We start from the raw sequence: 56,613 nt of genomic DNA on the forward strand, positions 1-56,613 counted from the left end.
TACGCTCACCCCCGGGCCCGGACCCGGGCCCGGCTCCTCCCCTCGTCGCTCTGGAGGCTCACCAGCATGCCCACGGCCGACCGTCCGCCCCTGCCCCACGACTTCCTGCGGCCCGTCCCGTCCTTCTCGCTCTCCAGCACCGACGTCCCGGACGGCGGCACGCTGGCCGAGGCCCAGGTCTACGAGGCGGGCAACGTCTCGCCGCAGCTCAGCTGGGCCGGCTTCCCGGCCGAGACCAAGAGCTTCGCGGTGACCTGCTTCGACCCGGACGCGCCGACCGGGAGCGGCTGGTGGCACTGGGTGCTCTTCGACCTGCCGGCCGACACCACCGAGCTCCCGACCGGGGCCGGCTCCGGTGAGTTCCCGGGCCTGCCGGCCGGGGCGGTCCACGGTCGGAACGACTACGGCTCCAAGGACTTCGGCGGCGCCGCCCCGCCGCCCGGGCACGGCCCGCACCGCTACGTGTTCACGGTGCACGCGCTGCCGGTCGAGAAGCTGGGCCTCGACTCGGACACCTCCTGCGCCGCGATCGGCGGCACCCTGGGCTTCCTCGCCCTCGGCCGGGCCAGCATCATCGCCGAGTACGAGAACCACTGACCCCGAAGAACCACGGGCCCACGGGCCCACGGGCCGACCCGCGCAGCGGTGCGGCCCCGAGCACCTCGCTCGGGGCCGCACCTCCATCTGCCGCGGCCGCCTCAGGCCAGCTTGCGCGAGCCCGTCGGCCGGACGGCGTGCCGGCCGCCTCCTCCGCTCCCGGTGCGGGTATGTCGGCTCCGCACCGGCGGGCCTGGGCGTCGATGGCCGGGCTGGTTGCCGGAGTGGGCCAGGGCGACCGCCAGCACCGGCGGGGTGGTGAGCAGCAGCAGCGTGAGCATCATCGGGCCGGAACCTCTCCGTAGGCGGACGATTCCCTGCCAGTCTCGCCGGATCGACGGCGCGGTAACCATGAGCACCGCCGACCGGTACGCACGGTCACCCCTGGGCGTGATGACGCTGCGTCAGTCGGCGCAGCCGCCTGCGCCGACCGGGTGGCGCACCGCCGGGGCCGGCCCGGCTCAGGCCAGCCCGGCCCGGCGCCGGGCCACCTCCGCGACCGCCGCCCAGTCCTGCTCGGCCCGGCCGTGCGCGAGGGCCTCCAGGAAGGCGTCCCGCACCACGCCGGCGATCGGCAGCGGCACTCGCTGCTCCGCGCCGGCGGCGAGCGCCAGCTGGACGTCCTTGAGCCCCAACTCCAGCCGGAAGCCCGCCGGTTCGTACCGCCGTTCGGCGATCATCGAGCCGTAGCCCTGGTAGACCGGGCCGGGGAAGATCGTGCTGCTGAGCAGCTCGACCAGGTCGACCGGGCGGATCCCGCCCGCCTCGGCCAGGGCGCAGGCCTCGGCCATCGCCTCGATCGCGCAGACCAAGGTGTAGTTGACGGTGATCTTGGCGAGGCTGGCCTGCTCGGGCCGGTCGCCGAGGTGCCAGGTACGGCGGCCGAGGGCGTCCAGCAGTTCCTTCTGCTCCTCGACGATCCCGCGGTCGCCGGCGGCCAGGATGTTCAACTCCCCGGCGGCGGCCACCTCCGCGCGGCCGAGCACCGGAGCCGCGAGGTACCCGATGCCGTGCTCGGCGTGCAACGCGGCCGCCCGGACGGTGAGTTCGGGAGAGACGGTGGCGGAGTTGAGGTGGGTCCGGGCGGTGGCCTGCGCCAACAGCTCCGGGTCGAGGAGCAGTTCGGTCACCGCCGCGTCGTTGGCGAGCATCGAGACCACCACCGGCTGCCGGAAGACCTCGGCGAGGTCCGCCGCGGCGGCGGCGCCCTGGTCGACCATCTCCTGCACCGGCCCAGGTGATCGGTTCCACACCACCACCCGGTACCCGGCGCGCAGCAGGCTGCCCGCCATCCCCCGGCCCATGCTGCCGAGTCCGACAAAACCGACGGCAGGTCGTTCCATCCGCTGCTCCCGAGTCGAGTCCGTCGACGCCACGTCACGTCACATCGCGTCACATCGCGTCAGATGACACCGACCCTACGTCAGCCCAGGTCTCCCCGGGCCGAGCCGGGCCCGCCGGGCGGTCCGTGCACGGCCTGGTGGGCGCTGTCGCGCAGGCTGCCGAGCACGTCCAACAGGGCGGCCAGCGGCTGGTACTCGGGGCGGACGGCCGGGCGTTGACCCTGGAGCTTGAGGGTCTCCCAGAGCAGTTCGAGGTAGTCGTGCAGGGTCTCGCGGGCGAGCAGCTGGGCCCGGGTGGCCTCGGCGCCCAGCCGGGCCAGGGCCGGGCGGTCGAGTCGTTCGACCGCGTCGGCGATCGCCAACGCGGCGTGACGGACGTGCGGTTCAGCAGTGGGCACCGTGGTCGCCCTCCCCCATCCGAGCCGGCGAAGCCTGCGGACATTGCTTGTCATGGACCGATTGACAGGCGGTCGGGGGCGATCCTAGGCGGCCCCCGCGCGCCGGTGGGCAGAGTTGGGGAAGATCGCCGAAGGGCTTGACGCCCGCCCCCGCCAAGCCCTACGCGCGAGTAGCCCCCGGAACCGCCCGCGGCCCCGGGGTGCGCACACCCCGGGGCCGACGGTGCTGATCCGGTGTCAGGAGACGTTCAGCGCGGTGTCGTCGATCACGAAGGAGGTCTGCTTGGTGCTGTCCTCGGCCCCGGTGAACTTCAGGGTCACGGTCTGCCCGGCGTAGGCGGCCAGGTTGAAGCTGCGCTGGGTGTAGCCGCTCGCCGCGTTCACGTTGGAGTAGGTGGCCAGGGTGGAGAGCACGCTGCCCGAGCTGTTCAGCACCTGCACCTTGAGGGTGTCGAACACCGTGGTGGTGGAGGCGGCGGAGTCGATGTGCAGCCAGAAGCTGAAGTTGGCGCTGGTGCAGCCGGCCGGGATGGTGACGGTCTGGGCCAGGGTGTCGGTGTTGGTGGTGCCGTAGCCGTCGAGCCAGGCGTCGTAGCTGCCGCCGTGGGTGGGCTCGCTCGCGCTGTTGCTGATCGCCGAGGAGCCGCTGGTGTTGGTCTCCACCCAGGGCGAGGCCGTGCCGCTCTCGAAGCCGGGGTTGCCGAGCAGCTGGGTGGGCGTGCAGCCGCTGCCGCCGGCGCCGGCCACCGTCCAGGTGAAGCTCGCGCTGCCGGAGGGGCCGGTGGAGTCGGTGGCGGTGACGTTGACCGTGTAGCTGCCGGCCGTGGTCGGAGTGCCGCTGATCAGACCGGTCGAGGAGTTCAGGCTCAGCCCGGCGGGCAGGCCGGTGGCCGACCAGCTCAGGGTGCCCCCGGCCGAGTCGGTGGCGGCCAGCTGCAGGCTGGTGGCGGTGCCGACGGTGGCGGTGCGGTTGCCCGGCGCGGTGACGGAGACGCTGCCGCCGCCGGTCGCGCCGGAGCCGGTGGAGAGCCACTCGGTGGCGTTGAGGGCGAGCGCGGCGTTGGTGCCCGCCGGGTCGTCCCAGCCGTTGTAGAGGGTCTTGCCGGACTCGCCGGTGCCGTCGTCGACGGTGGAGCTGTCGCCCCAGATCGCCACCTTGCCCTTGCCGAAGGCGCTGGTCACGAAGAAGGCGTTGGTGTTGCCGCCGCTCGCGCCGGTGGAGAGGTAGACCAGGCCCTTGACCGCCGGGTTGTCGGCCGGGTTGAGGGTGAAGGTGGTGCCGTTGCGCAGGATGCTGCCGGTCACCGCGCCGAACGGGCCGTTCAACACCGGGTCGGTGGAGTTGCTGATGGCGCGCGGGTTGTCGGTGGTGATGTTCTTCAGGTCGACCGAGAAGCCGAACGGGTCGGTGTTGTTGACGCCGTTGCTGGTCATCAGGTCGTTGATGATCGCCGGCGAGTCCCAGCCGTCGTTGTTGCGGTCGCTCTGGGTGTGGTCGGAGATCAGGAAGAGGCCGCCGCCGTTCTGCACGAAGGTCATCACGGCGGTCTTCTCGGCGGCGGAGAGCCGGATGTTCGGCTCGGGCAGCACGAAGGTGTCGAAGTTGGAGAGGTCCAGCGGGTTGGCGCTGTTGCCGTAGGTGATGCTGTTGCCGCTGGGCAGCGTCTTGAGGCTGTAGCGGCCGGTCTTCTGCAGGGCGACGCCCCAGGCGGAGATCGCACCGGTCCAGGAGGTCTCGGAGCTCGGGTTGGCGTTCTGGGCGAGCGGGTCGGGCTGGCTGGTGGAGATGATCCAGTCGGCGTTCCCGGCGGTCTCGGCCTTGGTGGCGTCGAAGAGCACCCGGTGCTGCGTGGTCGCGGCGGCCTGCGCGCTCGGCGCGGCCTCCACCCGCAGGGGCGCGGCCAGGGCCGGCTGGCCCGCAGCCAGCAGGGTGACCGCGATCAGCGAGGCCGCGGCGAGCGCGGCCCGGCCCCGACGGCCGGTGCGCGGACGGACGGGGGACTCGGAGGGCGCGGGAGCCTTGCTGTTGATCATCCGTCAAACTCCTGTGGTGTGGGGAACCTGGGCCTACAGGCCGTCTGACAGCCCGTAGCTACGCGCGTAGGCGTACTGCCGTGAAGCAGCATGGGGGCACCCGGCGTCGTGTTCCCCCATGGTCGGGCAACGATTGCTTGAACGGAACACGTCGAACTGATTCCACCCGACGGGGGCCGAACCTCCCCTCGGCGCACACGGCGACCCGTCGAATATTTGCCTCCTCTTTGACGTCTCCTGGGCCGATCGACACCTAACGTTGTCGGCACGCGGTCAACGAGCCCGGCTCCGGTCGACTCTGACGGACCGTCCGGCCGACCCGCGCTCCCTCACCCCCACCTACGGAGTAGCCCATGTCAGCTGCACCCCGCCGCCGCACCCCCGCCCTCGCCGCCGCCCTGCTCGCGGTGCTCGCCTCCGCCGCCCCGGCCGTGGCCGCCGCCCCCGGCTCGCTCCAGGCCCCGATGATCCCGAACGGGGTCGCCCCGCACCTGGCCGGGACGCACGGCGCGGTACTGCACAGCACCAGCAGCAACTGGTCCGGCTACGCGGCGACCGGCGCCAGGTTCACCAGCGTGAGCGCCAGCTGGGTGCAGCCCGCCGCGACCTGCACCGGCACCTCCACCTGGTCGAGCTTCTGGATCGGCCTCGACGGCGACGGCAGCAACTCGGTGGAGCAGACCGGCTCCGAGGTGGACTGCTCCAGCGGCCAGCCGCAGTACTACGCCTGGTACGAGATGTACCCCGCCTACCCGGTGAACTACAGCAACACCGTCCGCCCCGGTGACCACTTCAACTCCACCATCACCACCAACGGCAGCGGCAGCTTCACCCTCACGCTGACCGACTCCACCCAGGGGTGGACCCGCACCGTCAACAAGTCGCTCAAGAACGCCGCCCTCGCCTCCGCCGAGATCATCGCCGAGGCCCCCTCCAGCTCGAGCGGCGTGCTCCCGCTCACCAACTTCGGCAAGGTCTCCTTCACCAACGCCACCGCCAACGGCCAGGCCATCGGCAACTTCAGCCCCGACGCCATCACCATGGCTTCCGGCTCCACCACCAAGGCGGCCACCTCCGGCCTCTCCGGCGGCAACGCCTTCTCGGTGACCTTCAAGCACAGCTGACGGTCCGTCCGGGTGACTCCCCGGCACGGGCAACGCCGCCGCAGCGGCCCCCGGCACCACCCTGGGGTGCATGACTGCGGCGGCACGGCGGGTGTTCCTCCGGGGTGCGGCGGCGGCCGGCGCCCTCGGCCTGACCGGCGCGGCCGGCTGCTCGGCCACCCGGTCGACGAGCGCGCCCTCATCCCCGCCTTCCCCCTCCTCCCCGGCCTCCGGAACCGCCTCGAGTACCCCTTCCGTCCCGGGGCCGCCCTCCGCTTCCGCTCCACCCTCCGCGAGCGGGCCCGCGCTGCCCGCCGCCGCCCCCTGGACCCCCGGGCCCGGCGAGTTGCAGCCGGACGTGAAGCTCCGGGCCGTCCAACTGGTCGAGGCCCTCGGCAGCTGGCCCGCCGGGACGGGCGGCGCCGCGCAGGCGGGCGCGGCCGTCAGCGCGCTCGGGCTGGACCCGGCGCTGGCCGGCCAGGCCGGTCCGCTCCGGCCCCCGGCCGAGGCCGCCGTGCTGCGGGTCCGCTACGCCCAGTACGGCGGGCTGCTCGCCGACAGCGCCAGCGTGCTGGTGATCTGCGAGCAGACCACCATGACCGCCGGCTCCCCGACCACCGTCTCCTCCGGCGGCACCACGGTGGACGTTCGGCTCAGCCGGGCCCGGCCGCGCTGGACGGTGACCGAGCTGCACCCCGGTCAACCCGGGCCGCCCGCAGCGCAGTTGACCGACGCCGCGCGGCGGGTGCTGACGGCGGGCGGGATCGAACTACCCCCGGGCGCCCGCGCGGACATCGCGAGCGGGGCCGTCCACGACAGCGTGCTCGACGCGATGCTCGCCCTCGCCCGCACGTACGCGTTCACGGTGAGCGTGGTCCGCTCGGGCCACCCGATCGACGTGTTCGGCACCGACCGGCCCAGCGACCACCCGCTGGGCCGCGCCTTCGACGTCTGGCGGATCGAGGGCCACCCGGTGGTCGACCCCGCCACCCCCACCGACCTGGTCGACGGCTTCATGCGGGCCGCCGCCCGCGCGGGCTCGTACAACGTCGGCGGCCCCCGTCAGCTCTCCGGCGGCGCCACCGCCAACCAGTTCTTCTCCGACGACACCCACCACGACCACGTGCACGTCGGCTTCCAGGCCTGATCAGCGGCCTGCTCACTGGCCTGATCACCGGCCTGCCCACGGACATCTGCTGATCTATCAGGCATCCCTCCCACCGGCCTTGCCGAGCCCGTGGACGCACACGTACTGTCTCGCCCCATGCGTGGGACGAACAGACGTACGGGGGGCCGTGGCTGATGCGCGGACTGTGGGGGCACCGCAACGCCAGGCTCTTCCTGGCCGGGCAGATCCTGTCGACCTTCGGGGATTCGGCGCTCTGGCTGGCGATGGGCATCTGGGTCAAGATGCTGACCGGCAGCGCCTCGGCGGCCGGGTTGGCCTTCTTCATGCTGACCCTCGGCACGCTGACCGGGCCGCTCGGCGGGGTGCTCGCCGACCGGCTGCGCCGGCGGCCGCTGCTGATCGCCGCCAACCTGGCCACCGCCGCGCTGGTGCTGCTCCTGCTGCTCGTGCACGACCGCGACCAGGTCTGGCTGGTCCACCTGGTGATGTTCGGCTACGGGGTCTCCGCCGGGGTGCTCGGCCCGGCCCAGGTGGCGCTCCAACAGAGCATGCTCCCGGAGGAGTTGTTCGCCGGGGCGAACAGCGCGCTGCAGACCGCCCAGTCCGGCATGCGGCTGGTCACCCCGCTGCTCGGCGCCGGTCTGCTCGCCACCCTCGGGGCCACCCCGGTGATCCTGGGGGACGTGCTGACCTTCCTGGTGGCCGTCGCCGCGCTGGCCGCCGTCCGGATCCGCGAGGACCGGCCGGTGCCGAGCGAGCGGCACTGGCTCGCCGAGGCCGCCGCCGGGGCCCGCCACATCGGCCGCACCCGCCCGCTGCGCCAACTCGCCCTGGCCGGCGCGCTCGCGGTCACGGCCTTCGGGCTCTGCGAGACCGTCTTCTTCGCCGTGGTGGCCAAGGGCCTGCACCGACCCGACACCTTCCTCGGCGTGCTGGTCTCGGTGCAGGGCGTGGGCGCGATCGCGGCCGGGCTGACGGCCGGTGCGCTGGTCCGCCGCTACGGCGAAGGCCGACTGGTGGCCCTCGGGTTGGCCTGCGGCACGCTCGCCTTCCTCCTCCTCACCCCCTCCTCCACCCCCGCCGTGCTGGCCGGTTCGGCCCTGCTCGGCGCCAGCATGCCCTGGCTCAACGTGGGCATCATGACCCTCTTCCAGCGCCGCACCCCAGCAGAGTTGATGGGACGCACCGACGCCGCCCTCGGCCTGCTGCTCTCCACCCCGCAGTCGGTGGCCGTCGCCCTCGGCGCCGCGCTGATCGCCGTCACCGACTACCGACTGCTACTGCTCCTCATGGCCGCCCTGATGGCACTGGCCGCCGTCTTCCTCCTCACCCGCCCCGAACACCGCCGCCCGGCCCCGCCCGAGCCGCCTACCGTGGCACCATGACGACTAGGCTGATCATCCTCAACGGCGGCTCCAGCTCCGGCAAGTCCAGCATCGCCCGGGCCCTCCAGACCCAACTCCCGCGCCCGTGGCTGACCTTCGGCGTCGACACCCTGATCGAGGCACTGCCGCCCACCGTCCGGGACGGCTCCGCCGGGCTGGAGATCGGCCCGGACGGCACGGTCGCCGTCGGCCCCACCTTCCGCGAACTGGAGGCGGCCTGGATCGCGGGCCTCGCCGCGATGGCCCGAGCCGGCGCCCGGATCGTGCTGGACGAGGTCTTCCTCGGCGGCCCGGCCTCCCGGCAGCGCTGGGAGCAGGCCCTGCGCGGCCTGCCGGTGCTCTGGGTCGGGGTGCGCTGCGCGGCCGCCACCGCCGCCGCCCGCGAGGCGGCCCGGGGCGACCGGTTCACGGGCATGGCCGCCGACCAGGCGGAGTCGGTGCACCGGGGGCTGGTCTACGACCTGGAGGTGGACACCACTCACCGCTCGGCGGCGGACTGCGCCCGCCTCATCGCCGCCCGGCTCGACTGCCCCCCGCCCACTGCCCCGCCGCCCGCTCCGTCCTGATCCTCCGGGAAAAGCCGTGGACAGCGCGGACGGCGAATCGCACCATGTGGCCCATGCTGAGTACGCTCCTCCCCTTCCTCGGCGCCTGTGCGCTGATCGCGGCCTCCCCCGGCCCCAGCACCATGCTCATCATCCGACAGTCGCTGCGCAGCAAGCGGGCCGGCTTCCTCACCGTGCTCGGCAACGAGACCGGGGTGTTCGTCTGGGGCGTGGTGGCCGCCTGCGGGCTGACGGCGCTGCTCACCGCCTCGCAGCTGGCCTACGACCTCATGCGGGTGGTCGGGGCCGTGACCCTGGTCTGGTTCGGCATCCGGACCCTGCTCGACTCCCGGCGCGGACACCCGGCCGAGGCCGACCCCGCCAGGGCAACGGCCGAGGCCGACCCCGCCGGGGCGACGGCCGAGCCGGAGCGCTCCGGCCTCGCCTCGTACCGATCGGGCCTGCTGCTCAACCTGGCCAACCCCAAGGCGGCCGTGTTCGCGATGTCCTTCCTCCCGCAGTTCGTGCCGCAGGGCGCCCCGGCGCTGCCGAGCATGATCGGGCTGGCCGCCGTCTGGGCGGTCTTCGAGATCGGCTGGTACGGGCTGTACGTGTGGTTCGTGGCCCGGCTGCGGGCGGTCGTCTCCCGGGTGGAGGTGCGGCGTCGGCTGGAGCAGGTCTCCGGTGGGGTGCTGCTCCTGCTCGGCATCCGGATGGCCGTCGAGGGCTGACCGGCCGCCCCGCCGCTCAGTGCGGGATGGTGTCGATCAGCTCCCGCGCCCCCTGCCGAAGCAGCGCGACAGCCACCGAGGTGCCCAGGGTGGCCGGGTCCAGCGGGCCCGCCCACTCGTGGGCGTCCAGCACGGTCTTGCCGTCCGGGGTGAACACCCGGGCCCGCAGCGAGAGCCGGCCGTCCCGCTCGGCGCGGGCGTAGCCGGCGATCGGCGAGTTGCAGTGGCCCTGGAGCACGTGCAGCAGCATCCGCTCGGCGGTGGTCTCCCGCCAGGCGTCGGAGTCGCCGAGGCCGGTGACGGCGGCGATGGTGGTGGTGTCCTCCTCGCGGCACTGGAGCGCGAGCACCCCGGCGCCGATCGGCGGGCACATCGTCTCCACCGAAAGCACCTCGGAGATCCGCTCGGTCTCGCCGATCCGCTGCAGCCCGGAGAGCGCGAGCAGCAGCGCGTCGGCCTCGCCGGCCGCCAGCTTCTCCAGCCGCCGGTTGGCGTTGCCGCGCATCGGCACGCAGTCCAGGTGCGGGTGCGAGACCGAGAGCTGGGCGATCCGGCGGACCGAGGAGGTGCCGATCCGGGTGCCGGCGGGCAGCTGGTCCAGCGTCAGCCCGGCGGGGTGCACCAGCGCGTCCCGCACGTCGTCGCGCTTGAGGAACGCGGCGAACACCGTGCCGGCCGGCAGCGGCCGGTCGGCGGGCACGTCCTTGACGCAGTGCACCGCCAGGTCGGCCTCGCCGGCCAGCAGCGCGGCGTCCACCTCCTTGGTGAACGCCCCCTTGCCGCCGAGCTTGGCCAGATCACCCATCCAGCGGTCGCCCGAGGTGGTGACGGGCACCACCTCGGTGCGGATCCCCGGGTGCAGCCGGGCCAGCTCCGCCCGGACCCGCTCCACCTGGGCCAGCGCCATCGGCGAGGACCGGGAGACGATCCGGATCAGCTCGGTGGGCGGCACGGCGCCGGTGTCGCCCTGGGCGGACGCGCCGGGTGCGGGGTGAGTGCTCGACTCGGTGGAGGGCATGGTCAAGACGATAGACCGTCAGCCGCCGTGATCTCCAACCGGTCTGCTTACTTTGCGAGTTCACCCTACCGGCGGCCCGCCCTGCGGGCTTCCGGCTCAGAGGCCGAGGGTGGCCAGCGCGGTCGTCCAGTCGGTGGCGATGGCGTCCTGCGCGTCGGCCAGCTGCACCTTGCCCGCACAGACGGCGTTCTTCAGCTTGGTCTCCACGCCGTCCTTCTGCGAGGAGGTCGCCGAGCCGGAGTGCGGCTCCGGCCACAGGTTGGCCGGGTCCTTCGGCGCGCCGCCGAGCTCCAGCGGGATGAAGTGGTCCTCTTCGTAGTCCGAGAGGTTGGTGTCGCTGTAGCCGTAGGCGGCTATGCCCTGCACCTTCAGCTTGTTGGTGTAGGTGGTCGACGGGCGCACGGTGGCCGTCCAGCCCGACACGCAGATGGTCGAGTAGATGGTGTCCTGGGTGACGCTCGGGTTGAGCGCACCGGGCGTACAGGACGGGTCGGGCAGCGGCAGGTAGTCCTGCGAGCAGGTCGCGAGCAGCGCGGGCGAGGCGGTGTGGGCGGTGACCCCGGCGGCGCTGTGCGCGGCCGTCACGGCGTGGGCCGTACCGGAGACGAAGCCGCCGGCGGCGAGGACGAGGGCGGTGGTCGACACGGCGAGGCGACGGTGCACGGATCTCATCGGGCACTCCAGGGAGAAGGCCCGGCGGGGTGAGGCCGGGCGGGTGCGTCCATGACAGCACCGGCTCGGAAGCGCCCAGAAGTACCGTGCGGTGAACATCTCGTGACGCGCGTAGACACATTCGTGACCTCCGCCGACGGCCGGGGCCGCCCCTGCCCCCGGACGGCCGTCCGCCAGAATGACCGTCATGAACGACCCCGCTCCGACCTCCGCCGGCAAGCCCGCACCCGGCGCCGGCACCACCGACTCCGCCGGCCTGCCTGCCTGGCGGCAGCAGACCGAGGGTGAGCAGCGCTGGGCCGCGATGGCCGCCGTACTCACGGCCGTGGCGCTCCAGCTCTTCCTCCCCGCCCGGCTCACCGTGCGGCCGCACTGGCTGCTGCCCGCGCTCGAACTCCTGCTGGTGGCCGCCCTCTTCGCCTTCCACCCGCACCGGCGCCTGGACCGCCGCTCCCGGCTGCTGCGCACCCTGAGCATCAGCCTGACCGCCGCCATCAGCCTGGCCAACGGGTGGTCGGCGGTGACGCTGGTGCGCGAACTGCTGCACTCCACCGGGGCGCCCAACGCCCTGGCGCTGCTCGGCACCGGCGGGGCGGTCTGGGCCACCAACGTGATCGCCTTCGCCCTCTGGTACTGGGAGTGGGACCGGGGCGGCCCGGCCGCCCGCGCGGCCGGCGAACACGCCTACCCCGACTTCCTCTTCCCGCAGATGCAGACCGACGGCATCGCGCCGCCCGACTGGGAGCCGGGCTTCCTCGACTACCTCTACGTCGCGTTCACCAACGCGACGGCCTTCTCACCCACCGACACCATGCCGCTCTCGGCCTGGGCCAAGCTGCTGATGATCCTCCAGTCGGCGGTCTCGCTGCTCACCGTCCTGCTGGTGGTGGCCCGCGCGGTCAACATCCTCCAGTAGGGACGGCGACCGGTCGGTGGTGCCTCGGACCGCCGACCGGCGCGCGATGGCGGACTCAGCCGATGGTGGCGGCGTAGGCGGTCTGGGCGGTGAACTTCCAGGACGGGCTGACGTTCCAGGGGTTGGGCATGCCCGCGTCGGTGGCGTAGGCGTAGCCCGCGCCGCGGTTGAAGGCGGTGGTGAGCGCGGTGTTCATCGCGGTGGAGTTCGGCACGCCGTAGACGAGGTGCCAGAAGGCGGTGCCGCTCGGGTCGAAGGAGGCGCCCGAGTAGTAGCCGGCGGTGGAGTTGAAGGTGTTGCCGCCGAGCCAGCCGGTGCCGGTGTAGTCGGCGTAGGTGCCCTCGTAGGTGACGAAGGTGTCGGCGGTGCGGTGGCCGGCCTCCAGGTAGCAGTCGGCGATCGCGGTGCCCGGGTTGTCGACGACGAGCTCGGCGGCGTTCGGGTCGATCGCGTTCATCGTGGTCTGCACGTACTGGCGCAGCGTGAGGTAGTAGTCCCGCAGGCTGTTGTTGGTGCCGCAGTCGCGGGCGACCACGTCGAAGAAGATGCCGTCCACGTGCAGACGCTTGTCGGCGGTCTTGAGGTAGTTGTCGATCGAGGCCTCGACGGCGGCCAGCGATCGGCCCCCGCCGTCGGTGTGGACATAGCCGATCACCTTGGTGTGGCCGCCGGCGGCCGGGGTGCCCTGGCGCACGGTGTCGGCCTGGGCCTGCCAGGAGGCGTCGAAGGCGGTGTCGCCGTTGCCGGGGTTGAGGATGGCGATCGAGGCGGCCGGGGTGGCCGCCGTCAGGTCGGTGAGCATCGGGTCGCCCGGCCAGACGTACGCGGGCACGCCGATCTCCAGGCCGCGCACCGAGGTGGTGGCCGAAGCGGTGCCGGCGGCGGCCGGTATCGCGAGCAGCGAGCTGAGCAGGATGGCCGTCAGGCCCTTCACCGCACTGCGCATGGGTCTTCTTCCTCCGTCATGTGCCGGTGGCAGGCGTGCCACCGTCCGCGAGGCTAACGCATCGTCAGGACAGGAGTTCGACCGGCCGGTGAAACGCAGACGAATCCTCGCTGCTCAAGCCCCCTCACCGCCGGGAGGGGGCACCGCGCCTACAGCCGGGAGGCGAGCACCACCGGCAGCACCACCTGGATCGCCAACGCCCCGGCCGCCGCGTACCGCCCGCGCCGCGCCCCGGTGGTCCGGCGGCCGGCCGCCCACGCTCCGGCGGCCAGGCCGAACAGCACCAGCGCGAGGAGCAGCGCCGTGTCCTCGACCGCGGCCCGCAGCTGCTCGGGCGGCAGTCCGCCGCCCCATCCCGTGTCCACCGCCAGGCGGTAGCCCCGCCAGACGAAGGTGCAGAGCCACCAGTCGAGCAGCAGCACCGCTCCCCCGTAGACCGCCGCCCCGAGCAGGTCCGCCGCTTCGGCCCCGCTCCCCCGTACCTCGGGCCGTTCCGTCACTGCCACCGCTGACCCCCGTCACCGTTGACCCCGGCTGACCCCCGTCACCGGGTCGCTCACCCCCATGGTGCCGGGGAACCCACCCCTCCGGGAGCCGCTCGCGCAGACCCGTTCCGATCGTTGCCGAGTTGACGCCGCCGGCGCCGGCCGCCGACGCACCGTCGGCCCCTCGGGGTTCAGACCAACCAGTGGTTGACGATCCCGCTGAACACGCCCGGCAGCCGGGCGGCGGCGGGCACCAGGTGCGGTGCGGTGAACGGGTGGCCGCGCAGGCCGAGCAGGGCGGCGGTGAGCAGCCGGTGACGGCGGGTGGCCCGGCGCCAGGCGCGTTCGTAGCCCGCCGGGCGGCCGGTGCGGACGGCCTCGACCAGGGCGGCGGCGCCGCTCAGCGCGAGCGAGATGCCCTCGCCGGTCAGCGCGTCCACGTACCCGGCCGCATCGCCGACCAGCAGCACCCGCCCGCTGACCCGGGCCCGGACTCGCTGCCGCAGCGGACCGGCCCCGCGCACCGGCGTCTGGGCCGGCCCGCTCAGCCGCTCGCGCAGCGCGGGGAAGGCGGCCAGCTGTTCCTCGAACGGGGCGCGGCGGCCGGTGAGCAGCGCGACGCCGATCAGGTCGGCGGCGAGCGGGGTGACGTAGGCCTCGGCCTGCGGCGACCAGTGCACCTCGACGCAGTCCGTCCACGGGGCGATCCGGTAGTGGCGGCGCAGGCCGTACCGGGGCGGGCCCGACTCGGGTGCGGCCAGGCCGAGTCGGCGCCGGATCGGCGAGTGCAGGCCGTCGGCGGCCGCGAGGTGGCGTGCGGTGAGCACGGCGCCTCCCGCGGTGGTGGCGGTCACCAGCCGGTCGTCCTGCCGGACCTCGCTCACCTTCGACTCCAGGACGGGCACGCCGAGTTCGCCGACCCGGGCGGCGAGCGCTCGGTGCAGCTCGGTGCGGCGGACGCCGAGGCCGGGCTCGGCGGTGAACCGCGCCTCGGCCTGGTGCCGCGGGTCGAGGTACCGGATCCCGCGCAGCGGCCGGCCGGGCAGGCTCAGCCCCAACTCGCCCAGCGCGCGCACCGCCCCGGGCATCAGCCCCTCCCCGCAGGCCTTGTCCACCGGCGTCGGCCTCGGCTCGGCCACCGCGACGCTCAGCCCGGCCCGCGCCCCGAACACGGCCGTGGCCAGCCCGGCCGGCCCGCCGCCGACCACCAGCAGGTCCCACGGCGCGCTCATGCCGCCACCGCCTGGCTCAGCGCGGCGTTCTCACAGCGCAGCCGCACCGCGAGCAGCGGGAGGTTGAGCAGGGTGAACACCGTCGCGGTGAGCCAGGCGGTGTGCACCAGCGGCAGGGCCACGCCCTCGGCCAGCACGGCGCAGTAGTTGGGGTGGGCCAGCAGCCGGTACGGGCCCGCGGCGACCAGCGGCAGGCCGGGCACCACGATCACCCGGGTGTTCCAGCGCGGCCCGAGGGTGCGGATGCACCACCAGCGCAGGCCCTGCGCCGCGAGGACCACGGCCAGCATGGGCCAGCCGAGCCACGGGATGAACGGCTTTGCCGTCAAGGGCGGTTCGAGCAGGCAGCCGACCAGTAGACCGGTGTGCAGCAGCACCATCACGGGGTAGTGGCCGGGCCCGTGCTCGACACCGCCCCTGGCTCGACTCCAGGCGGCGTTCCGACGGGCCACCACGAGCTCCACCAACCGTTCCACGGCGGTGAGCAGCACCAAGGCGAGATACGCTCCCATGGCGACTACCAACCCAGCAGGACGAGTTCGGAGCTGAAGCCCGGCCCGAGCGCGACCATCAGCCCGGCGCTCCCCGGCGGGGGCGGGCCCTGCGCGAGGGTGTCCCGCAGGATGTGCAGCACCGAGGCGGAGGACAGGTTCCCGACCTCGGCGAGCGAACGCCTCGAGGGCGCGAGGCAGTTGTCCGCCAGCCCGAGCCCCTCCGCCAGGGCGTCCAGCACCTTCGGGCCGCCCGGGTGGCAGATCCACGCGGCCAGCTCTCCGGGCTTGAGATCGTGCCCGGCGAGGAAGGACTCGATCTCCTCCACCACGTGCAGCCCGGCCAGCTCGGGGAGTTCGGCTCCCAGGACGATCCGGAAGCCGGTGTCCCCCACCTGCCAGCCGAGCGCCTGCTCCGTCCCGGGGTAGAGCCGACTCCTGGCCGCCACCACCCTCGTTCCACCGCCCCCGACTTGACCGCCGACCGCCATGCCCGAGCCGACCGCCACTCGGTCGCCGACCGCGACCAGCGCGGCCGCGCCGTCCCCGAACAGCGCACTCGCGATCAGGCCCGCCGGGCTGGTGTCGCCGCGTTGGAGGGTGAGCGAGCAGAGCTCGACGCTGAGCAGCACGGCCGTCTGCTCGGGGTGCCCGCTGAGGTGCTCGTGCAGCGCGGCCAGCCCAGCCGCGCCACCCGCGCAGCCGAGGCCGAACAGCGGCAGCCGCCGCACGTCCGGGCGCAGGCCGATCCGGGCGGCCAGCCGGGCCTCCAGCGAGGGGGCGGCGATCCCGGTCACCGAGGTGGAGACCACCAGGTCGACCTGTTCGGCCGCGACGCCGGCCGCCGCCAGCGCCCCGGTCAACGCCTTCTCGGCCAACTCCGACCCGTGCTCCAGGTACAGGTCGTTGGCCTGCCCGAAGCCCCGCACCCGCGCGTACTCCTCGATCGGCAGCACCAGGTGCCGGGCCTCGACCCCGGCCGCCGCGTGCAGCCGCGCCAGCAGCGCCCGCTCCGCGCCGGTCCCTCCTCTGCTCCGGCTCCCGCTCCCGTTCTCCGGGAGGCAGAGCCCGGCGAGTGCCCGGGTGAGTTCGCGCTGCTCGTAGCGGTGCGGCGGCAACACTCCGTGGACGGCGGCGATTCGCGTCATTCGTCCAGAATAGGCACAGTCTGAGCCACCATCGGGTTATGGTGACTCCCCGGCATTTCGCCCCCACCACCGCACCCGCGCCCACCCCGGCGCGCAGCTTCCTCGGTCTGCTCGCCGCCGCCCACCCCGCCCCGGCGGCGGCCGTCACGGTGGTGGCCACGGCCCTGGCGGCGGGCGCCGGCCGCGGCCCGGGCAGCTCGGCGCTGGTCGGCCTCGCGGTGCTGGCCGGGCAGCTCTCGGTGGGCTGGTGCAACGACCGGGCCGACCTCGGCCGCGACCTGGCCACCGGACGCACCGACAAACCCCTGGTCACCGGCGCGGCCCGCCCCGAACTCGTCACGCTGGCGGCGGGCGGCGCCCTGGCGGCCTGCCTACCGCTCTCCCTGGCCGCCTCCGGGCTCGCCGCAGGCGCGGCCCACCTGCTGGGCGTAGCGGCCGCCTGGGCCTACAACCTCGGCCTCAAGCGCACCCTCTGGTCCTGGCTCCCCTACGCCCTCGCCTTCGGCCTGCTCCCCGTCTTCGCCCTCGGCGGCCCCACCCCGGCCCGGGCCATCGCGGCGGGCGCCCTCCTCGGCATCGGCGCCCACGCGGCCAACGTCCTCCCGGACATCGCCGACGACCTGCGCACCGGCATCCGCGGCCTCCCCCAACGCCTCGGCCCGGCCCTCACCCGCCTCCTCGCCGCCACCACCCTCTTCACCGCCTCGGCCGTCCTCCTCCTCACCCCCACCAGCACCCTCCCCCCGGCCACCCTCCTCGCCCCCGCCGCCCTGGCCACCACCACCGCCCTCCCCCTCCCGGGCCGCCGCCCCTTCACCGCAGCCCTGGCCCTAGCCCTCCTGGACGTAGCCCTGCTCCTCCTCAACGGCACCGCCCTCCGGGGCACCGCCTAGCCCGCCGAGAGGAGTTGACAGTGCGGCGAGTCACCCCGGACGGGGCACCCGCACGGCCCCCGCCGCCGGCCGGAGAGCTGCGGCTGCCCCGACCCGAGCCGGCCCCACACCCCGTCGCCCTGATGGCGGGACCAGCGGAGCCCGTTCCTCCCACCCCGGCGCTAGCGAACCCTCGGCAGACCGAAGCCCGACATCTGCCGCCTCGTACAGCGCGAGGACCTCCGCCGGGTCGAACTCCGTCTCCTCCGCGATGACCACGCCGAGCCCGCCCTCTCTGTACCGTGCCCTGCCCGGGCAGCCTAACCCGGGGCGGGGGCGGGGCTGCCCCAGCAGGAGAGGCCGGCCTCGGCGACCAGGAGGGTGGAGTAGTCCTCGCGGCGGATCCGGCGGTCGATGTAGAGCAGGCCGTTGGCGACGGGGGTGAGCGGGAGGGCCACGGCGAGGCCGAGCACCAGGCCGACGCCGGTGACGATGCCGCCGAGGGCGAGGCTCAGTGCGCTGACCCGACCGGCCGCGAGCACCACGGTGCCGCAGACCGCGAAGGGCAGCACCAGCACCTGCGTCGCGGTGGAGGCGACCATCCCGACCACGTACGGCACGCCCAGGCTCCGCCACCACGCGCCCTTGTTGAGGCACCAGGCCCGCCGGACGGCGTGCGTGGCGGAGAGGTTCTCCAGCACCACCACCGGCACCAGCAGGGCGAGCCGCACCTGCACGTACCCCGCCACGGCGAACCCGGGCACCACCAGTGCGAGCCCGAACTCCGCGAACCGGCCGTCCCCGGCCAGCAACCCGAGCAGGCCGGCAGGCAGGGCGGAGAGCGCCAGCACCACCAGACTGGCCAGCCCCGCGAGGAGTTGGGCGAGGACCACCCGACCGAGGAACGGCCTGGCCTCCTGCCATACCTGATGGGCCGTCACCTCTTGTCCGATCACCGCGTACCGCACCACGGTGGTGGCCGTGCTGTAGGAGACGGCGTACAGCACGGCCAGGCAGACCAGCGAGACCGCCAGGGCGACCAGAGCCGGGGTGGCCAGCCCGGCCGTCTCCCCGTCGGTGAGCCACGTGAGTCGGGGCAGCCGGGTGAGTGACCGGCCCGCCACGCCGCCCTCGCTGTCCCGCAGTGCGAAGGCCACTGCGCCGAAGGCCAGGCCGAGCAGGCCGACCGCTCCCCCGGCGGCGGCCAGCACGGGCAGGTAGACGGCCTTCGTGCAGCGGCCGAGCGTGGTGAAGACCCCGCCGATGATGTCGCCGACGCCGAGCGGGCGCAGCGGGATCACCCCCGGCCGGATCTCGGGCAGGCGGTGGAGCGCCGGCGCCCACCCCGTCCCGGTCAGTTGCCATCCCCCGTCGGTGTTCATCGACCGCCTTCCGCTCACGCTCCGCACCGGAGCCCCCAGAGCGTACGTGAGGCACGGCGACCACCCGACGGAGGACGGGCGTCTTGACCGGTTTACGCCAACACCGGCCTGGGCAGCGGCCGTCGGAGACCTGAAGCGGTCACCGGACGGCCGCGCGGCGCCCCTCCGGAGCCGTCGTTCAGAGCCCCATCGCGGCCAGCACCTCCCCGGCCGCCCGGGCACCCTCGGTCGCGCCGCCGTTCATGTAGCCCTGGAAGTCGTACGAGGTGTGCTCGCCCGCGAAGTGCAGATTGCCCTGCGCGGTGCCCTCGTAGCCCGCGTAGGTGGTCAGGTAGCCCACCGGCCAGTAGGAGTAGGCGCCGTAGGAGTACGGGTTGAGGTGCCAGGCCGAGAGGGTGGCCCGGCCGTTCCACACCGCGCTGGTGCCGGGCCAGACCTGGTCGATCTGGGCCTGGTAGGTGGCGGCCAGGGTGCGGGTGTACGGGGTGCTCGCGTCGGTGAAGGCGCGCGGCGGCTGGAGGCCGCCGGCCAGCGAGCCGCCGCCGTACTGGATCAGGATGCCGCCGGTGCCGGCCTGGCCCCGGGTGGCGTCCCAGGCCTGCTGGAACGGCAGGTCGGCGAAGCACTCGCTGTTGGAGACGCCGGGCCAGGGGCCGGTGCCCTGCCAAGGGCGCCTGGTGAACTGCATGTTGAGCTTGGTGCAGTACCCCATGGTCATGTGGGCGAGCACTCCGCGCATCCGGGCGTCCAGCCCGGCTCCACTCAGGTCGATGTGCTTCTGCAGGATCGGCAGCGGCACGGCGAGGATGGTGTGGTCGGCGGTGACGGTCTTGGTGCCGCCGCCGTCCAGGTCGAAGCTCAGGGTCTGGGTGCCGTCGGCGTTGCGGGTCACGGCGGTCAGCGTGTGGCCCTGCCGGACGGTACCTGCCGGGAGCGCTCCGGCTATGGCGTAGGGGAGTTGGTCGTTGCCGCCGACGATGTGGTACCGCTCGTCGGAGGATCCCCAGATGCTGAAGCTGCCGGGGTTGGACTGGGCGGAGAGCATCTGGATCAGCGCGAAGGAGGACTGCGCGGTGGTGTCGGCGCCGTACTCGACGTTGTAGGCCACGTCGAGGAAGGAGCCGAGACGGCTCGAAACCCCGCCGGGCACCCTGGAGTTGATCCAGTCCCGGATCGAGAGCTGGTCGAGCGTGACGGCCCCGGCGGTGTGGTTGTCCCAGGTCGGCGAGGAGCCGCCGTTCCGGGCATCAGTCTTGAGCACCTGCCAGATGGCCTTGAAGTCGTCGTCGGCCTGGGCGTGCGGGTAGTAGTCGCCCTGGAAGCGCAGGATCTGGTCGGAGCCGGCGGGCGCCGGGGAGAGCACGTCCACCGTCCGGAGGCCGAAGCGCTGGCAGAGCTGGAGGATCGCGTGGTGGCCGGTGTCGATCAACTCTCCGCCGTACTCGGAGACTTGTCCCTGGTCCCAGAGGCCCGGGTTGAGCGGGCCGCCGCCGGAGTACATCCGGCCGCCGAGGCGGGTGGGGTTGGCCTCGTAGACGGTGGAGCTCACCCCCTTGTCGGCCAGGGTCAGCGCGGCGTTCAGGCCGGAGATGCCACCGCCGATGATGGCCACCCGAGGGGTGGGCCCCCCGTGGTGGTACATGGTGTCGGCGGCCCGGGCCCGGGGCGCCCGGGCCACGGCGGTCAGGCCGATGCCGAGGGCCGCGGCCCGGGTGAGCAGCGCGCGGCGGGACGGGCCGTCCGGTTCGGCGCGGGCCTCGTCGCGCAGGCCTCGGTACTCCTCGACGGGCAGCGCGAGGCGTTCGGCGGTCGCCCGGTCGGTGAGGTACCGCTGCAGGTGACGGGCGAGCGGAGAGCGAGCCATGTGGGGGTAGGTCCTCTCGATCGGTGGGGGCGGAGCGGGGTCAGACGGTGATGCGGTCCTGGGTGTCCTCGTGCTCCTCGGCGTCCTCGCGCTCCTGGGCGTCCTCGACCACCAGGCGGCCCATGACCTCGTACTTCTCCGGGTGGCGGGCCCGCATCCACAGGGCCAGCGCGATGCCCCCGGCGAAGACCAGGCCGACGATCCACGGGATCAGCTTGAAGAAGAAGATCTTCGAGGCGGCGCCCGCGGCGGTGTCCATGTTGACCACCAGCAGCACGATCGCGGCCAGCATGCCGAGCCCGCCGAGCAGCGGGGCGGTGAAGGTGCGGAACCAGTGCCGGGATTCGGGGTGGTGACGGCGGAAGTAGACGATCACGGCGAAGGAGCAGAGCGTCTGCACCACCAGCAGCGCCAGCGTGCCGAGGATCGCGGTGAGCGTGTAGAGGCTGACGTACGGGTCCTGGCCGGCCGCCCAGAAGCCGCCCACGATGACCAGGGCGATCGCCGTCTGGGTGAACGAGGCCAGGTGCGGCGAACCGTGCTTGGGGTGGGTGCGGCCGAGCGCCGGGTGCAGGAAGCCCTCCCGGCCGATCGCGTAGAGGTACCGGGCGGCGCACTGGTGGAAGGCCAGGCCGCAGGCGAAGGCGCTGGTGCACATCAGCCACTGGAAGGCCTCCACGGCCCAGTGCCCGAGGTAGGTCTGCGCGGGGGCGAGGAAGAGGTCCAGCGGGTTGGTGCCGCCCGCGATGGTGAGCGACTGGGTCGGGCCGTTGGCGGAGAGCACCATCCAGGTGACGAAGGTGTAGAGCACGCCGAGGATCAGCACGGCGGCCAGCGTGGCGCGCGGGATGATCCGCTTCGGGTCACGCGACTCCTCGCCGTACATCGCGGTGGACTCGAAGCCGATCCAGGACCAGAAGCAGAAGAACAGACCCACCCCGGCGTTGACGCCCGCGAAGGCCCCGGTCGGGTTGAGCGTGCCCGGGTGCAGGCCGCCGGGGCCGCCGCCGTGCGCCAGCACCGAGCCGGCCAGCAGCACCAGCATCAGCACCTCGCCGACCAGGAAGGCGCCCAGCACCTTGGAGGCCACCTCCAGGTCGAAGTACGAGAGCACTGCGGTGATCGCCAGCATCGCCAGCGCGAACACCTGCCAGGCCCAGTGCACGCCGAACTGGGCGGCGAAGGCCTGCTGGGCGAAGTAGGCGAAGATGCCGACGATCGAGGCCTCGAACACCACGTAGGCGAGCACCGCGAGCAGCCCGGAGGCCATTCCGGCCACCCGGCCGAGGCCGTGCGAGACGAACCCGTAGAACGCTCCGGCAGTGGTGATGTGCCGGGCCATCGAGACGTACCCGATGGTGAAGACGGTGAGCACCAGGGTCACGAAGAGGAACCCGGCGGGCGCGTGCACGCCGTTGCCGCCGCCGACGATCACCGGCAGGTTGCCGGTCATCGCGGTGATCGGGGCGGCGGTGGCCAGCGCCATGAAGACCACCCCGGCCAGACCGACCGAATTCGCCTTCAGGCGTTGGACCTCGGGCGGGGCGGCGGTGGCGGAGGTGTCCGCGACGGAGGGCGGCGGGACGGGCATGGATTCGCTCCCTGAGCACTGGGCTGCCTGATCGGGCTCCGCCGAAGCAGAGTTGGCCCAGTGTGGGGTGCGTCACGCCGCCGGGGGCAGGCGCATGCTGTAGCGCGGGCTGTTAAAGGATTGACGCCCTGTCGCCCGTTCGGGTGCAGGTCGTGACCGATCTGCCGCGCTATGCGGGGAGTTGACCCATCCCCACGGCCGCCGCCACCGTCGCCTCGGCCTCGGCGGCCGCCCGCTCCACGGCCCGCCGGTCGGCCTCCAGGGAGGCTGCCAACCGGTCGAGCAGCAACTGGAAGCGCTGGGTGTCGGCGTGGTCGAGGTACTGGGCGGCGTAGGGCTGCGACATGACTGGGCGTCTGCTTTCGGGGCTGGCCGGGAGCGAGGGTGGCCGGGTGGTGGTCGACGGACGACGCTCGACGAGGACAGCGCCATCCTTCCCAGCCCGGCTCAACACTCGATAAACGCAGCCCCTGCCCCTCACGTCACGCCCTCACCCGCTCCGGTCAGGGCGTGCGACCCCGACCTCGGGTGACGGCCCGCTCCGGCTCAGGCCCGGCCGAGCGCCCGGTCGACCGTGATCTCGATGACCACCCGGTTGGGGTTCACCCGGGGCTCCTTGTACCGCTCGGCGTACCGCCGCTCGCCCTCGGCCACCGACTCCGCGTCGGCCCGCACCCGCGCCACTCCCTCCAGCGTGGACCAACGGGCCCGGTCCACCTGACAGAGCGCCACCCGCACGCCGGCCTCCCCGGCCGCCAGCACGTTCCGCACCTTCCGGCTCGCGGCGTCGCTGATCACCCGAGCCGTCCGGGTCTGCGGGTCGTAGGTCGCCCCGACCGGCACCACGTGCGGCGAACCGTCCGGGCGCAGCGTGGTGAGGGTGCAGAGGTGGCGCTCGCGCCAGAATTCCAGGTATCCGGCGTCGAGCGCGGAGAGGTCGTGGGCCATACCCGCATGCTATGCGCAACGCCCTTCGGCTATCGTCCGGTGGATCCGTCGTCAGCCCGAAGTTCCGCGGAGGTGAGCGTGGCAGGGGATCCACTACCCGTAGGGGCGGGCCGCGCCGGGGATCCACTCCTCGAGGCGGTGCGCCGTGGCGACGAGGGCGCGGTGCGGATCCTGCTGGAGGACGGTGCGGATCCGGAGACGTTCGACGAGCACGGCCTCCCCGTCCTCTGCCTGGCGGTCGCCGCGTTCGACGCCTCGGTGGCCGGCCACCTGGTGACCGGCGGTGCCGACGCGTCCCGTCGCCTCCCTGACGGGACCACACCGCTGCTCCGGGCCGTCGACAGCGGCTCGGTCGGCCTCGTCCGCGCGCTCCTCGACGAGCCCCCGTCGCTCCACGGCTCCGCCCGCGCGGAACTGCTCGCCCGCGCTCGCCAGTGGCACGAGACCGGTGCGGTGGCCATGCTGCGGCAGTCGACCGGCAGTGTGGAGCCCGTCGCACCGGTCCGCGTCCGGGATCCACTCTGGTTCACCGACTACCACGAGCTCCGCCTCGGCGGGTTGACCGTCCGGGACGGCCACACCGGTGTCCTCGCCCTCCTGGAGCGGAGCTTCGGACTGTGCCCGACCGTCACCGAGTTGGCCGACCGGGCCGGCGCCCTGGAGCATCCCGACCACGAGCACGCCTCCTGGTCGGAGCTGGTCGAGACCCTGGCCGCCCGGCATGACGAGGAGACCTGGGCGGGCGCGGCGGCCCTGCGCGCTCACCCGGACCCGGTGCACCGCCGGTTCGGGGTGGAGGTCCTGGTCTCCCTCAACCTCGCGGACCTCATCGCCGACCTCCCCACCCCATTCGAGCGCCCCACCCGAGAGCTCCTGCTCGACTGGGCGGCTGCGGGTGACCGGCCGGAGGTGCTCGCCGAACTCCTGGCCGGCCTGTCGCACCACGAGGACCCGAGGATCGAGCCCCTCGGCCTCTCCTACCTCTCGCATCCGTCCCCGTCGGTGCGGGCCCGGGTACCGTCGGCGCTGGACTGCACCGCTCCGGACCACCCGGCCCGGCGGACCTTCACCCCCGCCGGACTGGCGGCCCTGCTCACCTTGGCCCAGGACGCCGATGCCGAGGTCCGCGCCGTCGCCGGCTACCAGCTGGCCGAGAGCGCGCACCAGGAGCCCGCGGTGGCCGACGCCCTGGCCGCCCTGCTGGACGACGCCCGGCAGGTGACCCGGATCTGGGCGGTCTCCGGCTTGGCCCAACGGGACGATCCCCGCTGCCTCGCCGGCGCCACCCGGATCGGCCCGATCGCGGACCGCCAGGCCTGGTCCTGGATCCTCGATGCCCCGGCACGCTACGAGGAGCGGCGCCGGCGCCGAGGAGGCCCGACCGGCTCACCGCCAGGCCGAACCCGCTCCGGAGCGCACCGCTGATGAGTGAGCGAAGCCCGGTCGGCGACCGGCGAGACCCGCTCGGCGGCCGCAGGAGCAGCCGGGCGGGCGGTCGGAGCGGCGACCGGAACGACCGCCGGACGCACCGCCGACCCGGCACTCGTTCGGACGCGAGCACGGGGGTACTACGCTGTGGCCCGTCGACGGCGACCGGAGGGAGGCCCGGGTGGCGGAGAGCGTACGCGGGTACCCGGTACCGGGGTTCGGCGTCTGGCCGCCGGAGCGCGGAGCGCGACGGGAGGGCAAGCTGCTGCGGCTCAAGGTGCCCCGGGCGGCGCACGCCGAGTTCGAGCCGCCCACCGATCGGCCGAGCGTGGTGGCCGCCGTGGAAGCCGCGAACACCGGGCGGCTGCCCGAGCTGGTGCCGATCCGGGTGGGACGAATGGCCGCCTCGCCGTTCGCCTTCCTGCGCGGCTCGGCCGGTCTGATGGCCTGCGATCTCGCCGCCACCCCGACCACCGGGCTCACCACTCAGCTGTGCGGCGACGCCCACGCGGCCAACTTCGGGCTCTACGGCGACTCCCGCGGCCGGCTCGCGATCGACATCAACGACTTCGACGAGACGGTGACCGGGCCCTGGGAGTGGGACCTGAAGCGGCTGGCCGCGAGCCTGGTCCTGGCCGGCCGCCAGGCCGGGGCCGACGAGGCGAGCTGCCGCCGGGCCGCGGCCGACGCCGCGGCCGCGTACCGCCGCACCGTCCGTCTGCTGGCCCGGATGCCTGCCCAGGACGCCTGGCACGCCACCCCGGACGGCGACCTGGTGGCCTTCGCCGACGCCCACGAGCTCACCGAGGTGCTCCGCCCGGTGGCGGCCAAGGCCCTGCACAACACCAGCGCGAAGTTCGCCGCCAAGTCCACCGTCCGGACCGAGGACGGCCGTTGGCGCTTCACCGCCTCGCCACCGGTGCTCCGCGAGGTGACGGACGGGCAGGCCACGGCGGTGGCCGCCGCACTGGCCGGCTACCGGGACACCGTGCCGGAGGACCTGCACCCGCTCCTCGCCCGCTACCACGTGCAGGACGTGGCCTTCCGGGTGGTCGGCACCGGCAGCGTCGGCACCCGTAGCTACGTCGTGCTGCTGCTCGACCGCCGGGACGAGCCCCTGGTGCTCCAGGTCAAGGAGGCCCGCCCCTCCGTGCTCCTCCCGCACCTGGCCAGGGCCGGCTACCCGCTGCACGCCCCGGTCGCCCACGAGGGGCGCCGGGTGGTGCTCGGCCAGCAGCGGATGCAGGTGGTCAGTGACCCGCTGATGGGCTGGACCACGGTGGACGGACTCCCCTACCAGGTCCGGCAGTTCCGCAACCGTAAGGGCAGCGTCGACCCGGCCGCCCTGCTCCCCGGCCAGCTCGACGACTACGGCCGGCTGACCGGCGCGCTGCTCGCCAGGGCCCACACCCACACCGCCGACGCCGCCGTGCTGGCCGGCTACTGCGGCCGGGGCGAGGCGCTGGACGAGGCGGTCGCGGCCTTCGCCGTGGCCTACGCGGACCGCACCGAAGCCGACCACGCCGAGCTGCTCGCGGCGATCCGCTCCGGCCGGCTCGCTGCCGAGACCGGGGTCTGAGCTCCCCGGTGTGGCCGCGGCCTGGTCCGGCTGCGGCCGCACCGCTGCGACGGATGTTCGGACGCCTCCCCAACGGGGCGCCAACTGGCCTGAAAGGGATCAGTGTTGGCCGGTTCGCGCCCTACCTGCGGACGGCGGCCGGGCCTACGGTCGGGATTACCGGGCCTTGCCGTCGCAGGGCGCGTCCGGCCGACCACGAGGAGTCGCAGAATGACCGTCGAGCAGAGCCAGGCACCAGCCGGCGGCCCGCTCATCCCGCTGCACTGCCTGCGCCACGCCGAACCCGGGCCGCCCCGGCTCGCGGCGCTCCCCACCGGCACCCCGGTCTGGGTGGTCACCCGGCACGCCGACGTCCGGCAGGCCCTCACCGACCCCCGGCTCGACCGGGCCTCCCTCTACGCTCCGGGCGCCCCGCCCGTGACCGTCATCCCGAACATCCTGGACGCCCCCGACACCCTGCTCAACATCGACGGGCCCGAGCACCAGGCCCTGCGCCGCACCGTCCAACGCGCCTTCACCCCGCGTGCCATCGAACGCTGGCGCCCCTGGGTCGCCTCCGTGGTGGAGGACCTGATCGACGGCCTCGCCGCCTCCGGCTCCCCCGCCGACGTGGTCGCCGCCTTCAGCCGGCCGCTCCCGGTCCAGGTGATCTGCCGCCTGATGGGCCTCGACCACAACGAGCTCACCAAGCTGGCCGACTGGAGCGAGCACGCGCTCTCCGCCACCGCCTACACGGCGGAGGAGATCCAGCAGGCCATGCAGGAGTTCGGCGCCTTCGGCTACCAACTCGTGCTCGAGCGCCGCAAGAACCCCGGCGACGACCTCGTCTCCAGCCTGGTGCTCGCCGCCGACGAGACCGGCGGCGCCTCCGAGATCCAACTCACCATGCTGGTGATCGGCCTCGTGCTCGCCGGACACGAGACCACCATGACCACCCTCGGCAACGCCATCGTCTACCTCCTGGACGAGGACCGCGAGGCCTGGGCCCGGATCGGTGCCGACCAGGAGGCCGCCGTCCAGGCCACCGAGCAGGCCCTGCGCACCATCCCGCTCGGCGACAACCTCACCGGCCCGGGCCTGCTGCGCCGCGCCAACGCCGACCTCGAGATCGGCGGGGTCACCATCCCGGCCGGCAGCATCGTCGCCGCCGACGCGGGCACCGCCAACCACGACCCGGAGGTCTACCCGCCGGGCATCGACCTCTTCGCCCCGCTCGGCACCCCCAGCCTCACCTTCGGTGCCGGCCCGCACCACTGCCTGGGCGCCTGGCTGGCCCGGATGGAGCTCGAGCTCGGCCTGCACGGCCTGGCCCGCCGCTTCCCCGAACTCCGCCTCACCGAGCCCACCACCGACATCTCCTGGCGCACCGGCCTGATGACCCGCAGCCCGCTCTCCCTGCAGGTCGCCTGGTGAACGAGGACCTCACCATCCGCGTCGACCAGACCCGCTGCGTCGGCACCGGCCAGTGCGCCCGCACCGCCCCCGACGCCCTGACCCTCGGCCGCAACGGCCGCGCCCAACCCCGCGACCAGCACTCCACCGACCTCGACACCCTCACCGAAGCCGCCGACTTCTGCCCCGTCGAGGCCATCACCATCCACCTCGCCTCCACCGGCGAACAAGTCGCCCCGCTCTGACCTCTCTTCAGTTTTCAAAGAGCGGCCTTCAGCAGCACCCCGTCGTCAGTGCCCGCGCCCCCGACGTCCCGTCGGGGGCGCGGGCAACTGTGCGAAACCGGAGGACGCACAGCCGGTGCCCGCCACGGTGAGCCGGCCGAACAGGCCAACCCGCCCGCCTTCTTCGACCTCCACCTCCGCAGTCTCGACCCGAAACGCAGTGAGCCGGCTGCACCGTCACCTCGCGACAGCACAACCGGCTCACCCTCCGGCAAGCCCCCGCCCCCGCTACCCCTTCACGGCCACACTCACGTAGTCCACCTTCATCGCATGCCCCGGCTCGGTCGCGGCCGTCAGCCGCGACCCGAAGGCATCCGGCAGCCCACCGCCCATCGCGAGGTTGAGGAGCAGGAAATGGCCCTTGTGCAATGCCTGGTCCCAGACCGCCGGATCGATCCCGGCCGCGCCGACGTGGTGGTACTCACGCCCGTCCAGGTACCACCGCACCTGCTCCGGGCTGCGCGAGCGGTCCACCTCCACGGCGTACGTGTGGAAGCCGGCACCGCACGCGCCGCACGGCACCTCGCCCGACCCGAGCCCCTTCGGCTCCTGGCACGGGCCGCCCGTGGCACTGCCGCAGTGCAGCGTCCCGAACACCGAGCCCTTCCCGCCGACCGCCTCCATCGCGTCGATCTCCCCGATGCCCGGCCAGCCCGAGTACCCCTGCCGCAGGCCGCCGCCCAGCGTCCAGAAGGCCGGCCAGTACCCACCGGCCTTGGCTCCGCTCACCTCGGGCAGCGCGATCGAGGCCTCGATCCGCAGCACCCCGCCCGCCGGTGCGGCGAAGTCGGCCCGACGGCTCTCGATCCGCCCCGAGCTCCACTTCCCGTCCGCCAGCGTGGGCACCAGCTCCAGCACCCCACGACCGTCCAGCCGCACGTTCTCCGGCGAATCCGTCATCGTCTCGACCTCTCCGGTCCCCCACTGGGCGGCCGGGCAGCCCGGGTAGCAAGTGCCGAGGTCGTACTGCCAGTTGACGCTGGACGGCCGGCTGCCCGCCGGCCCGTCGAAGTCGTCCCGCAGCAGCGTGGTCCATCCGCCACCCAGCAGGCCGGCCGTGCCCAGCAGCCGCTCGAGCCGGGGCGTGAGCACCACCACGGCCGTATTGGTCAGGTGAGCGTCGTCCCGGTAGAGCAGGATGCGCTCCAGCACCGAGGGGCAGCTGCGCCCGGAGCCCGGGCAGAGCACGGAGTTGACCTCCACCGCCGTCACCCCGGGCTCGCGCCCGGCGGCGGCCGACTCGGCGAGCGGGTCCGGCCACTGCGCGGCGCTGCGCGAGAAGTCGCAGGCGCCCAGGTCCTCGGCGTGGCCCGACACGCAGGCGGGCACGTCCAGGCCGGGGATCGGCGTGTCCTTGAGGTAGACGATCGGCGCGCCGATCTTCCGTAGCGGAGTGAGCGTCTTCTGCCAGGCCTGCTCCAGCACCGCGCGGTCGTCGGTGTACCGGTTCAGCGAGGCGATCACGATCAGTCTGGGTTTGGCCTCCCCGGCGAGCCGGGCCAGGCTGTCCGCCCGCCAGGTGTCGCACTCGTGGTAGGTACGTCCCAACTGTGGGTTGGTGACGGTCAGTTCGGCCAACGGGCAGCCCTGCTTGACCAACTCCTCCACCCCCCAGTGCCGGGCCGCGGCGATCGCCAGCACGGCCGAGTACCACTGCCCGGCGTGCGAATCTCCGAGCAGGACGATCCGGTCCGATCCACCGCCGGGGCCGGTGAGGCAGGCCGGGCTGGTCACCGCCGTGGGCGCCACCTCGCAGACCCCGTCCGGCGGGAAGTCCTGCCGGGCCTGCACCGGACCGGGCACCACCGGCCCGCTCGCGAGGCCCGCCCCGCTCCCGCTGCCACCGGCAGCACCGGCCCGCACCAGCAGCGAGGTGCCGTCGGGCGAGCCGGGCGGCAGCCCGGCCAGGTCGACCGGCGCAGCGGGCCCGAGCAGCCGCAACGTACCGGTGCCGACCACCAGCGCGAGCACCAGCGGCACCACCACCGCACCGAGCCCCAAGGAGAGCCCACGGCGCGGGAGTTCGGCCACCACGGGGTTGCTGCGCAGTGGCCGCTCGACCCACCGCATGGCGGCGTACGCGGGCAGCGCGGCGGCGGCCGTCAGGGCCGCCTTCGCCGGCCAGCCCAGGGTGCCCAGCCGGGCCTCCGCGAAGACCAGCACCGGCCAGTGCCAGAGGTACAGGTTGTAGGAGAGCCGTCCGATCGCCCGGGCCGGCCGCAGTCCGAGCAACCGCTCGGCGCCGTAGGAGACTTCACCGTCACCGCGCAGCCCCGGGGTCCCCGCCAGGATCACCGCGGCGGTGCCGAGGGTCGGCACCAGCGCGGCCCAGCCGGGGTAGGGAGTGCGCGCGTCGTAGCTGAGGACCGACCAGCCGATCGCGGCCAGCCCGAGCCAGCCGCAGAGCGCCCGCAGGGGCCGGGGCCCGGGCAGCCGGTGCCAGGGCAGCACGGCCAGCAGTGCCCCGACGGCGAACTGCCAGGCCCGCGAGGGCGTGCCGAGGTAGGCGAGCGAGACCGACCCCCGCGTCCACCCCAGCGCCAGCGCGAAGGACACCAGGGTGAGCGCCCCGGTCACCAGCACCAGGACCAGCCGCAGCGCCCGCCCACGCCCGGGGCCGGCCACCGTACCCCCCGCCCGGCGCCGCACGGCCCGGACGACCAGCCAACCGAGCAGCGCCACCAACGGGCCCCACACCAGGTAGAACTGTTCCTCCACGGCCAGCGACCAGAAGTGCAGCAGCGGGCTGGGGTCACGTCCGGCCGCCAGGTAGTCCGTCTGCTCCGCGACGAACCGCCAGTTGGCCACGGACAGGGCGGCGGCGAGCACGTCGTACTCGGTGTCGGTGCGGTGCAGCGGAGCGGTGAACCAGACTCCGGCGAGCGCCGCGACGGCCAGCACCAGTCCGGCCGAGGGCAGCAGTCGGCGGGCCCGCCGGGAGAAGAACTCGGCGAGCCGCACCCGCCCGGTGGTGACGGCCTCGCGCAGCAGCTGGCCGGTGATCAGGTAGCCGGAGACGACGAAGAAGACGTCCACGCCCACGAATCCCCCGGCGAGGCCGGGTACGGCGGCATGGAAGGCGAGCACTCCGAGCAGCGCGACGGCGCGCAGCCCCTCGATGTCGGGCCGGTGCCCGCCGCGCGAGCGCGGCGGCCGCGCGGGCGGCGGGGATATGACGACGGGTCGGGTCAGTACGGCCATGGTTCAGCCCAGCCAAGGGAGCATCGGGCGCACCCAGCCGGAGGCCAGCAGCGCGGTGAGAGCGAGGACGGCGGTGATGGCGAGCCCTTCGGGCCAGCGCCGGGGGGCCATCGCGGTGCCGCGCACCGGGGCCCGTCCGGGTCGCTGCCGCAGCTCGGCGATCAGGTCGCGGATCAGCGGGAGGCCGAGCTGCACCTGCACCATCAGGTAGAGCACCAGGCCCCAGTTCGGGGCCAGACCACGGGAGTGGACGTCGTACGCGAGGCCGGCGCCGGCTGCGCCGAGTGAGACGAGCAGCCAGCCCAGCGCGATCAGCACCACCTTCCGGGCCAGCCCGCCGGGCTTGGCCCGGCCGGCCCCGGTCGGCACCCAGGCGGCGCTGTGGCCGCGCAGCGTGTGCAGGAAGGCGGCGGCCGCCGCGATGCTCATCAGCACGTTGGCGCGGATCACCTCGACCCGCCAGCGGGTCCGGCTGATCCTGGGCAGCAGCACGTGCCAGAGCCAGAGCGGGGCGAGCAGCGGCAGCACGTGCCAGGGCCGGATCTGCTCCGGGTAGCAGTACATCATCACCAGCGGCGGCAGCGGCGCCGCGAAGATGTTGACGGCCATGGTCAGGTAGCCGACCACGCCCTCGTAGAAGCAGAGCCGCATCCGCCAGGGCGCGCCCATCCGCTTGAGGTCACGGCTGCCGATCAGGTGCAGGTTGCCCATCGCCCAGCGGTACTGCTGGTTGACGAAGGAGGCGAGGCTGTCCGGCGAGGTGCCCTTGGCGACCAGCACCGGGACGTACAGCGTGCGGTAGCCGCGCTCGTACAGGGCGAGGCCGGTGTACATGTCCTCGCTGTGGTCGAGCCGGGCGAAGCCGCCGGCCTCGTCCACCGCGCTGCGCCGGTAGACGGCGTTGCTGCCGCAGCAGATGGCGGCGTCGCTGGCGTCCCGGGAGGGCTGGATCCACCGGAAGAACCACTCCTGGGCGGAGCCGGCGGCCCGCTCTATCCAGCCCATGGTCTCGTCGGTGTCGAAGCACTGCGGGCTCTGCACGATGCCGATCCGCCCGTCCGCGAAGTACGGCACCAGGTGGCGCAGGAAGTCGGGCCGGGGCGCGAAGTCGGCGTCCAGGATGGCCACGTACTCGGCGCCGCTCAGGGTGAGCGCGTGGTTGAGGTTGCCGGCCTTCTTGAGGTGCCCCCGGTCGGGCCGCACCACGTACCGGAAGCCGTGCCCGTCGGCCAGCGCCGCCACCTCGGGCCGGTCGGCGTCGTCGAGCACCCAGACGGTGAGCTCGCCGGGCCACTCGACGGCGGCGGCGTACCGGTAGGCGTTGGCCAGGATGTTGAGCGGCTCACCGCAGGTCGGCAGGTAGAGGTCGACGCTCGGCGCCTCGGCGGGCTGCCAGGCGTTGACCAGGACCTCGTGCGACTGCCGGGTGAGGCGTCGGGTGCGCAGGCTGTTCAGCGAGGAGAGCGCCAGCGCCACCAGGTTGAGCGCAAGGACGGCCAGGAAGGCCCAGAGCGCGGGTGTGCGCAGCGCGAAGGTGAGCATGGTCGCCGCGGTGAACGAGAAGGCGAGCGAGGTGCAGACGAGGACCCAGCGTCGTTGGGGTCCGAAGTACCAGTAGAGCTCCCGGTCGTCGGGTGGTGCAGGCAGGTGATCAGCAGTCATGGTTGGCCCCCACAGCCGTGTTTCGACAGCTTCCGTGGCCACCGTACCGCAAGTGGTATAGACCAATCACCAGCGCCCGCCATGTGGTCTGTACCACTCGCGCCAGTCTGCCGAGCTTTCGCGACCGCGGGGTTGCCCGAAGATCACCGGAGATGAACAGTGATCCAACTACGCGTCGGTAACCCCGGGTTCACCACGACTTCAGCCATGTCCCTGCCGACCGTCCCTCCCCGTCGACGATGCCCCCGCCGTCGGCCCCCTCACCGCTGGGTCAGCCGCACCCCCGCCTCGCGCCCCAGCGTCAGCCCGAAGCCCCACCGGTCCGCCACCCGCCGCACCCGCTCCAGTTCGAAGGACCCGTGCCGCTCGACCACCAGGCAGGGCCGGCCCGCCGCGTCCAGGCCCTCGACCCGGTCGAAGGCCAGCACCGTGGTGGACATCGGGTCGTGCAGGGGGTAGTTGCGGCGGGCCGCCTCCTCGTCCGGGTGCTCCAGCAGCTCGCCCAGCTCCTCGGGCCCGAACTCCGCCCGCAGCGTGGCGGCCTGCCAGTGCGCGGGCTCCTCGGCGGCGCCGGTGTGGTGCCGCGAGCGGTTGGCCGAGGTCACCAGCAGCAGCTCCCCGGAGACCCGCGCCAGGCTCTGCGCCAGGAACTCGTTGGAGGGGCAGGAGTACCCCGGCGCGATCACCTGCACCGTGCCCCCGCAGCTCAGGTGGCCGGGCACCAGCTCGGCGGCCGGCCCCCGGAAGCCGAACGGCCCCAGGGTGTAGAGCGCGTCGATCAGGGCCGTCACCTCGCGGTGGCCCACCCCGAGCGGCAGCCGCGCCCAGTCGAAGATCAGCGGGATCCGGGCCGGGGTGGTGGTGACACTGCCGGTCTGGCCGGCCGGGCGTCCCTTCAGCAGGTTCACCCGCCTCACGGTCTGCTCGTCCGGACGGGCCGTCAGGGCGTAGAAGTTCCCGAACCCGTAGCCCACCACTGCCCCGGCGGCCACCGCTTCGGCGGCCCGGCGGACATCCTCCCGCTGCCCGAGGAAGGCACGCCCGCCCTCGAGCGGGAGCGCCCCGCCCCCCTCACCGACACACCCGTTCGCGATCATCCGGACCTCCGTACGCAGAGCACACCCCGTCAACGCGCCGGACATCGAAAGGACACCCTCCCCGGCGGCCGTCCGGGGAGGGTGTCCACGGGTTCCGAGCAGGGCCTCCGCCGGCCTCAGCGCGGGTGCACCTCCAGGAAGGCCCGCACCGCCGACTCCAGCGCCCCCTCGATCCAGGCCGGCTTCAGGCTGGTGTGCTCACCGGCGAAGTGCACCCGCCCCTCCACCGTCCGCGCCGCCGGGTGCAGCTCGTGCAGCTGCCCGGGGGTGAACATCACGGCCTCGCCCAGCGCGTACCGGGCCCGCGCCCAGGACTGGGTGGCCCCGACCCCCGTGTACTCGGCCCGCACCCGGGGCCCGTACAGCCGCTCCAGGTCGGCCAGCGCGAAGGCGTACCGCTCGCCCGGCGTCAGCGAGTCCCACCGCATCGCGTCGTCCGACCAGGTGTACGAGGCCAGCACCACCCCACCGGGCGAGCCGTCCGGCGCGTGCGAGGGGAAGTAGGTGAACCGGCTCGGGCTGTCCGCGACGCAGCCGCCGCCGGTGAAGCCGTTCGGCCCCTGCTCCCAGAACCGGGTCTTGAACTCCAGCAGCACCTTCGTCGCCGAGTCGTAGTGCAGCTCGGTGACGGCCCGCCGCTTCTGGTACGACATCAGCGGTTCGATCCGGCAGAACCGCAGCGCGCTGAACGGGATGGTGACGATCGCGTACTCGCCCTCGAACACCTCCACCGGCCGGGTGGGCGCGCCGTCGCAGGACTCCTCGTCCCCGGTCTCGGCGGTGGTCTCGATCCGCACCCCGCCGGCCGTCTGGGTCAGCTTGGTCATCCGCCGGCCCATCCGCAGCTCGCCCTTGAGGTCCTGGGCGAGCTTGGAGGTCAGCGCGTCGGTGCCCTCGGTCAGCTCCCAGTAGCGGTTGGTGGGGGTGATCACCGCGTGGTCGATCAGGGTCGGCACCAGCGAGTAGTGCAGCCGGGAGGTCATGTTCTCCAGCGTCCCGGCCGCCTGGATCCGGGCCTGGTCCCAGCCCTGGTCCTCGACCAGGTACCGGTGCGTGGAGTACCCGTCGTACTTCTGGAAGATCTTCGACCAGGCCGAGAGCTGGTCGCCGATCGGCCCGGCCGGCACGGTGAACTGCGCGAAGGCCTGGCTCACCGCCTCACCCGTGGTGGTGGCGAGGTCGCTGCCGAAGCTGCTGTTCACCCCGCGCGGGCTCTGCGCGTAGGCCGCCCGGGTGAGCTGACTGCCGTTCACCGAGATCTTGGTCCGGAAGTTGGCGATCGGCGGGTTGAACGGGCCCCGCACCGCGCCGTTGCTCCAGGTCTCGCCGGTGAAGGAGGTGTACGTCACCGGTGGCACCTGGCCGGCCGGCTCGGCCCCCGGCGCCACGTCGGCGTTGTAGAAGAGTCGCCGGGCGAGCCCCAGTTGGTCGGTCAGCGCCAGCACCATCGGGTGGAAGTCGGGCAGCCGCATCGCGCCCGCCTCCGCGTGCAGCCGCGGGTCGGTGAAGACCCCCCGGAAGGTCTTGACCCGGCCGCCGACGCGGTTGCCGTTGGCCTCGATCACCACCACCTCGTGCCCGGCCTTCTTGAGCAGCCGGGCCGCCGCCAGGCCGGCCACCCCGGCCCCGACCACCAGCACCTTCTTCCGCCGGGCCCGGGGCGGCAGCTTGCCGTCGATCAGGACGCGCAGGTACTCCAGCTTGAGGTCGGTCTGCTCGTCCTCCCCCACCAGCAGCATCTTCCGCGCCAGGTCGCGCCCCTGCGCCTCGTCCGCCCCGCCGCTCCCGTCCACCGGGGCCGCCGCGTACGCGGACCCCCCGGCCGACCCCACGGCGGCACCCGCCGCCGTACCCACCACCGCCACGCCCGCCGCAGCCGCCGCAGCGGACCCGAGCAGCGCCCGGCGGCCGATGACCCGCGCGGCGGCACCGGCCTCCGGTCCGGCCTGCTGACTGTCAGACAGATCCACAATTTCTCCCCGGGATGTGTGACCAGACAACACGCCAGCAAATCGAGCCGCCGCCGATCCGTCAGCCTTCTGCCAATCGCTTCACTCGGACGAGTGAACAGACCGGCGCACCGATGCATCGAATGCGCACGGCCGTGGCGTTACCCGGCAGCCGCACCACCGCTCGCTACTGTGCTGGTCATGCCCACCTCCACCGCCCACGAGGCCCGGCTCCGCCGCCTCGCCGAGACCCTCGCCGACCGCCACCGCACCCCGATCGAGCTGCTGCCCGCCCCCGACCACCGGCGTTGGACGCTCCGCTGGTACGACGGTCCGACCATCGCCACCATCCGCACGGCGCTCGACGCGGCGGGCCCGGCCGGGGCCGAGGCCGCCGCCCGGCGCGACCTCTCCACCCGGGCGCTCGCACTGGCCGCGATCCGCGAGACCCGGGCCGGCGCGATGCGCCGCTGGGTCGGCAGTTGGGGCCAGCGCTACCACCTGGAGCAGCTGCTGCACGACCAGCCGCACCCCGAGCGCACCGCACACGCCCGCGAGGCCGCGATGCTGGAGCGCCTCTTGCGCACCGCCACCACCGGTGCCGGGCGGTGGGCCGTGCCGGACGAGAGCCGCGCCTTCGAGCTGGTCGCCCGCGACGGCATCGCCTGGCTGCTGCCCCAGCCGCTCCCCCAGCACCGGCTCGCCGCCCCCGGGGTGACCGACGGACTCGCCCTCGACCCGCTCGAGTTCCTCACCGCGCGCTACGCCACCGGGGTGCACCGCACCGCCTGGGAGACGGCCCTGACCACCATGCCGCTGCGTTCCGCCGTGGCCGCCGTCCAGGCCGATCCGGCCGCCACCCCCGAAGCCGCCGAGGCGGCACTGGCCCTGCTCCCCGCCCTGGAGGCCCAGCTCACCGGCGAGTTGGCCGCCGCCCGGTCCACCCTCACCAGGGCTGCCGCCCAGCCGCGCTGACACTCTCCGCAAGGCGTCCTTGACGGCGCCGCCGGGCAGCCCTGAGATGGGGGATACCGTCGGAGCAGAGGGGGCTGAGCCGGGTGGAGTGCGACGAGGCACGGTGGCTGACGTTACGTCAGGTCAGTACGCTCTGGCCCGGGGTGAGCTCCGTCCACGAGACCGCCCGGGCCCTCGGAGTCCGCTACCACCAGGACGACCCGGCCCGCCCCATCCGGTACCACGCCGAGGACGTCCGCCGCCTGGCCCCCACCCTCGCCGCCACCCCGCCCCCGCCCGGGCACCGCCGCACCCTGGCCACCCTGCTGGCCCTGCTGCTCCTCCTCACCACCCTGCTCGCCCTCGCCCTCTGGGCCTACCGCGAGTGCCGCTCCCCCGAGCCCGGCTTCTGGCACTGACCGCCCCTCGTCGTGAGCCATGCCGCCGTCGTGAGTCATGCCGCGCGGGCACCCGCACCGATCCGGGCCAGCAGCAGGGCCACGTCGTCGGCCCGGTCGGTGAGGTGGCGGGCGTTGCCGAGCAGCCGGTCGGCGAGCGACTCGAGCGTGGGGTCGGCGGTGTGCGCGAGGGCGCTGCGCAGGCGGTCCACCCCGGTGTCGATCGATTGGCCGGGCTCCTCGACCAGCCCGTCGGTGTAGAGGGCGAGCACGCTGCCGGGTTCGAGCCCCAGGGTGCTCGCGGGGTACTCGCTCGGGTGCTGCACCCCGAGCAGCGGGCCGCCGGGCAGGTCCAGCGCCTCGGTCCGGCCGTCGGGGCGGCGCAGCAGCGGCGGCAGGTGGCCGGCCCGGGCGGCCTCCACCCGCCCGGTGGTCGGGTCGAGCCGGAGCAGGCAGCAACTGGCCAGCAGCCCGGGGTCGAGCTCGACCAGCAGCTGGTTGGTCCGGGCCAGCACCTCCTCCGGCGGCCCCCCGGTGGTGGCGAAGGCCCGCACCGCGCTGCGCAGCTGCCCCATGATCGCCGCCGCGCCGACACTGTGACCCTCCACGTCCCCGATCACCAGGCAGAGCCCGTTCGGGGTGGTGATCACGTCGTACCAGTCGCCGCCGATCTCCATGCCCTGGGTGCCGGGCAGGTAGCGGGCGGCGATCTCCAGGCCGTCCACCTTGGGCAGCCGGTGCGGCAGCAGGGCCTGCTGGAGCCCCCGGGCCAGCGCGAACTCGGTGTCGTAGAGCCGGGCCCGTTCCAACGCCTGGGCGATCAACCCGCTCAGCCCGGTGAGCACGGCCCGCTCCTCCGCGCCGAACACGTGGTTCTCGTCGAACCCGAGGATGCAGCTGCCCACGGGGTGGCCCGAGGCGATCAGCGGCAGGAAGGCCCAGGCCCGCATCTCGTCCAACGGGATGCCGGGGTAGGCCGCCAGCAGCTCGTGCTCGGACTCGAAGAAGATCGGTACCCCGGTGTTGAGCACCTGGGTACCGGGCAGCCTGGCCCGCAGCGAGGTGCCCTCGAACCCGTCCAGGAAGCCCTCGGGGTAGCCGTGCTGGGCCACCAGGTACATCCGCCCGGCCCGGGAGAGGTAGATCGCCAGCTCCTGCCCGCCGAACCCCGGCAGGATCTGCTGCGCCACCGCCTCGCAGACCTCCCGGACCGAGACCGCCTCGCCCAGCGCGCTCGCCAACTGGAGCAGGTGGTACATCGCCCCCGGCCCCGTTCGCGGCACCACCGGCTCCGGCTCGCCACCGGGGACACGCTCCGAGACGGGCCCGCTCCCCACCACCGAGTCGACCGGCCCCGGGTGCCGGGTGCGCGGCGGGCCGGTGGGCGCGACCCGGCCGGTCAGGCCGTGTGCGTCGGGGTAGAGCGAGAAGCTCAGCCACTGGTCGGGCGGGCGGCGGGCCAGGAAGGCCGTCGGGCGCTGGGAGAGCATCGCGGCCCGGTACCGGTCCTCGTACTCCGGGTCGGCGAGCCAGGGCAGCACCGACCAGGGGTGGTGGCCGAGCAGGCGTTCGCGCGGGGTGTCCAGGAGCAGTTCGAGGCTGCGGTTGGCGTACTCGAGCCGGCCGTCCGGGTCGAGCGCGAAGACGCCGTCCCGCAGCCGTTCGACGGCCGCGACGGCGGCGGCGCCCTGGCCGGTGTCCACCACCGCGCCGATCAGGTGGGTGCGCGCCGCGCCCTCCGGGCAGCGGCCCCAGAGCCGGACGGGGTGGTGGCGCCCGTGCCCGTCGGCCAGCCGCACGGTGCGGGCCGGCAGCAGGCCGGTCCGCACGGCCGCCAGTACGGCCGCCCGCAGCGGCGGCAGGTCCTCTGGGTGCACCAGCGCGGCCAGGTCGGAGATCCGGCCGCCGAATCCGGCCGCCGCCGGGCCGAGCAGCTCGGTCAGCCCCTCGTCCGGGGTGAGCTCGCCGGTGGCCAGGTCCCAGTCGAACAGGCCGACCCGCACGGCGGGCCCGGCCGGCCCCGGCAGCTCCACCTCCACCGGTGCGCCGCCCGCCTCCACCGGGTGTCCGCCCGCCGCCAGCCCGGCCAGCGCGGCGCCGAGCCGGGCGGCGGCCGTCCGCAGCTGCCGCCTGGTCGCGGCGGGCACCGCCGCGCCGCTGCTCGGCCAGAGCACCGAGAGCGCCCCGTACCTCTCCCCGCCCTGGGCGGCGGGCGCCGCCACCGGCACGCTCGCCGAGGCGAAGGCGTACGGCAGTCCGACCGCCAGCCGCGGGAACCGCCGCATCGTCTCCTCGGCCCCCGAGAGCGCCACCGTCCGCCCGGTCCGGTACGTCACCGGCACGGGCAGCTGCCCCGCCACCGGCAGCCGCCGGAAGCCGCTGAGCAGCGAGAGCGGCACCCCGGCCACCGCGCTGAGCACCAGCGAGGCCCGGTCCGCCGACCTCAGGTACACCACCCCGCCGTACGCCGCCGCGTGCTGCACGGCCCGCCGCAGCCCCGCCGCGAGCACCTCGTCCCTGGTCACTGCCACCGCCGTCGGCCGCCCACCCCCAGCGGCCCGACCGCCTCCCCCGTGCCCCTGATCACCAGCGCCGCCGACATCAGAGCCGACATCGGATTCAGGCCCGGAGCCGTCGAGACCCAGCAGTTCCTCGGGCCCTTCCCCGATCCGCCCCGGTACGACCACGCTCCGGCCCGGCCCGACGGGCGACGGCCGGGGCCCGGGGCCCCGCGTCGCCTGCGTCCCACTGATCACGGACGGGCTCTGGCGGCCCGCCGGTCCACCCTGCCGCACCTTCCCTCTGTACGCCCGGCCTCGCGGGGGTGTCAACCGGGGGCCGGACGGGTGAAGCGGCGGCATGGCACTCCGCCCCGAGCCCGCAAGCGCACGATGATCAGCCGATATGCAGGTACGACTACCCTTCCGCCGCACCCGTGCCACCCTGCTCACCGGCGCCCTCCTCCTTCCCCTGCTCGCCACCGGAGCCGGCTGCGCCGCCACCACGCCCCCCACCGACCGGTCTGCGGCCACACCCGAGCACCCCGCCCTCGCACCCCAGGCGGCCCCGGCCCCGGCCCGGCCACTGCACGCGGCCGTCGGCCAGGCCGCAGCCGAGGAACAGAGCGGCACCCGCCTGGCCGCCCAACGCCACACCGGCGAACTGCAGGCCGCCGAAGCCGCCCGCCAAGCGGCCGAGGCTGCGCGCCAGGCCGCCGAAGCGGCCCGCCGCGCACTGGAGACGGCCCGGCACTGGGGCTTGGCCACCGCGCCGCTCGCCGCCCCGGCGAAGCCCGCCGAGCGGCCCGAGCTGACCCCGCAGCCGGGTGTGTCCGTCCGGTCCGGGCTCCCGCTGGTCTACCGGGTGCCCACCGACCGTCAGGTGGTCTTCCTGACGGTGGACGACGGAGCCGTCAAGGACACCGAGTTCAGCCGGATGGCGCAGGAGCTGGGCGTGCCGTTCACCGCCTTCGTCTCGGGCTACCTGGCCCGGGGCGGCTACGACTACTTCCGCGCGCTCCAGGAGCAAGGCGTGCGCGTCAACAACCACACCGTCAACCACAAGGACCTGCGCCGCCTGGACGAAGCGCACCAGCGCCGGGAGATCTGCGACCAGCAGGACGAGTTGGAGCAGGAGCTCGGCACCCGCCCGGTGCTCTTCCGGCCGCCCTACGGCGAGTTCACCGACGCCACCCTGCGCGCGGCGGCCTCCTGCGGCATCACCGCCGTGGCGATCTGGAACGAGGAGGCCTTCCCGGACCGGATCGAGTACCGCTACGCGGACCAGCGGCTCCACCCCGGCGACATCATCCTCACCCACTTCCTGGGCCCGGCCCAGTGGCATGGCGCCACCATGGCCGACATGCTCCGCCGGGTGATCCGAACCGCCACCGACCAAGGCTTCGCCCTGGCCCGCCTCGACGACTACCTCGGCCGAGACTGAGCGACCGCCCCGACCGAATCCCGACGGCCGCCTCGGCTGAGACTCAACCGCCGCCCCGACCGAAGCCCGACGGCTGCCGCAGCCGAGCCCCGGCGACCACCTCGCCTCCGCCCCCGCCCACCACCTCAGCTGAAAGCCGTCCGACCCGCTTGCCCTCTCACCTGCCCTACCAGCCTCTTCCGCGTTGACCGTTCGCAGTCACACTCTCTATGCTGCGGGCTCCGATCCGCGCTGGAAGGTGTCTGGCCATCACTGCCTCCGACTCCCGACGCACCGTCAGCCGACGGCGCTTCCTCACCACTCTGATAGCGGCGCCCGCACTGGCCGTCGGTGTCAGCCTCGCTGACGGCCCGTCGGCCGAGGCGCTGCCCGGGGTGCCGGACATCCTCGACCTGGGCGACGCGCTGATCGTGGCCGGGCTGCCCACCGCGCACCTGCTGGTGCTCCAGGTGACGGCGGCCGGCCGGGTGGTGCTCGAACTGCCGCGGGTGGAGGTCGGCCAAGGGCTGACCACCGCGATGGCGCTGGTGGTCGCGGACGAGCTGGACGCCAACCTCACCGATGTGGACGTGCCGCTCTCCCCGGCCCGGCCCGAGCTGCTCTTCAACCAGCTGACCGGCGCCTCGAATTCGGTCCGCTCGCTCTACCAGCCGGTCCGCGAGGCGGCCGCCGCCTGCCGGGCCCGGCTGGTCACCGCCGCCGCCAACCGCTGGGCGCTGCCCGCGAGTTCGCTCCGCACCGCCGGCAGCGCCGTGCTCGCCCCGGACGGCCGCTCCGCCTCGTACGCCTCGCTGGCCGTGGACGCCGCCGCCGTGCTGGTGCCCGCCGTCGCCGCCACCCCCAAACTCCCCGCCCAGCAGACCCTGGTGGGCCGCCCGGCGGGCCGGGTCGACGCCCGGGACATCGTCACCGGCAAGGCCACGTACGCGGGCGACCTGGCCGTGCCGGGCGCCGTGCCGACCGTGGTCTGCCGACCGCCGACGATCAACGGCACCGTGGTCTCCTTCGACGCCACCGCCGCCCTGGCCCTCCCCGGCGTGCTCGCCGTGGTGCAGATCCCCACCGGCGTCGCCGTGCTGGCCGAGACCTTCGACCAGGCGCTCAAGGCCAAGGCCGCCGTCCGGATCAGCTGGGGCCCCGGCACCGTGGACGGGCTCTCCGACGCCGATGTCCGGGCCCAGCTGCGCGCCGCCCAACCCCCCTTCCTTGTCCCGCCGTTGCTCACCCTCACGGTGGACGCCGAATTCGACTTCGCCTTCGTCAGCCACGCCCCGATGGAGGTGCTGACCGCCGTCGCGGACGTCCGGGCCGACAGCGCCGAGATCTGGTTCGCCGCCCAGTCGCCGATCGTCGCCCAGCAGACCATCGCCGCCGCCGTCGGGCTGCCGGTGAGCGCGGTGACCGTCCACGTGGTGCGCGGCGGCGGCTCCTTCGGCCGCCGGCTGTTCTTCGACGCCGCACTGGAGGCCGCCCAGGTCTCCAAGGCCGCCGGGCGGCCGGTCAAGCTGATGTGGACCCGCAACGACGACATGCGGCACGGCCGGATGCGCCCGGCCAGCCACCACCGCGTCCGGGCCACCCACGCACTCGGCCAGGTGCTCACCTACGAGCACCGGGTGGCCACCGTCAAGACCGACTTCCGGCACGGCGTCGGCGAGGCGCTGACCGCCGCCGGGGTCTCCACCGGCCTCGGCGGGGCGGCCTTCTCCCAGCTCTTCTTCACCCTCACCGAGAAGCTCCCCTACAGCCTCGGGGTCTCCACCCAGCTCCTCGCCGAGGTGCCGCTGGAGATGCACACCGGCAGCTGGCGCTCGGTCTACTCCGGCCTGGTCCGCACCGCCGACGAGATCATGGTGGACGAGCTGGCCCGCACCTTCGGCCAGGACCCGGTGGCCTACCGCCGGGCCCGGGTCTTGGACCCGGCCGCCCGCGCGGTGATCGACCAGTGCGCCCAGGCCGGCCAGTGGGGCCGTCCGATGCCGCCTGGCCAGGCCCAGGGCTTCGCCTTCCACGACGAGCACCGCTCCAGCCTGGCCTGCCTGGTGGAGATCGACTGCACCGACCGGGCCAACCCGCGCGTCACCAAGGCCGTGGTCGCCGCCGACGTGGGCCTGCCGGTCAACCCGCGCGGGCTGGAGGCGCAGTTCATGGGCGCCGTGATGGACGGCATCTCGCTCACCCTCCAGGCCGGCCTGCACCTGGACAACGGCGCCATCCGCGAGGGCAGTTACGGCGACTTCCACTACGCCCGCCAGCGCCACAGCCCGCCCGCCTTCGAGGTGCACCTGCTGCCCCCGAGCGGCGCCCCGGGCGGCGCCGGCGAACTCGGCGTGCCCGCCGCCGCGGCGGCCGTGGCCAACGCCTACGCCCGCGCCACCGGCACCTCCCCACGCAGCTTCCCGATCAGCTTCTGACCAGTACCTCCCGACCGACGGCTCCCAAGGACCTCCCATGCCCAGCTACACCTTCGTCCTCAACGGGCAGTCCGTGCAGGTGGACGCCCCGGCCGACATGCCCCTGCTCTGGGTGCTGCGCGACAAGCTCGGCGTCACCGGGCCCAAGTACGGCTGCGGGGTGGGCGTCTGCCGCGCCTGCACCAGCCACCTGGACGGCGCCGAGATCCAGCCCTGCACGGTGCCGGTGCAGAACTGCGCCGGGCGCAGCGTCACCACCATCGAGGGCCTGGCCGACGGTGACCAGCTGCACCCCGTCCAGCAGGCCTGGCTGGATTTCGACGTGGCCCAGTGCGGCTTCTGCCAGCCCGGCCAGATCATGGCCGCCGTCGCCCTGCTGCGCCGCACGCCGCACCCGACCGACGCCGACATCGACCAGATCCAGAACGTCTGCCGCTGCGGCACCTACTTCCGCATCCGGGAGGCCATCAAGCAGGCCGCCAGCGGGAGCTGACGGTGCGTCAGTCCCGCTGGTAGACGGCGATCGCGGCGCCGCTGTCGAAGACCCTGCCCGAGGTCCGGCGGAAGGCCGCGACCGCGAAGTCCCGGGTGAACAGCGGGACGCCCGAGCCGATCACCAGCGGGTAGGTCTTCACCACCAGCTCGTCGATCTCCGGCAGCAGCTCCCCGGCCAGCCGCGCGCCGCCGGCCAGCCAGATCTTCAGCCCGTCCTGCCGCTTGAGCCGGCGCACCACGCCGACCGGGTCGGTGCGCACGATCTCCACCCCGGGTGCGCCGTCCAGCGGCAGGCTGCCGGAGACCACGTACTGGCGCAGGTGCGCGTACGGGCTGGTGATGCCCGCCTTCAGCGCGGGGTCGTAGGTGGCCCGGCCCATCACCACGGTGTCGAAGTGGCGGTTGGCCCCCACGATGCCCAGGGCGGAACGGACGTGCGTCGGCAGCGTCTCGGGGTACTCCTCGCCGATGTGCTTGAGGATGTCGTCGGCCAGCGGGAAGAACCCGAACGAGCCGTCGGGATCGGCGATGAAACCGTCGATGGTGGCACCGACGTAGTACGTGAGCTTTCGCACCTTGTTCCCCTCCATGGACCGACGCCCCTCACGATACGTCCGGATTTGGTCGCCCGCGCCGACTCCTCGCCTTCCTCACACAAGCGGGCGGCGGCCCGCCCGCCACACCACGCCCGGTAGGGTCGGAACCCCGCCCGACCCCAGCCAGACCCCGTCCGACCCACCCCCTCGAACCCCCGTCGAAAGGTCCTCGATGACCGGCGTTCCGCGCGTCCTGATCCTGCCCGGCTACCAGAACTCCGGCCCCGAGCACTGGCAGACCCGGTGGGAGCGGGAGGATCCGGCGCTGCGCCGGGTCGAGCAGGCCGACTGGGACACCCCGCATCTGGCGGACTGGGTGGCCGAGCTGGACCGCGCCGTCGTGGCCGAGCCGGGCCCCGTGGTGCTGGTGGCGCACAGCCTGGGCTGCATCACGGTGGCGCACTGGGCCGCCCGGCACCAGCGGCCGGTCCGGGGCGCGCTGCTGGTCGCCCCGGCCGACATCGACACCGCCGAGGTGCCCGAGCTGGTGAACTTCCGACCGGTGCCGCTCGCCCCGCTGCCCTTTCCCGCCACCGTGGTCGCCTCCACCGACGACCCGTGGTGCTCGCTCGAGCGCTCCCGCGCCTTCGCCGCCGCCTGGGGCGCCGAGCTGGCCGTGGCGGGGGCCCACGGACACATCAACAGCGCCTCTAACCTGGGCAGTTGGCCCTACGGCAAGGAGCTGCTCGGCAAGCTCCTGGCCGGCTGACCGCAGCGTCGCCCACCCACCCCCGCTGCCGGGGCGTCGGGGGCGTTCCGCTACGCTCCCCGCCTGATCCGCCTCGGCCGGGAGAGCCGCGGGAGCGCCCGTGCCGACAGCCGTCGGCCACCGCCGGGAACTCGTGGAAATCTCCCGCCGGATTTCTGTTATCCGCCGTCGGGCGCCGGATCTCCTACCAGGTAAGGCAGCACCGGCAGGCCGACGGAGAAGGTGGACAGGATGGACAGGGACTGCGGCGCAGCAGTGGTGGCCCTCGCGCGCACGGGTGACCAGCAGGCGACGAACGAGCTGGTCAGGGCCTATCTGCCGCTGGTCTACAACGTCGTCGGCCGGGCCCTCTCCGGGCACCCGGACACCGACGACGTGGTGCAGGAGACCATGCTGCGCGCCGTGCACGGCCTGCCCGGCCTGCACGACCCGGAGAGCTTCCGCTCCTGGCTGGTGGCGATAGCGATGAACGAGGTGCGCCGCCGTCACCAGGCCCAGCAGGTCAGCCAGGACCGGGGTGGTGCCCTCGGCGACGGCTACGAGCCGGCCGATCCGGCCGCCGACTTCGTCGGGCTGACCATCATCCGGCTCGGGCTCTCCGGCCAGCGCCGCGAGGTGGCCGAGGCCACCCGCTGGCTGGACGAGGACGACCGGGAGCTGCTCTCGCTCTGGTGGCTGGAGGCCGCCGGCGAGCTGAGCCGCCCCGAGCTGGCCGCCGCGATCGAGCTCTCCCCGCAGCACGCCGCCGTCCGGGTGCAGCGGATGAAGACCCAGCTGGAGACCGCCCGGGTGGTCGTCCGGGCCCTCACCACCGTGCCGCCCTGCCCGCAGCTCACCGAGCTCACGGCCGGCTGGGACCAGCGGCCGAGTGCGCTCTGGCGCAAGCGGATCGCCCGCCACGCCCGCGACTGCGCGCACTGCGCCCGCCACTGGAACGGCCTGGTGCCCGCCGAGGGCCTGCTGGCCGGCCTGACCCTGGTGCCGCTGCCCCGCGCCGAGGGCCTCCCGACGCACCTCGCCCCGACCCACCACGCCCAGCCCGCCCCGGCCGGCCACTCCACCGCCGCCGGCTCCGGTCACGGCGCTGCCCCCGCCGCCGGCGCGCCCTCCCGCCACCGGGCGCCGGGAGGCCGGCGCCGCCGACCGGCTGCGGCGGCCCGGCGCCCGGTGGTCGTGGCGGCGGTCGGCACGGCCGTGCTCAGCCTGGCCGTCGGCGGTTTCGTGATGGCCGAGCCGGAGCACTCGGGCAGCCAGCCGGTCCGCACCGACTCGGTGGCCGACGTGCCCGCGCCCGTCGTGGTCGCGGTCACCTCCAGCACGCCCGCCACGCCCTCGGCCACGCCGAGCAACCCGGCCCCCGCGAGCAGCACCCCCGCCTCGCCCTCCCCCTCGGCCAGCCCGAGCCCCACGCCGACCCCGACGCCCACCCCCACTCCCACTCCCACCCAGACCCGCACGGCCCGGCCCACCCCGAGCGCACCGCCCTCGCCGAAGTCCGCCCCGGCGGGCGACGTGCAGGAGGTGATCGACCTGGTCAACGCCCAGCGCTCCAAGGCCGGCTGCGGCCCGGTGAAGTCCAACGCGCTGCTCCAGCGCGCGGCCCAGGGCCACTCCGACGACATGGCCGCCCGGAACTTCTTCGACCACACCAACCCGGACGGCCAGGGCCCGCAGGCCCGGATCGACGCGGTCGGCTACAAGTGGAGCACCTGGGGCGAGAACATCGCGATGGGCCAGGCCGACCCGGCCTCGGTGATGGACAGCTGGATGAACAGCCCGGGCCACCGCGCCAACATCCTCAACTGCTCCTTCACCGACCTCGGCGTCGGCATCCACTACGGCTCCGGCGGCCCCTGGTGGACCCAGGACTTCGGCGCCCCCTGAGCCCATCGGGGTTCACCCGGCGGGCAGCGCGTACAGCTCGGCGCCGTACCCGGCGAACACCCGCTCGCCGTCGGTCTCCAACCGCCACTGCGCCCCGCTCGCCGGGGCCGCCGCGAAGGTCCAGCGAGTGCGTCGGCGCCGCAGGTCCACGGCGTAGAGGTGGGCGTTCCAGCCCGGCAGGAAGAGGGTGTCCGCCGCGACCACCGGCGGCTCGCCGGTCGGCGCCCCGGGCAGCGGGCAGCTCCACACCGCCCGGCCGCTCCCCGCGTCCAGCGCCGTCAGCACCGGGCGGCCCGGGCTGGTGAGCAGCAGCTGCCCGTACCGGGCGACCGGGGTGTACGGGCCGGGTTCGCCGCCCGCGGTCTGCCAGCCGGGGGCGCCGTCCTCGGCCCGGCGGGCCTGCAGGCGGCTCTCGCCGAGCGGGAGGTAGAGCGCGTCGGGGTCGGCCACCAGCCAGTCGATCCGGGCGTTCTGGGTGTAGAGCCCGGGCCAGCGGGGGCGGCCGTCGCGCGGGTCCACGGCGGTCAGGAAGCCCTGGGTGTCGCCGAACAGCAGCGCGCCGTCCAGCGTGCTGCCGAGGTAGGTCGAGGGCTGGTCGGGGCGCGGCTCGGGGCGGCGCCAGAGCACCTCGCCGGTGGCGACGGAGACGGCGTACCAGCCGGTGCCGGGCGGCCCGGCCAGGTGGACGGCGCGGTCGTCGGCGGCCAGCAGCCGGTCGGGCGGTGCCGGGGCGGTCCACTCCCGGAGCACCCGGCCGGTGTCGGTGGCGTGGGCCCGGAAGCCGGTGGGGGTGAGCAGGTAGGCCGTCCGGTAGTGCACCACCGGCCCGGCGGCCGGCCCGGGGTGGCTCCAGGTCTCGGTGCCCGCGACGGCGTCCACCGCCGTGACGCCCGCGCCGTCGGCGCAGATCACCTGCCGGTCGACCAAGGCGTACGCGGCGGCCAGGTGGCCGGAGGTGGCGTGCTGCTGCCAGCGCGCCGGCGGGGGCGGCCCGCCGTACCCCTGGTCGGCCGGCTCGGCCCCCGGCGCCCGGCCGATCCCCCGGCCCAGCACCGCCGCGCCGCCGGCGGCCAGCGCGCCCGCACCGAGCGCGAGCAGGGTGCGGCGCGGCAGCCTTCGGCGCGGCGGGGCGCCCTCGCGCAGCGGGCGGTCCAGCTCCACCACCCGGGCCGCGTGCCGGGCCAGCCGGTCGGCGACCGGGCCGGGCAGCCAGGCGCCGGCCAGCGCGGCGGCGGCGCCCTCGGGGTGCAGCCGCGCGGCCAGCTCGGCGGCGGTGGGCCGCCGCTCGGGCGCGCGGGCGAAGGCCGGGCGGAGCAGCTCGGCGAGTTCACCCGGCAGCTCGTCCAGCGCGGCGCGGGCGGCGGCGGTGCGGCGCAGCACGGCGACCGTGCCCTGCTCGTCGGCGAACGGGCTGCGGCCGGTGGCGGCGTGGGCCAGCAGGGCGGCCAGGGAGAAGACATCCCCGGGCGGGCCGAGCGGGCGGCCGGCGGCCTGCTCGGGGCTGAGGAAGCCGGGGGTGCCGAGCACCGTGCCGGCCTGGGTGAGCGGGGCCGCACCCGCGGCGGTGCGGGCGATGCCGAAGTCGATCACCCGGGGGCCGTCGGCGGCGAGCAGCACGTTGCCGGGCTTGAGGTCGCGGTGCAGCAGGCCCGCCCGGTGGATCGCGGCCAGCCCTTCGGCCAGGCCCGCGCCGAGCGCGCGCACGCTCTCGACCGGGAGCGGCCCGTGCTCGGCGATCACCTCGGCCAGCGAGGGCCCGGGCACGTAGCCGGTGGCCAGCCAGGGCAGCCGGGCCTCCGGTTCGGCGGCCACCAGGGCGACCACGTACGGGCTGCGCACCGCGCCCACGGCGGCGGCCTCGCCGCGGAACCGCTCGCGCAGCTCCTCGTCCGGCTGCCGCACCACCTTGACCGCGACCCGCCGCCCGTCGGCCGCCCGCCCGAGGTAGACCTGCCCCATCCCACCGGCCCCGAGCCGGGCCAGCAGCCGGTAGGGCCCGATCCGCTCCGGGTCCGCCGGTCCGAGTGCCTCCAGTGCCACTACCCCGCTCCCCCGTCCCTCGCCGCCTCACCCAGGCTCTTGCCCCGGGACGGGCTGTCCCACTACCCCCGGGTAGCGGGACACCCGGGCCCCTCCGGTCACCCAACTCCCGCTTGACTCCCCGCTGCTGGGGAGGAGACTGGTGATTACACCAGACACAGGAGAGAGCCGCACCGCCGGATAGGTACGGACGTCAACCGGCCGTTCGAGTGACTCCCTTGTCGTGGGCCTGGCTAGGCCCCCGGTAGCCCACTCGCCCCCAGTGGCGCTTCAGCGACGGCTGAGCCCCGGAGAGAGCGATGAGGACGGACTGCCGGGAGCTGTCATGTCTGCCCCCGGCAGCCTTCGCTGATCAGAAGATCAGGTAGGCGGGGCGGTGCCCCTCGTCCGCCAGTTCACCGTCCGCCTGGGCCCGCAGCCGCGAGGCCAGCGCGTCCAGCGCCCGCGAGGCCGCCACCTCCTCGCCGATCCTGGCCAGCGGCCGGTCGGCGGCGCTGCGCTCGGCCTCGCCGTGGCCGCTCAGGCCCGGCGCGCGGGCTCCGGTCAGCGTCGCCTCGCAGACGGTGTGCACGCCGTCCTCGCGGAAACTCAGGTGTACGTCCCATTCGTTCTGCATCTCGCACCTCCGGGTGCCCGGGCTCCCCCACCATCCAGCCTGCGCCCGCCCGGGCCCTCCGGCAAGGCTCAGCTGATGGGGTGAAAGCCGCCCCGCTCCCGCGCGTCCCGCCCCACCCCCGTACCCCGGCCGCGCGACCGTGGCAGCTGACCCGCCCTGCCCTCCGTCGACGGGACTCCCCGGTGCGCCGCCTGCTCGTCCTCACCGCGCTGCTCGCCCAACTGGCCCTCGCCACTCCCGCCCTGGCCGCCCCGGGCGGCCTCGACCCGACGCCCGCCCGGGAGGCCGTCCGGCGGCTGCTGCCCGGCCACGCCGACCAGGTGATCCTGCGCACGGCCGCCCCCGGGCCGGACGGCGACTGGTTCGAGCTCTCGGGCGAGGACGGCCGGATCCGGCTGAGCGGCACCAGCCCGGCCGTGCTGCTCACCGGCCTCGGCTGGTACCTGCACCACGTGGCCCACGCCGACCTCGGTCTGCCCGGCGAGAGCACCGAGGCCCTGCCCGCCGTGCTGCCCGCGCCGCCGGCCCCGGCGCACCGCTCGGCCTCCGTCGCCCACCGCTTCGCACTCAACGACACCGACGCCGGGTACTCGGGCGCGTACCGGGACTGGGCCGCGCTCGAACACGAGGTGGACCTGCTCGCCCTGCACGGCGTCAACGAGGTCTACGTCCAGCTCGGTGCCGAACTCCCCTACTACCGCGCCCTCCAGGAGTTCGGCTACCAGCCGGCCGAGCTGCGCACCTGGCTGCCCGCCCCCGCCCACCAGCCCTGGTGGCTGCTGCAGAACATGTCCGGCTTCGGCGGCCCGGTCTCCGATCAACTCATCACCGCACGGGCTGAGTTGGGAGCCCGACTGGTGCAGCGGATCCGCGAGCTCGGGATGACTCCGGTGCTGCCCGGCTACTACGGCACCGTGCCGCCCGGCTTCGCCGACCGCAACCCGGGCGCCCGGGTGCTCCCGCAGGGCACCTGGTGCGGCTTCGACCGCCCGGACTGGCTCGACCCCTCGGGCCCGGTCTTCGCCGACCTGGCCGCCGCCTATTACCGCTACCAGCAGGAGGAGTTCGGCCCGGGCACCCGCTACAAGATGGACCTGCTGCACGAGGGCGGCCGGGCCACCGGGGTGGAGGTGGGCGCCGCCGCCCGGGGCGTGCTCGCCGCCCTGCGGGCCGCCCATCCGGAGGCCGTCTGGGTGCTGCTCGGCTGGGAGCAGAACCCGGACCCGGCGGTGCTGGACGCCGTGGACCACCGGGCGCTCTTCGTGCTCGACGGCCTGGCCGACCGCTACGACGGTCTCGACCGCGAGCGCGACTGGCACGGTGTCCCGTACGCCTTCGGCACCATCCACGACTTCGGCGGCCACACCGCCCTCGGCGCCAACACCGCCGTCTGGGCCGACCGCTTCCGCCCCGGCGGCGCGCTCGACGGCCTCGCCTACCTGCCCGAGGCCACCGGCACCGACCCGGCCGCCTTCGCCCTCTTCACCGAACTCGCCTGGGCGCCAGCGCCCGTGGACCTCCCCGGCTGGTACGCGGAGTACGCCGCCGCCCGCTACGGCGGCAGCGACCCGCACGCGGCCGCCGCCTGGGACTGGCTGCGCCGAGGCCCGTACCAGCTGCCCTCCGGCCGCTGGAGCGAGCCGCAGGACGGCCTCTTCACCGCCCGCCCGAGCCTGACCGCCACCAACTCGGCCACCTGGAGCCCGCCTTCGCTCCGCTACGACCCGGCGACCGTCCGCTCGGCCCTCGCCGAGCTGCTCCGCGTCGACCCCGCCCGCCGCACCACCGAGGCCTACCGGCACGACCTGGTCGACCTGGCCCGCCAGGCGCTCGCCGACCACTCCCGCGCCCTGCTGCCCGCCGTCCGCACCGCGTACCAGGACGCCGACCTGCCCGCCTTCCACCGGCTCACCACCGACTGGCTGGCCGCCCTCGACCTGCTCGACCGACTCACCGGCACCCGGGCCGAGTTCATGCTCGGCCCCTGGCTGGCCTCGGCCCGCGCCTGGGGCGCCGACCCGGCCGAGCAGGACCAGCTGGAGTACGACGCCCGCTCGCTGCTCACCACCTGGGGCGGCCGGGCGGCGGCCGAGGAGGGCGGCGTGCACGACTACGCGGCCCGCGAGTGGTCCGGCCTGCTCTCCGGCCTCTACGCGCCGCGCTGGCAGCGGTACTTCGCCACCCTGGAGACCGCGCTGACCACCGGCCGCCCGCCCGAGCCGGTGGACTGGTTCGCCGTCGACGACGCCTGGGCCCACGCCCACGCCCCCTACCCGACCACCCCCACCGGCGACGCGTACCAACTCGCCACCGAGGTCTCGGAGTTGCTGCCACCCGACTGACCCTCAGTCGGCCAGGCCCACCGTCCGCCCGACCGTCTCCGGCTGCGCCAGCGCGGCGAGCATCGCGTGCGCCACGTCGGCCCGCGAGATCACCCGGCCGTGCCGCAGGTTCCGGTCCAGCGCACTGCGGTAACCTCCCGTCAGCGCACGGTCGTTGAGCTGCACCGGCCGCACGGCCGTCCAGTCCAGACCGCTCTCCCGCAGCACCTCCTCCATCCGGGCCACGTCCGCGTAGTGCTCCCGGAGCACCCGCTTGAGCACCGGGTAGACCAGGTGGCTCATGAACGCGCCGTCGCCCGGATCACGCCCGGGCCGTGGCCGGCCGGGGGTGGGCACGGTGCCCACCGGGGCCGCGCTCACCGCCACGATCCGCCGCACCCCGGCCGCCCGCATCGCCTGGACGATCGCCGTGGTGCCGCGCCAGGCCACCCCGGCCTCGGCCTTGGAGACCGGGCCGAGGCCCGAGAGCACCGCGTCCGCCCCGGCCACGGCCGCCCGGAGCTCGGCCGGGCCGGCCGTGGCGAGGTCGGCGGCCACCACCGCGGCCGTGGTCGGCCCCAGCTTCGCCGGGTCGCGCACCACGGCCGTCACCTCGTGACCCGCCGCCAGCGCCTGGTCGAGCAGTTGCCGCCCCACCCCGCCGCTGGCGGCGAACACCGTGAGCTTCACTGTCCTCACCAACTCGCGCCGGAGATCTGCCGGGTGGTCGCGTTCAGCCGGTTGAACAGGTTGGTCAGCCCGATCATCAGGGTGAGCGCGGCCAGTTGGCGCTCGTCGTAGTGCTCGGCCGCCGCCGCCCAGACCTCGTCCGAGACCCCGCCGCCGTCGGCCAGCCGGGTCGCCGACTCGGCCAGCGCCAGCGCGGCCCGCTCGGCCGGCGAGAAGTGCGGCGCCTCCCGCCAGGCGGCCACGGTGGCCAGCTGCTGCTCGCTCACCCCCGCCTTGCGGGCACTGGTCACCCCGCCGTCCACGCAGTAGCTGCACCCGTTGATCTGGCTCGCCCGCAGGTGGACGATCTCCATCGTGGTCTCCGGCACCCCGCCGGTCTGCACCGCCTTCACCACGCCCAGCAGCGCCGGCATCGCCTCGGGGATCACCACGGCGGGGTTCGGCATCCGTGCTTCCATCGTCCTTGCTCCTTGCTCCGGTCGATCCGCTCCGCGCGGTCCGTCACTGGTATGACGGAACCGCTCGAACGGATGTGACAGCCGGCTGGAGGAACTTTCGACGACCGTCTGCGGCAGCGCTCAGAGCGGCGGGCCGGCCGGGGCCGGGCCGAGGGTGGTGGTGCCGGGGGCGGACCGGTGGGCCAGCCCGGCCCGGTACACGTCCAGGGCTGCCTCCACCTGTCCGGTCCGGCGCAGCAGATCGCCGAGCAGCCGGCAGAGGTCGGCGAGGTCGGCCGCGGCACCGGCGCCCTCCAACAGGGCCAGCGCCGCCCGGTAGTGGCCCTCGGCCGCGCCGGCCTCACCGCGCTCCTCGGCGATCAGGCCGAGCAGCCGGTGCGCGCCGCCCGCGTGCACCGCGCCGCGCTCGGGGCTGAGCGAGTCGACCAGCGCGGTGAGCAGCGCCTCGGCCTCGGCGGGGCGGCCGCTGCGGCGCAGCACGTCGGCCAGCTCCACGTCGATCTGCACGGTGTAGAGCGCGGCCCGCCGGTCGGCCAGGATGCTCCGCGCGGTCCGCAACTCCCTTTCGGCCTGGGCCAGATCGCCTTCCTGGGCCCGGAGGTAGCCGCGCGTCCAGTGGCAGTGGGCGAGTTCGGTGCGGATCTGGAGCTGCTGGTAGAGCTCCTGGGCCCGGGCCAGCGAGGCGTCGGCCTCGGCGGCCCGGCCCTCGGCCAGCAGGGTGCGGGCCACGCCCCGGTGCAGCCGGGCCACCAGTGCGGGGTCGGCCACCTGGGGCGCGAGGGCGAGGGCGAGTTCGGCCGCCCTGGCGGCCCGGTCCTGGGCGCCGAGGTCCATGTAGGGGGCGATCACGGCGGAGTAGAGCAGCACCAGGGCGTGCGGGTCGTGCAGCCCGCCCGCGTTGAGCCGGTCGATCGCGGTCTCGAGCAGGTAGCAGGAGTACCGCAGGTCGCCCGCGAGCAGCAGCGCCACCGCCCGGCCGCGCAGCGCGGGCACCCGCTGGGGCAGCGGCTGGTCGGCGAGCAGCTCCTCGGCCCGCTCGAACTCCGCGATGGCCCGGGCGAGTTCGCCGCTCTCCAGCGCGCAGTCGCCGAGCCCGAGCCGGGCGGCGGCCTCCTCGGCGGGCAGCGCCAGCCGGGCCGCCTCGGCCGCCAGCGCCGCGTACCGCGCGGCCGCCTCGGCGGGCTCCCCGTCGGCCAGCAGCTGGCGGGTGTCGGCCAGCCGCAACCGCAGCTCGGTGGCCAGGTGCGCGGGCTTGCCCGTCGCCAACTCCTCGTAGCTGACGCCGAGTCGGCCGGCCAGGTAGCGCAGCGCCTCCTCCGATGCGCCGACCTTCCCGGCCTCCAGGGTGGAGATGTACGCGGCGGTGTACCCGGGCTCGGCCAACGCCTTCTGAGTCAGCCCGCGTTCCGTCCGCAGCCGCAGCACCCGCGCCCCGACCACGGCCCGCTCCGCCGCAGCGCCCCCGGCCTTCCCGGCGCCGGCGCCCGTAGCCGCACCCCTCTCCGCACCGACCGCGACGCCTCTGCCGCTCTCACCCATCGCGTTCCTCCACCCAACTGCCTTGCCGGCCACTCAGCGTAGCCCGTCCCGACTCTTGCGCCCGCCGTTCCGACCCGGCTAGCTTAACTCCCGTCGTAAGCAGAGTTAAGTAAGCAATCAACTCGACGGCACCCCCTCTCCACCCCCGCGCCCCCACGTCCCGGACGGAGCTCCCCCATGCGCCTGAGCCGTACCCTCGCCACCGGCACCACCACCCTGCTCACCGCCCTCGGCCTGCTCGCGGCCGGCGCCCCGGCCCAGGCGGCGGCCCCGCTCGCGCCGCGTCCGCCGGCCACCGCCTCGGCCGGCAGCGGGCCGGTCTGCTGGTTCGGCGCCTGCTACGACTACGTCTCGGGCCGGCAGATCACCGACACGGCGGGGGCCAGCGTGCGGATGATGCAGGCCGCCCCCGAGGTGGCCAAGGGCGACACCTCCTCGCACTCGCTCCAGGAGCTCGCCCTCCAGTCGGCCGACCGGCAGTCCACCGTGGAGATCGGCTGGACAGTGGACCTGGGCCTCAACGGCGACACCCGCCCCCACCTGTTCGTCTACCACTGGGTGAACGGCCAGGAGAGCTGCTACAACGGCTGCGGCTTCGTCTCCACCAACAGGAACGTCAAGCCGGGCATGACGGTCGGCGCGGGCTCCTCGGCCCGGTACGCGATCCAGAACGTCAACGGCGACTGGTGGCTCTTCTACAACGACCAGGCGATCGGCTATTTCCCCGGCTCGCTCTGGGGCGGCTCGTACACCCGTGCCCAGGTGGTCACCGCCTTCGGCGAGATCGCCCACGCCACCGGCGCCACCTGCGAGGACATGGGCAACGGCTGGGCCGCCGTCTCCACCCGCTCCTCCTGGATCGACTCCTACTACCTGGCCGGCGCCGCCGACGCCCCCACGCTGACCGTCTCCGCCACCAGCCCCGAGCTCTACTCCGCGGCCGGCGCCACGCCCACCTCCTTCCACCTGGGCGGACCGGGCTCCGGCCCCTGCTGACCCCGCTCCGCGCCATCCCGCACCACCCCCACGGCCCCGCCGGCCACCCTCAACCGGCGGGGCCCGCGCGGTTCGTGAAGACCCGGGGCAAAATTCAACAGAGTGTTGACGCGGTGTTGCGCAGCCGCTTAGCTGAACGCCGGCAAGGCGACGGAGCCGCTCAGCGCCACCCACGCTGCGGTCCCGCCCGGCCCCCGGCAGTCGGCGTCCCACCACCCACGCGCGACCGACTCCGCCTGCCCGGCCGTCCGCCGCATCACATCCGCATCACATCCGCACCGCATCCGCACCACCGCCGTTGCACCGCGCCCCCTCCGCTCGTCCGTACCGGGAGGCAGGCCGAGCCAGGAGGGGGAACCCGCATGCCCGCACCCGCCGTACCCACCCCACCCGCCGTACCCACCCCACCCGCCGTACCCACCCCGCCCTCCGGGCCCACCGGACGTACCGAGCCCACCCCGAGAGCCACCGCCCAGGTCCACCCGGTCGACGAACGGCTGCCCGCCCGCCGCCTCGTCCCCGCCGCACTCCAGCACATCGCCGCGATGTACGCGGGCGTGGTCGCCCCGCCGCTGATCATCGGCCCGGCCTGCGGCCTGGACGCCCGGGACCAGACCTACCTGATCGCCGCCGCCCTGCTGATCGCCGGCCTGGCCACCCTGCTCCAGACTCTCGGCCTGGGCCGCTTCGTCGGCAACCGGCTGCCCTTCGTCAACGCCGCCTCCTCGGCCGGCATCGGCCCGATGCTGGCGATCGCCGAGCAGCAGCACGGCACGCACCGGCTGCCCGCCGTGCTCGGCGCGGTGATGGTCGCGGGCGCCTTCTGCCTGCTGGTCGGGCCGTTCTTCGGGCGGCTGATGAGGTTCTTCCCGCACCAGGTGATCGGCGTGGTCATCACCCTGATCGGCGTCACGCTGATGCCGGTGCCGGTGCAGTGGGCCCGCGGCGGCACGGCCGCCGCCGAGGGCTTCAACTCCCCCACCAACCTGGCCCTGGCGGCCTTCACCCTACTGGTGATCATCGCCTTCCAGCGCTTCTTCACCGGCTTCCTCAAGCAGGTCGCCCTGCTGATCGGCCTGGTGGCCGGCACCCTGGCCGCCGTCCCGCTCGGCAAGGTGGACACCCACGCCTTCGGCACC

48 protein-coding genes (1 of these 48 running past the window's edge) are annotated in these 56,613 nt (G+C 74.4%); 22 read left to right on the top strand and 26 right to left on the bottom strand.

Annotated elements, in window-relative coordinates; genetic code table 11:
* Positions 1–66 precede the first annotated feature (66 nt).
* Positions 67–597 carry a YbhB/YbcL family Raf kinase inhibitor-like protein gene (locus CFP65_RS00555; RefSeq protein WP_104814231.1) on the top strand — a complete coding sequence of 177 codons (531 nt, stop codon included), beginning with the start codon at positions 67–69 and terminating at the stop codon, positions 595–597.
* Between the two features lie 461 nt (positions 598–1,058).
* On the opposite strand, the gene CFP65_RS00565 is transcribed toward CFP65_RS00555, so the two are convergent.
* From CFP65_RS00565 to CFP65_RS00575, 3 genes are all read right to left on the bottom strand, one after another.
* Positions 1,059–1,973, bottom strand: a complete 915-nt coding sequence (locus CFP65_RS00565; RefSeq protein WP_305778244.1) for an NAD(P)-dependent oxidoreductase — start codon at positions 1,971–1,973, stop codon at positions 1,059–1,061.
* 47 nt (positions 1,974–2,020) lie between these two features.
* Positions 2,021–2,338: a hypothetical protein gene (locus CFP65_RS00570; RefSeq protein WP_158701950.1), complete on the bottom strand. Its 318-nt coding sequence runs from the start codon at positions 2,336–2,338 to the stop codon at positions 2,021–2,023.
* Positions 2,339–2,575: 237 nt separating this feature from the next.
* Complete coding sequence (locus CFP65_RS00575) at positions 2,576–4,372, bottom strand: putative Ig domain-containing protein (RefSeq protein WP_104814235.1); 1,797 nt, start codon at positions 4,370–4,372, stop codon at positions 2,576–2,578.
* A gap of 353 nt (positions 4,373–4,725) precedes the next feature.
* On the opposite strand from CFP65_RS00575, the gene CFP65_RS00580 reads away from it, so the two are divergent.
* The 5 genes from CFP65_RS00580 (at position 4,726) to CFP65_RS00600 (ending at position 9,265) form a co-directional block, all read left to right on the top strand.
* Positions 4,726–5,496 (top strand): G1 family glutamic endopeptidase, encoded by a 771-nt coding sequence (locus CFP65_RS00580; protein ID WP_104814236.1) that lies wholly within the window; start codon positions 4,726–4,728, stop codon positions 5,494–5,496.
* Between the two features lie 70 nt (positions 5,497–5,566).
* A complete protein-coding gene (locus CFP65_RS00585; protein ID WP_104814237.1) occupies positions 5,567–6,622 on the top strand; it encodes a hypothetical protein in 1,056 nt (351 codons plus the stop codon).
* Between the two features lie 155 nt (positions 6,623–6,777).
* Positions 6,778–7,989, top strand: coding sequence for an MFS transporter (locus CFP65_RS00590; RefSeq protein ID WP_104814238.1), 1,212 nt, complete (start codon positions 6,778–6,780; stop codon positions 7,987–7,989).
* A complete protein-coding gene (cpt, locus tag CFP65_RS00595) occupies positions 7,986–8,555 on the top strand; it encodes a chloramphenicol phosphotransferase CPT (protein ID WP_104814239.1) in 570 nt (189 codons plus the stop codon). Before CFP65_RS00590 ends, cpt begins: the two co-directional genes overlap by 4 nt.
* A gap of 53 nt (positions 8,556–8,608) precedes the next feature.
* Positions 8,609–9,265, top strand: a complete 657-nt coding sequence (locus CFP65_RS00600; protein ID WP_104814240.1) for a LysE family translocator — start codon at positions 8,609–8,611, stop codon at positions 9,263–9,265.
* Between the two features lie 16 nt (positions 9,266–9,281).
* On the opposite strand, the gene hemC is transcribed toward CFP65_RS00600, so the two are convergent.
* The gene (gene hemC / locus CFP65_RS00605; protein WP_371682339.1) at positions 9,282–10,283 is read right to left on the bottom strand and encodes a hydroxymethylbilane synthase; all 1,002 of its coding nucleotides are present in this window, start codon (positions 10,281–10,283) and stop codon (positions 9,282–9,284) included.
* A 96-nt stretch (positions 10,284–10,379) separates the two neighbouring features.
* Positions 10,380–10,955: a hypothetical protein gene (locus tag CFP65_RS00610; RefSeq protein WP_104814241.1), complete on the bottom strand. Its 576-nt coding sequence runs from the start codon at positions 10,953–10,955 to the stop codon at positions 10,380–10,382.
* 187 nt (positions 10,956–11,142) lie between these two features.
* On the opposite strand from CFP65_RS00610, the gene CFP65_RS00615 reads away from it, so the two are divergent.
* Positions 11,143–11,871, top strand: a complete 729-nt coding sequence (locus tag CFP65_RS00615; protein ID WP_104820536.1) for a DUF1345 domain-containing protein — start codon at positions 11,143–11,145, stop codon at positions 11,869–11,871.
* 55 nt (positions 11,872–11,926) lie between these two features.
* On the opposite strand, the gene CFP65_RS00620 is transcribed toward CFP65_RS00615, so the two are convergent.
* The 5 genes from CFP65_RS00620 to CFP65_RS00640 form a co-directional block, all read right to left on the bottom strand.
* Positions 11,927–12,817 (bottom strand): spherulation-specific family 4 protein, encoded by an 891-nt coding sequence (locus CFP65_RS00620; protein WP_104814242.1) that lies wholly within the window; start codon positions 12,815–12,817, stop codon positions 11,927–11,929.
* Between the two features lie 149 nt (positions 12,818–12,966).
* Positions 12,967–13,323: a hypothetical protein gene (locus CFP65_RS00625; RefSeq protein ID WP_158701951.1), complete on the bottom strand. Its 357-nt coding sequence runs from the start codon at positions 13,321–13,323 to the stop codon at positions 12,967–12,969.
* Positions 13,324–13,493: 170 nt separating this feature from the next.
* A complete protein-coding gene (locus tag CFP65_RS00630; protein WP_104814244.1) occupies positions 13,494–14,534 on the bottom strand; it encodes an NAD(P)/FAD-dependent oxidoreductase in 1,041 nt (346 codons plus the stop codon).
* Entirely contained in the window at positions 14,531–15,046 is a 516-nt protein-coding gene (locus CFP65_RS00635) for an isoprenylcysteine carboxyl methyltransferase family protein (RefSeq protein ID WP_104814245.1), read from the bottom strand. Before CFP65_RS00635 ends, CFP65_RS00630 begins: the two co-directional genes overlap by 4 nt.
* A gap of 5 nt (positions 15,047–15,051) precedes the next feature.
* Positions 15,052–16,173, bottom strand: a complete 1,122-nt coding sequence (locus CFP65_RS00640) for a type III polyketide synthase (RefSeq protein WP_104814246.1) — start codon at positions 16,171–16,173, stop codon at positions 15,052–15,054.
* A gap of 38 nt (positions 16,174–16,211) precedes the next feature.
* On the opposite strand from CFP65_RS00640, the gene CFP65_RS00645 reads away from it, so the two are divergent.
* A complete protein-coding gene (locus CFP65_RS00645) occupies positions 16,212–17,066 on the top strand; it encodes a UbiA family prenyltransferase (protein ID WP_104814247.1) in 855 nt (284 codons plus the stop codon).
* A gap of 299 nt (positions 17,067–17,365) precedes the next feature.
* Here the strand turns inward: CFP65_RS00645 and CFP65_RS00650 are convergent, their stop codons facing one another.
* The 5 genes from CFP65_RS00650 to CFP65_RS00665 all read right to left on the bottom strand — a co-directional run bounded on the left by CFP65_RS00650 (position 17,366) and on the right by CFP65_RS00665 (position 22,830).
* Positions 17,366–18,427 (bottom strand): hypothetical protein, encoded by a 1,062-nt coding sequence (locus CFP65_RS00650; protein ID WP_104814248.1) that lies wholly within the window; start codon positions 18,425–18,427, stop codon positions 17,366–17,368.
* A gap of 178 nt (positions 18,428–18,605) precedes the next feature.
* Positions 18,606–20,291: an NAD(P)/FAD-dependent oxidoreductase gene (locus tag CFP65_RS00655; RefSeq protein WP_104814249.1), complete on the bottom strand. Its 1,686-nt coding sequence runs from the start codon at positions 20,289–20,291 to the stop codon at positions 18,606–18,608.
* Between the two features lie 40 nt (positions 20,292–20,331).
* Positions 20,332–21,882, bottom strand: a complete 1,551-nt coding sequence (locus CFP65_RS00660; protein ID WP_104814250.1) for an APC family permease — start codon at positions 21,880–21,882, stop codon at positions 20,332–20,334.
* 169 nt (positions 21,883–22,051) lie between these two features.
* On the bottom strand, positions 22,052–22,228 hold the full coding sequence (locus CFP65_RS38600) for a hypothetical protein (RefSeq protein ID WP_158701952.1): 177 nt from the start codon (positions 22,226–22,228) through the stop codon (positions 22,052–22,054).
* A gap of 200 nt (positions 22,229–22,428) precedes the next feature.
* Complete coding sequence (locus CFP65_RS00665; protein ID WP_104814251.1) at positions 22,429–22,830, bottom strand: TIGR03618 family F420-dependent PPOX class oxidoreductase; 402 nt, start codon at positions 22,828–22,830, stop codon at positions 22,429–22,431.
* A gap of 138 nt (positions 22,831–22,968) precedes the next feature.
* Between CFP65_RS00665 and CFP65_RS00670 the strand changes: the two genes are divergently transcribed.
* The 4 genes from CFP65_RS00670 (at position 22,969) to CFP65_RS00685 (ending at position 27,474) form a co-directional block, all read left to right on the top strand.
* On the top strand, positions 22,969–24,255 hold the full coding sequence (locus tag CFP65_RS00670) for an ankyrin repeat domain-containing protein (RefSeq protein WP_104814252.1): 1,287 nt from the start codon (positions 22,969–22,971) through the stop codon (positions 24,253–24,255).
* A gap of 184 nt (positions 24,256–24,439) precedes the next feature.
* Positions 24,440–25,837: a DUF2252 domain-containing protein gene (locus tag CFP65_RS00675; protein WP_371682340.1), complete on the top strand. Its 1,398-nt coding sequence runs from the start codon at positions 24,440–24,442 to the stop codon at positions 25,835–25,837.
* A 210-nt stretch (positions 25,838–26,047) separates the two neighbouring features.
* Positions 26,048–27,250 carry a cytochrome P450 gene (locus tag CFP65_RS00680; RefSeq protein WP_104814253.1) on the top strand — a complete coding sequence of 401 codons (1,203 nt, stop codon included), beginning with the start codon at positions 26,048–26,050 and terminating at the stop codon, positions 27,248–27,250.
* Positions 27,247–27,474: a ferredoxin gene (locus tag CFP65_RS00685; RefSeq protein ID WP_254552141.1), complete on the top strand. Its 228-nt coding sequence runs from the start codon at positions 27,247–27,249 to the stop codon at positions 27,472–27,474. Before CFP65_RS00680 ends, CFP65_RS00685 begins: the two co-directional genes overlap by 4 nt.
* Before the next feature lie 267 nt (positions 27,475–27,741).
* Here CFP65_RS00685 and CFP65_RS00690 read toward each other — a convergent pair whose 3' ends face one another.
* The 4 genes from CFP65_RS00690 to CFP65_RS00705 form a co-directional block, all read right to left on the bottom strand.
* Complete coding sequence (locus CFP65_RS00690; RefSeq protein WP_104814254.1) at positions 27,742–30,714, bottom strand: SGNH hydrolase domain-containing protein; 2,973 nt, start codon at positions 30,712–30,714, stop codon at positions 27,742–27,744.
* A gap of 3 nt (positions 30,715–30,717) precedes the next feature.
* Positions 30,718–32,376, bottom strand: a complete 1,659-nt coding sequence (locus CFP65_RS00695; protein ID WP_104814255.1) for a glycosyltransferase family 2 protein — start codon at positions 32,374–32,376, stop codon at positions 30,718–30,720.
* A gap of 260 nt (positions 32,377–32,636) precedes the next feature.
* Entirely contained in the window at positions 32,637–33,473 is an 837-nt protein-coding gene (locus CFP65_RS00700) for a hypothetical protein (protein WP_104814256.1), read from the bottom strand.
* Positions 33,474–33,589: 116 nt separating this feature from the next.
* Complete coding sequence (locus CFP65_RS00705) at positions 33,590–35,443, bottom strand: FAD-dependent oxidoreductase (protein WP_254552143.1); 1,854 nt, start codon at positions 35,441–35,443, stop codon at positions 33,590–33,592.
* Between the two features lie 180 nt (positions 35,444–35,623).
* Here CFP65_RS00705 and CFP65_RS00710 point away from each other — a divergent pair, with 180 nt between their 5' ends.
* Positions 35,624–36,397 (top strand): hypothetical protein, encoded by a 774-nt coding sequence (locus CFP65_RS00710; RefSeq protein ID WP_104814257.1) that lies wholly within the window; start codon positions 35,624–35,626, stop codon positions 36,395–36,397.
* Between the two features lie 143 nt (positions 36,398–36,540).
* Complete coding sequence (locus CFP65_RS00715; RefSeq protein WP_104814258.1) at positions 36,541–36,795, top strand: hypothetical protein; 255 nt, start codon at positions 36,541–36,543, stop codon at positions 36,793–36,795.
* Between the two features lie 35 nt (positions 36,796–36,830).
* Here the strand turns inward: CFP65_RS00715 and CFP65_RS00720 are convergent, their stop codons facing one another.
* Positions 36,831–39,299: a SpoIIE family protein phosphatase gene (locus CFP65_RS00720; protein ID WP_254552145.1), complete on the bottom strand. Its 2,469-nt coding sequence runs from the start codon at positions 39,297–39,299 to the stop codon at positions 36,831–36,833.
* 379 nt (positions 39,300–39,678) lie between these two features.
* Between CFP65_RS00720 and CFP65_RS00725 the strand changes: the two genes are divergently transcribed.
* The 3 genes from CFP65_RS00725 (at position 39,679) to CFP65_RS00735 (ending at position 43,623) form a co-directional block, all read left to right on the top strand.
* Positions 39,679–40,716 carry a polysaccharide deacetylase family protein gene (locus CFP65_RS00725; protein WP_104814260.1) on the top strand — a complete coding sequence of 346 codons (1,038 nt, stop codon included), beginning with the start codon at positions 39,679–39,681 and terminating at the stop codon, positions 40,714–40,716.
* A 209-nt stretch (positions 40,717–40,925) separates the two neighbouring features.
* Positions 40,926–43,130 (top strand): xanthine dehydrogenase family protein molybdopterin-binding subunit, encoded by a 2,205-nt coding sequence (locus CFP65_RS00730; protein WP_104814261.1) that lies wholly within the window; start codon positions 40,926–40,928, stop codon positions 43,128–43,130.
* A gap of 37 nt (positions 43,131–43,167) precedes the next feature.
* Entirely contained in the window at positions 43,168–43,623 is a 456-nt protein-coding gene (locus CFP65_RS00735; RefSeq protein ID WP_104814262.1) for a (2Fe-2S)-binding protein, read from the top strand.
* A 7-nt stretch (positions 43,624–43,630) separates the two neighbouring features.
* On the opposite strand, the gene CFP65_RS00740 is transcribed toward CFP65_RS00735, so the two are convergent.
* Positions 43,631–44,200, bottom strand: coding sequence for a dihydrofolate reductase family protein (locus CFP65_RS00740; protein ID WP_104820540.1), 570 nt, complete (start codon positions 44,198–44,200; stop codon positions 43,631–43,633).
* Between the two features lie 193 nt (positions 44,201–44,393).
* On the opposite strand from CFP65_RS00740, the gene CFP65_RS00745 reads away from it, so the two are divergent.
* Together CFP65_RS00745 and CFP65_RS00750 are read left to right on the top strand one after the other, a co-directional pair.
* Entirely contained in the window at positions 44,394–44,930 is a 537-nt protein-coding gene (locus CFP65_RS00745; RefSeq protein WP_104814263.1) for an alpha/beta hydrolase, read from the top strand.
* Between the two features lie 231 nt (positions 44,931–45,161).
* Positions 45,162–46,814: a sigma-70 family RNA polymerase sigma factor gene (locus CFP65_RS00750; RefSeq protein ID WP_104814264.1), complete on the top strand. Its 1,653-nt coding sequence runs from the start codon at positions 45,162–45,164 to the stop codon at positions 46,812–46,814.
* A gap of 12 nt (positions 46,815–46,826) precedes the next feature.
* Here the strand turns inward: CFP65_RS00750 and CFP65_RS00755 are convergent, their stop codons facing one another.
* Together CFP65_RS00755 and CFP65_RS00760 are read right to left on the bottom strand one after the other, a co-directional pair.
* A complete protein-coding gene (locus CFP65_RS00755; RefSeq protein WP_104814265.1) occupies positions 46,827–48,854 on the bottom strand; it encodes a protein kinase in 2,028 nt (675 codons plus the stop codon).
* A 352-nt stretch (positions 48,855–49,206) separates the two neighbouring features.
* Positions 49,207–49,470, bottom strand: a complete 264-nt coding sequence (locus CFP65_RS00760) for a dsRBD fold-containing protein (RefSeq protein WP_104814266.1) — start codon at positions 49,468–49,470, stop codon at positions 49,207–49,209.
* Positions 49,471–49,652: 182 nt separating this feature from the next.
* On the opposite strand from CFP65_RS00760, the gene CFP65_RS00765 reads away from it, so the two are divergent.
* The gene (locus CFP65_RS00765) at positions 49,653–51,812 is read left to right on the top strand and encodes an alpha-N-acetylglucosaminidase (protein WP_104814267.1); all 2,160 of its coding nucleotides are present in this window, start codon (positions 49,653–49,655) and stop codon (positions 51,810–51,812) included.
* Positions 51,813–51,815: 3 nt separating this feature from the next.
* On the opposite strand, the gene CFP65_RS00770 is transcribed toward CFP65_RS00765, so the two are convergent.
* The 3 genes from CFP65_RS00770 to CFP65_RS00780 form a co-directional block, all read right to left on the bottom strand.
* Positions 51,816–52,481: an NAD(P)-dependent oxidoreductase gene (locus tag CFP65_RS00770; RefSeq protein ID WP_104814268.1), complete on the bottom strand. Its 666-nt coding sequence runs from the start codon at positions 52,479–52,481 to the stop codon at positions 51,816–51,818.
* A 5-nt stretch (positions 52,482–52,486) separates the two neighbouring features.
* Positions 52,487–52,939: a carboxymuconolactone decarboxylase family protein gene (locus tag CFP65_RS00775; RefSeq protein WP_104814269.1), complete on the bottom strand. Its 453-nt coding sequence runs from the start codon at positions 52,937–52,939 to the stop codon at positions 52,487–52,489.
* 120 nt (positions 52,940–53,059) lie between these two features.
* Positions 53,060–54,478, bottom strand: coding sequence for a helix-turn-helix transcriptional regulator (locus tag CFP65_RS00780; RefSeq protein ID WP_158701953.1), 1,419 nt, complete (start codon positions 54,476–54,478; stop codon positions 53,060–53,062).
* 177 nt (positions 54,479–54,655) lie between these two features.
* Here CFP65_RS00780 and CFP65_RS00785 point away from each other — a divergent pair, with 177 nt between their 5' ends.
* Both CFP65_RS00785 and CFP65_RS00790 read left to right on the top strand, forming a co-directional pair.
* A complete protein-coding gene (locus CFP65_RS00785; RefSeq protein ID WP_104814271.1) occupies positions 54,656–55,474 on the top strand; it encodes a neprosin family prolyl endopeptidase in 819 nt (272 codons plus the stop codon).
* A gap of 362 nt (positions 55,475–55,836) precedes the next feature.
* Positions 55,837–56,613 carry the 5' portion of a nucleobase:cation symporter-2 family protein gene (locus CFP65_RS00790; protein WP_104814272.1) on the top strand. It continues 732 nt past the right edge of the window, so only the first 777 of its 1,509 coding nucleotides appear in the window; it begins with the start codon at positions 55,837–55,839; the stop codon falls past the right edge of the window.

The organism is Kitasatospora sp. MMS16-BH015 (assembly GCF_002943525.1).
Lineage (GTDB): Bacteria > Actinomycetota > Actinomycetes > Streptomycetales > Streptomycetaceae > Kitasatospora.

Coding starts and splice junctions, on each gene's coding strand:
- CFP65_RS00555 (WP_104814231.1), top strand. CDS start 67: ATGCCCACGGCCGACCGTCCGCCCCTGCCCCACGACTTCCTGCGGCCC.
- CFP65_RS00575 (WP_104814235.1), bottom strand. CDS start 4,372: ATGATCAACAGCAAGGCTCCCGCGCCCTCCGAGTCCCCCGTCCGTCCG.
- CFP65_RS00580 (WP_104814236.1), top strand. CDS start 4,726: ATGTCAGCTGCACCCCGCCGCCGCACCCCCGCCCTCGCCGCCGCCCTG.
- CFP65_RS00585 (WP_104814237.1), top strand. CDS start 5,567: ATGACTGCGGCGGCACGGCGGGTGTTCCTCCGGGGTGCGGCGGCGGCC.
- CFP65_RS00590 (WP_104814238.1), top strand. CDS start 6,778: ATGCGCGGACTGTGGGGGCACCGCAACGCCAGGCTCTTCCTGGCCGGG.
- cpt (WP_104814239.1), top strand. CDS start 7,986: ATGACGACTAGGCTGATCATCCTCAACGGCGGCTCCAGCTCCGGCAAG.
- CFP65_RS00600 (WP_104814240.1), top strand. CDS start 8,609: ATGCTGAGTACGCTCCTCCCCTTCCTCGGCGCCTGTGCGCTGATCGCG.
- hemC (WP_371682339.1), bottom strand. CDS start 10,283: ATGCCCTCCACCGAGTCGAGCACTCACCCCGCACCCGGCGCGTCCGCC.
- CFP65_RS00610 (WP_104814241.1), bottom strand. CDS start 10,955: ATGAGATCCGTGCACCGTCGCCTCGCCGTGTCGACCACCGCCCTCGTC.
- CFP65_RS00615 (WP_104820536.1), top strand. CDS start 11,143: ATGAACGACCCCGCTCCGACCTCCGCCGGCAAGCCCGCACCCGGCGCC.
- CFP65_RS00620 (WP_104814242.1), bottom strand. CDS start 12,817: ATGCGCAGTGCGGTGAAGGGCCTGACGGCCATCCTGCTCAGCTCGCTG.
- CFP65_RS00630 (WP_104814244.1), bottom strand. CDS start 14,534: ATGAGCGCGCCGTGGGACCTGCTGGTGGTCGGCGGCGGGCCGGCCGGG.
- CFP65_RS00635 (WP_104814245.1), bottom strand. CDS start 15,046: ATGGGAGCGTATCTCGCCTTGGTGCTGCTCACCGCCGTGGAACGGTTG.
- CFP65_RS00640 (WP_104814246.1), bottom strand. CDS start 16,173: ATGACGCGAATCGCCGCCGTCCACGGAGTGTTGCCGCCGCACCGCTAC.
- CFP65_RS00645 (WP_104814247.1), top strand. CDS start 16,212: ATGGTGACTCCCCGGCATTTCGCCCCCACCACCGCACCCGCGCCCACC.
- CFP65_RS00650 (WP_104814248.1), bottom strand. CDS start 18,427: ATGAACACCGACGGGGGATGGCAACTGACCGGGACGGGGTGGGCGCCG.
- CFP65_RS00655 (WP_104814249.1), bottom strand. CDS start 20,291: ATGGCTCGCTCTCCGCTCGCCCGTCACCTGCAGCGGTACCTCACCGAC.
- CFP65_RS00660 (WP_104814250.1), bottom strand. CDS start 21,882: ATGCCCGTCCCGCCGCCCTCCGTCGCGGACACCTCCGCCACCGCCGCC.
- CFP65_RS38600 (WP_158701952.1), bottom strand. CDS start 22,228: ATGTCGCAGCCCTACGCCGCCCAGTACCTCGACCACGCCGACACCCAG.
- CFP65_RS00665 (WP_104814251.1), bottom strand. CDS start 22,830: ATGGCCCACGACCTCTCCGCGCTCGACGCCGGATACCTGGAATTCTGG.
- CFP65_RS00680 (WP_104814253.1), top strand. CDS start 26,048: ATGACCGTCGAGCAGAGCCAGGCACCAGCCGGCGGCCCGCTCATCCCG.
- CFP65_RS00690 (WP_104814254.1), bottom strand. CDS start 30,714: ATGGCCGTACTGACCCGACCCGTCGTCATATCCCCGCCGCCCGCGCGG.
- CFP65_RS00695 (WP_104814255.1), bottom strand. CDS start 32,376: ATGACTGCTGATCACCTGCCTGCACCACCCGACGACCGGGAGCTCTAC.
- CFP65_RS00700 (WP_104814256.1), bottom strand. CDS start 33,473: ATGATCGCGAACGGGTGTGTCGGTGAGGGGGGCGGGGCGCTCCCGCTC.
- CFP65_RS00710 (WP_104814257.1), top strand. CDS start 35,624: ATGCCCACCTCCACCGCCCACGAGGCCCGGCTCCGCCGCCTCGCCGAG.
- CFP65_RS00725 (WP_104814260.1), top strand. CDS start 39,679: ATGCAGGTACGACTACCCTTCCGCCGCACCCGTGCCACCCTGCTCACC.
- CFP65_RS00730 (WP_104814261.1), top strand. CDS start 40,926: ATGCTGCGGGCTCCGATCCGCGCTGGAAGGTGTCTGGCCATCACTGCC.
- CFP65_RS00735 (WP_104814262.1), top strand. CDS start 43,168: ATGCCCAGCTACACCTTCGTCCTCAACGGGCAGTCCGTGCAGGTGGAC.
- CFP65_RS00745 (WP_104814263.1), top strand. CDS start 44,394: ATGACCGGCGTTCCGCGCGTCCTGATCCTGCCCGGCTACCAGAACTCC.
- CFP65_RS00750 (WP_104814264.1), top strand. CDS start 45,162: ATGGACAGGGACTGCGGCGCAGCAGTGGTGGCCCTCGCGCGCACGGGT.
- CFP65_RS00760 (WP_104814266.1), bottom strand. CDS start 49,470: ATGCAGAACGAATGGGACGTACACCTGAGTTTCCGCGAGGACGGCGTG.
- CFP65_RS00775 (WP_104814269.1), bottom strand. CDS start 52,939: ATGGAAGCACGGATGCCGAACCCCGCCGTGGTGATCCCCGAGGCGATG.
- CFP65_RS00780 (WP_158701953.1), bottom strand. CDS start 54,478: ATGGGTGAGAGCGGCAGAGGCGTCGCGGTCGGTGCGGAGAGGGGTGCG.
- CFP65_RS00785 (WP_104814271.1), top strand. CDS start 54,656: ATGCGCCTGAGCCGTACCCTCGCCACCGGCACCACCACCCTGCTCACC.